The sequence below is a fragment of the Cellulomonas sp. P4_A2 genome (genome assembly GCF_056402515.1).
In genome coordinates, this window is the sequence record NZ_JBFUHG010000001.1 from 218,738 (window position 1) to 274,779 (window position 56,042).

58 protein-coding genes (2 of these 58 running past the window's edge) are annotated in these 56,042 nt (G+C 72.4%); 20 read left to right on the plus strand and 38 right to left on the minus strand.

What is annotated here, in order from left to right:
- The 15 genes from AC1DUE_RS01165 to AC1DUE_RS01235 all read right to left on the minus strand — a co-directional run.
- On the minus strand, window positions 1-542 hold the 5' portion of the coding sequence (locus tag AC1DUE_RS01165) for an ArsR/SmtB family transcription factor (protein WP_477037545.1). The gene continues 124 nt to the left of window position 1, outside the view; 542 of the gene's 666 nt are visible here — the first part of the coding sequence; it begins with the start codon at window positions 540-542; the stop codon falls past the left edge of the window.
- 139 nt (window positions 543-681) lie between these two features.
- Window positions 682-852 (minus strand): CsbD family protein, encoded by a 171-nt coding sequence (locus AC1DUE_RS01170; protein ID WP_477037546.1) that lies wholly within the window; start codon window positions 850-852, stop codon window positions 682-684.
- 36 nt (window positions 853-888) lie between these two features.
- Complete coding sequence (locus AC1DUE_RS01175) at window positions 889-1,335, minus strand: SRPBCC family protein (RefSeq protein WP_477037547.1); 447 nt, start codon at window positions 1,333-1,335, stop codon at window positions 889-891.
- Window positions 1,336-1,366: 31 nt separating this feature from the next.
- Window positions 1,367-1,960, minus strand: coding sequence for a DinB family protein (locus tag AC1DUE_RS01180; protein ID WP_477037548.1), 594 nt, complete (start codon window positions 1,958-1,960; stop codon window positions 1,367-1,369).
- Between the two features lie 56 nt (window positions 1,961-2,016).
- The gene (locus tag AC1DUE_RS01185) at window positions 2,017-2,589 is read right to left on the minus strand and encodes a 1-acyl-sn-glycerol-3-phosphate acyltransferase (RefSeq protein WP_477037549.1); all 573 of its coding nucleotides are present in this window, start codon (window positions 2,587-2,589) and stop codon (window positions 2,017-2,019) included.
- Window positions 2,590-2,596: 7 nt separating this feature from the next.
- Entirely contained in the window at window positions 2,597-3,760 is a 1,164-nt protein-coding gene (locus tag AC1DUE_RS01190) for an NAD(P)/FAD-dependent oxidoreductase (RefSeq protein ID WP_477037550.1), read from the minus strand.
- The gene (locus AC1DUE_RS01195; protein WP_477037551.1) at window positions 3,757-4,797 is read right to left on the minus strand and encodes a semialdehyde dehydrogenase; all 1,041 of its coding nucleotides are present in this window, start codon (window positions 4,795-4,797) and stop codon (window positions 3,757-3,759) included. The genes AC1DUE_RS01190 and AC1DUE_RS01195 overlap by 4 nt, the downstream gene beginning before the upstream one ends.
- Window positions 4,798-5,001: 204 nt before the next feature.
- Window positions 5,002-5,862, minus strand: a complete 861-nt coding sequence (locus tag AC1DUE_RS01200; protein ID WP_477037552.1) for an NAD-dependent epimerase/dehydratase family protein — start codon at window positions 5,860-5,862, stop codon at window positions 5,002-5,004.
- Window positions 5,859-6,794 (minus strand): LLM class flavin-dependent oxidoreductase, encoded by a 936-nt coding sequence (locus tag AC1DUE_RS01205; RefSeq protein ID WP_477037553.1) that lies wholly within the window; start codon window positions 6,792-6,794, stop codon window positions 5,859-5,861. The genes AC1DUE_RS01200 and AC1DUE_RS01205 overlap by 4 nt, the downstream gene beginning before the upstream one ends.
- Entirely contained in the window at window positions 6,795-7,373 is a 579-nt protein-coding gene (locus AC1DUE_RS01210; protein WP_477037554.1) for a sugar O-acetyltransferase, read from the minus strand.
- 47 nt (window positions 7,374-7,420) lie between these two features.
- Window positions 7,421-7,909: a methyltransferase family protein gene (locus AC1DUE_RS01215; RefSeq protein ID WP_477037555.1), complete on the minus strand. Its 489-nt coding sequence runs from the start codon at window positions 7,907-7,909 to the stop codon at window positions 7,421-7,423.
- Between the two features lie 12 nt (window positions 7,910-7,921).
- Window positions 7,922-10,441, minus strand: coding sequence for a polynucleotide kinase-phosphatase (locus AC1DUE_RS01220; protein ID WP_477037556.1), 2,520 nt, complete (start codon window positions 10,439-10,441; stop codon window positions 7,922-7,924).
- Entirely contained in the window at window positions 10,438-11,805 is a 1,368-nt protein-coding gene (locus AC1DUE_RS01225; protein WP_477037557.1) for a 3' terminal RNA ribose 2'-O-methyltransferase Hen1, read from the minus strand. The genes AC1DUE_RS01220 and AC1DUE_RS01225 overlap by 4 nt, the downstream gene beginning before the upstream one ends.
- Before the next feature lie 34 nt (window positions 11,806-11,839).
- The gene (locus AC1DUE_RS01230) at window positions 11,840-13,819 is read right to left on the minus strand and encodes a penicillin-binding transpeptidase domain-containing protein (protein WP_477037558.1); all 1,980 of its coding nucleotides are present in this window, start codon (window positions 13,817-13,819) and stop codon (window positions 11,840-11,842) included.
- A gap of 132 nt (window positions 13,820-13,951) precedes the next feature.
- A complete protein-coding gene (locus AC1DUE_RS01235) occupies window positions 13,952-15,277 on the minus strand; it encodes an FAD-binding oxidoreductase (RefSeq protein ID WP_477037559.1) in 1,326 nt (441 codons plus the stop codon).
- Between the two features lie 132 nt (window positions 15,278-15,409).
- On the opposite strand from AC1DUE_RS01235, the gene AC1DUE_RS01240 reads away from it, so the two are divergent.
- The 3 genes from AC1DUE_RS01240 to AC1DUE_RS01250 all read left to right on the plus strand — a co-directional run bounded on the left by AC1DUE_RS01240 (window position 15,410) and on the right by AC1DUE_RS01250 (window position 17,912).
- Window positions 15,410-16,249 (plus strand): aldo/keto reductase, encoded by an 840-nt coding sequence (locus tag AC1DUE_RS01240; protein WP_477037560.1) that lies wholly within the window; start codon window positions 15,410-15,412, stop codon window positions 16,247-16,249.
- A gap of 81 nt (window positions 16,250-16,330) precedes the next feature.
- Entirely contained in the window at window positions 16,331-16,672 is a 342-nt protein-coding gene (locus AC1DUE_RS01245) for a YciI family protein (protein ID WP_477037561.1), read from the plus strand.
- Between the two features lie 13 nt (window positions 16,673-16,685).
- On the plus strand, window positions 16,686-17,912 hold the full coding sequence (locus tag AC1DUE_RS01250; protein WP_477037863.1) for an RNA polymerase sigma factor: 1,227 nt from the start codon (window positions 16,686-16,688) through the stop codon (window positions 17,910-17,912).
- Here AC1DUE_RS01250 and AC1DUE_RS01255 read toward each other — a convergent pair.
- The 6 genes from AC1DUE_RS01255 to AC1DUE_RS01280 all read right to left on the minus strand — a co-directional run bounded on the left by AC1DUE_RS01255 (window position 17,875) and on the right by AC1DUE_RS01280 (window position 24,204).
- Window positions 17,875-18,519 (minus strand): GNAT family N-acetyltransferase, encoded by a 645-nt coding sequence (locus AC1DUE_RS01255; RefSeq protein WP_477037562.1) that lies wholly within the window; start codon window positions 18,517-18,519, stop codon window positions 17,875-17,877. The two genes, AC1DUE_RS01250 and AC1DUE_RS01255, sit on opposite strands and share 38 nt — an antisense overlap.
- A gap of 14 nt (window positions 18,520-18,533) precedes the next feature.
- Window positions 18,534-20,369 (minus strand): class I tRNA ligase family protein, encoded by a 1,836-nt coding sequence (locus AC1DUE_RS01260; protein ID WP_477037563.1) that lies wholly within the window; start codon window positions 20,367-20,369, stop codon window positions 18,534-18,536.
- 150 nt (window positions 20,370-20,519) lie between these two features.
- Window positions 20,520-21,794 carry an MFS transporter gene (locus tag AC1DUE_RS01265; RefSeq protein WP_477037564.1) on the minus strand — a complete coding sequence of 425 codons (1,275 nt, stop codon included), beginning with the start codon at window positions 21,792-21,794 and terminating at the stop codon, window positions 20,520-20,522.
- Window positions 21,795-21,804: 10 nt separating this feature from the next.
- Complete coding sequence (locus tag AC1DUE_RS01270; RefSeq protein WP_477037565.1) at window positions 21,805-23,070, minus strand: RNA polymerase sigma factor; 1,266 nt, start codon at window positions 23,068-23,070, stop codon at window positions 21,805-21,807.
- A 24-nt stretch (window positions 23,071-23,094) separates the two neighbouring features.
- Window positions 23,095-23,526, minus strand: coding sequence for a YciI family protein (locus AC1DUE_RS01275; RefSeq protein ID WP_477037566.1), 432 nt, complete (start codon window positions 23,524-23,526; stop codon window positions 23,095-23,097).
- Window positions 23,527-23,676: 150 nt separating this feature from the next.
- Window positions 23,677-24,204, minus strand: coding sequence for a hypothetical protein (locus AC1DUE_RS01280; RefSeq protein ID WP_477037567.1), 528 nt, complete (start codon window positions 24,202-24,204; stop codon window positions 23,677-23,679).
- A 155-nt stretch (window positions 24,205-24,359) separates the two neighbouring features.
- On the opposite strand from AC1DUE_RS01280, the gene AC1DUE_RS01285 reads away from it, so the two are divergent.
- Window positions 24,360-24,770, plus strand: coding sequence for a DUF6855 family protein (locus AC1DUE_RS01285; RefSeq protein WP_477037568.1), 411 nt, complete (start codon window positions 24,360-24,362; stop codon window positions 24,768-24,770).
- 4 nt (window positions 24,771-24,774) lie between these two features.
- On the opposite strand, the gene AC1DUE_RS01290 is transcribed toward AC1DUE_RS01285, so the two are convergent.
- Entirely contained in the window at window positions 24,775-25,200 is a 426-nt protein-coding gene (locus AC1DUE_RS01290) for a DUF3224 domain-containing protein (protein ID WP_477037569.1), read from the minus strand.
- Between the two features lie 9 nt (window positions 25,201-25,209).
- Entirely contained in the window at window positions 25,210-26,142 is a 933-nt protein-coding gene (locus AC1DUE_RS01295; protein ID WP_477037570.1) for a helix-turn-helix transcriptional regulator, read from the minus strand.
- Between the two features lie 80 nt (window positions 26,143-26,222).
- Between AC1DUE_RS01295 and AC1DUE_RS01300 the strand changes: the two genes are divergently transcribed.
- Window positions 26,223-26,633 (plus strand): VOC family protein, encoded by a 411-nt coding sequence (locus AC1DUE_RS01300; protein WP_477037571.1) that lies wholly within the window; start codon window positions 26,223-26,225, stop codon window positions 26,631-26,633.
- Between the two features lie 3 nt (window positions 26,634-26,636).
- Here AC1DUE_RS01300 and AC1DUE_RS01305 read toward each other — a convergent pair whose 3' ends face one another.
- The 3 genes from AC1DUE_RS01305 to AC1DUE_RS01315 all read right to left on the minus strand — a co-directional run bounded on the left by AC1DUE_RS01305 (window position 26,637) and on the right by AC1DUE_RS01315 (window position 29,162).
- The gene (locus AC1DUE_RS01305; RefSeq protein ID WP_477037572.1) at window positions 26,637-27,776 is read right to left on the minus strand and encodes an epoxide hydrolase family protein; all 1,140 of its coding nucleotides are present in this window, start codon (window positions 27,774-27,776) and stop codon (window positions 26,637-26,639) included.
- A 50-nt stretch (window positions 27,777-27,826) separates the two neighbouring features.
- A complete protein-coding gene (locus AC1DUE_RS01310) occupies window positions 27,827-28,639 on the minus strand; it encodes a putative protein N(5)-glutamine methyltransferase (protein ID WP_477037573.1) in 813 nt (270 codons plus the stop codon).
- A 94-nt stretch (window positions 28,640-28,733) separates the two neighbouring features.
- Window positions 28,734-29,162, minus strand: a complete 429-nt coding sequence (locus tag AC1DUE_RS01315; RefSeq protein WP_477037574.1) for a DUF5684 domain-containing protein — start codon at window positions 29,160-29,162, stop codon at window positions 28,734-28,736.
- 277 nt (window positions 29,163-29,439) lie between these two features.
- Between AC1DUE_RS01315 and AC1DUE_RS01320 the strand changes: the two genes are divergently transcribed.
- The 3 genes from AC1DUE_RS01320 to AC1DUE_RS01330 are packed head-to-tail and all read left to right on the plus strand — an operon-like array spanning window position 29,440 to window position 32,614.
- Window positions 29,440-30,909 (plus strand): amino acid permease, encoded by a 1,470-nt coding sequence (locus AC1DUE_RS01320; RefSeq protein WP_477037575.1) that lies wholly within the window; start codon window positions 29,440-29,442, stop codon window positions 30,907-30,909.
- Window positions 30,906-31,829, plus strand: a complete 924-nt coding sequence (locus AC1DUE_RS01325; RefSeq protein ID WP_477037576.1) for a universal stress protein — start codon at window positions 30,906-30,908, stop codon at window positions 31,827-31,829. Before AC1DUE_RS01320 ends, AC1DUE_RS01325 begins: the two co-directional genes overlap by 4 nt.
- A complete protein-coding gene (locus AC1DUE_RS01330) occupies window positions 31,826-32,614 on the plus strand; it encodes an arylamine N-acetyltransferase family protein (RefSeq protein ID WP_477037577.1) in 789 nt (262 codons plus the stop codon). Before AC1DUE_RS01325 ends, AC1DUE_RS01330 begins: the two co-directional genes overlap by 4 nt.
- Here the strand turns inward: AC1DUE_RS01330 and AC1DUE_RS01335 are convergent.
- Both AC1DUE_RS01335 and AC1DUE_RS01340 read right to left on the minus strand, forming a co-directional pair.
- Window positions 32,611-33,558, minus strand: a complete 948-nt coding sequence (locus AC1DUE_RS01335) for a diacylglycerol/lipid kinase family protein (protein WP_477037578.1) — start codon at window positions 33,556-33,558, stop codon at window positions 32,611-32,613. The genes AC1DUE_RS01330 and AC1DUE_RS01335 overlap by 4 nt on opposite strands.
- A 48-nt stretch (window positions 33,559-33,606) precedes the next feature.
- Window positions 33,607-34,233 (minus strand): hypothetical protein, encoded by a 627-nt coding sequence (locus AC1DUE_RS01340; protein WP_477037579.1) that lies wholly within the window; start codon window positions 34,231-34,233, stop codon window positions 33,607-33,609.
- Between the two features lie 43 nt (window positions 34,234-34,276).
- On the opposite strand from AC1DUE_RS01340, the gene AC1DUE_RS01345 reads away from it, so the two are divergent.
- From AC1DUE_RS01345 to AC1DUE_RS01355, 3 genes are read left to right on the plus strand one after another with little or no spacing between them, the layout of a single operon-like run.
- Window positions 34,277-34,888 carry a LysE family translocator gene (locus AC1DUE_RS01345; protein WP_477037580.1) on the plus strand — a complete coding sequence of 204 codons (612 nt, stop codon included), beginning with the start codon at window positions 34,277-34,279 and terminating at the stop codon, window positions 34,886-34,888.
- Window positions 34,889-34,933: 45 nt separating this feature from the next.
- The gene (locus AC1DUE_RS01350; RefSeq protein WP_477037581.1) at window positions 34,934-35,284 is read left to right on the plus strand and encodes an ArsR/SmtB family transcription factor; all 351 of its coding nucleotides are present in this window, start codon (window positions 34,934-34,936) and stop codon (window positions 35,282-35,284) included.
- Window positions 35,281-35,748, plus strand: a complete 468-nt coding sequence (locus tag AC1DUE_RS01355; protein WP_477037582.1) for an SRPBCC family protein — start codon at window positions 35,281-35,283, stop codon at window positions 35,746-35,748. The genes AC1DUE_RS01350 and AC1DUE_RS01355 overlap by 4 nt, the downstream gene beginning before the upstream one ends.
- Here AC1DUE_RS01355 and AC1DUE_RS01360 read toward each other — a convergent pair.
- Window positions 35,745-36,884, minus strand: a complete 1,140-nt coding sequence (locus tag AC1DUE_RS01360) for an AI-2E family transporter (RefSeq protein ID WP_477037583.1) — start codon at window positions 36,882-36,884, stop codon at window positions 35,745-35,747. The genes AC1DUE_RS01355 and AC1DUE_RS01360 overlap by 4 nt on opposite strands.
- A 126-nt stretch (window positions 36,885-37,010) precedes the next feature.
- Between AC1DUE_RS01360 and AC1DUE_RS01365 the strand changes: the two genes are divergently transcribed.
- Together AC1DUE_RS01365 and AC1DUE_RS01370 are read left to right on the plus strand one after the other, a co-directional pair.
- Entirely contained in the window at window positions 37,011-38,192 is a 1,182-nt protein-coding gene (locus tag AC1DUE_RS01365; protein WP_477037584.1) for an MFS transporter, read from the plus strand.
- Window positions 38,193-38,205: 13 nt separating this feature from the next.
- A complete protein-coding gene (locus tag AC1DUE_RS01370) occupies window positions 38,206-40,410 on the plus strand; it encodes a DEAD/DEAH box helicase (RefSeq protein WP_477037585.1) in 2,205 nt (734 codons plus the stop codon).
- Between the two features lie 4 nt (window positions 40,411-40,414).
- On the opposite strand, the gene AC1DUE_RS01375 is transcribed toward AC1DUE_RS01370, so the two are convergent.
- Window positions 40,415-41,275, minus strand: coding sequence for a DNA-3-methyladenine glycosylase family protein (locus tag AC1DUE_RS01375; RefSeq protein ID WP_477037586.1), 861 nt, complete (start codon window positions 41,273-41,275; stop codon window positions 40,415-40,417).
- 83 nt (window positions 41,276-41,358) lie between these two features.
- On the opposite strand from AC1DUE_RS01375, the gene AC1DUE_RS01380 reads away from it, so the two are divergent.
- From AC1DUE_RS01380 to AC1DUE_RS01400, 5 genes are all read left to right on the plus strand, one after another.
- Complete coding sequence (locus AC1DUE_RS01380; protein ID WP_477037587.1) at window positions 41,359-42,192, plus strand: alpha/beta fold hydrolase; 834 nt, start codon at window positions 41,359-41,361, stop codon at window positions 42,190-42,192.
- Between the two features lie 19 nt (window positions 42,193-42,211).
- Window positions 42,212-43,216, plus strand: coding sequence for a glutaminase A (gene glsA, locus AC1DUE_RS01385; protein WP_477037588.1), 1,005 nt, complete (start codon window positions 42,212-42,214; stop codon window positions 43,214-43,216).
- A gap of 102 nt (window positions 43,217-43,318) precedes the next feature.
- A complete protein-coding gene (locus tag AC1DUE_RS01390) occupies window positions 43,319-44,161 on the plus strand; it encodes a CAP domain-containing protein (RefSeq protein WP_477037589.1) in 843 nt (280 codons plus the stop codon).
- Window positions 44,162-44,223: 62 nt separating this feature from the next.
- Window positions 44,224-45,096 (plus strand): CAP domain-containing protein, encoded by an 873-nt coding sequence (locus tag AC1DUE_RS01395; protein WP_477037590.1) that lies wholly within the window; start codon window positions 44,224-44,226, stop codon window positions 45,094-45,096.
- Window positions 45,097-45,152: 56 nt separating this feature from the next.
- A complete protein-coding gene (locus AC1DUE_RS01400; RefSeq protein ID WP_477037591.1) occupies window positions 45,153-46,739 on the plus strand; it encodes an AbgT family transporter in 1,587 nt (528 codons plus the stop codon).
- Between the two features lie 3 nt (window positions 46,740-46,742).
- Here the strand turns inward: AC1DUE_RS01400 and AC1DUE_RS01405 are convergent, their stop codons facing one another.
- Window positions 46,743-48,518, minus strand: coding sequence for an SLC13 family permease (locus AC1DUE_RS01405; RefSeq protein WP_477037592.1), 1,776 nt, complete (start codon window positions 48,516-48,518; stop codon window positions 46,743-46,745).
- Window positions 48,519-48,569: 51 nt separating this feature from the next.
- On the opposite strand from AC1DUE_RS01405, the gene AC1DUE_RS01410 reads away from it, so the two are divergent.
- Window positions 48,570-48,962 (plus strand): META domain-containing protein, encoded by a 393-nt coding sequence (locus tag AC1DUE_RS01410; RefSeq protein ID WP_477037593.1) that lies wholly within the window; start codon window positions 48,570-48,572, stop codon window positions 48,960-48,962.
- On the opposite strand, the gene AC1DUE_RS01415 is transcribed toward AC1DUE_RS01410, so the two are convergent.
- From AC1DUE_RS01415 to AC1DUE_RS01435, 5 genes are all read right to left on the minus strand, one after another.
- Window positions 48,959-49,525 carry a copper resistance CopC family protein gene (locus AC1DUE_RS01415; protein ID WP_477037594.1) on the minus strand — a complete coding sequence of 189 codons (567 nt, stop codon included), beginning with the start codon at window positions 49,523-49,525 and terminating at the stop codon, window positions 48,959-48,961. The genes AC1DUE_RS01410 and AC1DUE_RS01415 overlap by 4 nt on opposite strands.
- Window positions 49,526-49,548: 23 nt before the next feature.
- On the minus strand, window positions 49,549-50,295 hold the full coding sequence (locus AC1DUE_RS01420; RefSeq protein WP_477037595.1) for a YcnI family copper-binding membrane protein: 747 nt from the start codon (window positions 50,293-50,295) through the stop codon (window positions 49,549-49,551).
- A gap of 77 nt (window positions 50,296-50,372) precedes the next feature.
- Window positions 50,373-50,981, minus strand: coding sequence for a hypothetical protein (locus AC1DUE_RS01425; protein WP_477037596.1), 609 nt, complete (start codon window positions 50,979-50,981; stop codon window positions 50,373-50,375).
- A 100-nt stretch (window positions 50,982-51,081) separates the two neighbouring features.
- The gene (locus AC1DUE_RS01430; protein ID WP_477037597.1) at window positions 51,082-51,378 is read right to left on the minus strand and encodes a DUF4287 domain-containing protein; all 297 of its coding nucleotides are present in this window, start codon (window positions 51,376-51,378) and stop codon (window positions 51,082-51,084) included.
- Between the two features lie 281 nt (window positions 51,379-51,659).
- Entirely contained in the window at window positions 51,660-53,270 is a 1,611-nt protein-coding gene (locus AC1DUE_RS01435; RefSeq protein WP_477037598.1) for a DUF222 domain-containing protein, read from the minus strand.
- A gap of 550 nt (window positions 53,271-53,820) precedes the next feature.
- On the opposite strand from AC1DUE_RS01435, the gene AC1DUE_RS01440 reads away from it, so the two are divergent.
- Window positions 53,821-54,135, plus strand: coding sequence for a PGPGW domain-containing protein (locus AC1DUE_RS01440; protein ID WP_477037599.1), 315 nt, complete (start codon window positions 53,821-53,823; stop codon window positions 54,133-54,135).
- A 13-nt stretch (window positions 54,136-54,148) separates the two neighbouring features.
- Here AC1DUE_RS01440 and AC1DUE_RS01445 read toward each other — a convergent pair whose 3' ends face one another.
- The gene (locus AC1DUE_RS01445; protein WP_477037600.1) at window positions 54,149-55,861 is read right to left on the minus strand and encodes a glycosyltransferase family 2 protein; all 1,713 of its coding nucleotides are present in this window, start codon (window positions 55,859-55,861) and stop codon (window positions 54,149-54,151) included.
- 114 nt (window positions 55,862-55,975) lie between these two features.
- On the minus strand, window positions 55,976-56,042 hold the final stretch of the coding sequence (locus AC1DUE_RS01450; protein WP_477037601.1) for a hypothetical protein. 83 nt of this gene lie beyond the right edge of the window; only the last 67 of its 150 coding nucleotides appear in the window; the start codon falls outside the window, past its right edge; the stop codon is at window positions 55,976-55,978.

The window sequence follows — 56,042 nt, forward strand, 5'->3', positions numbered from 1 at the left end:
GCCGGGCGCGACGACGCGTCGGCGGAGCGGGAGAGGAACGGCTCGATCAGGGCGGCGATCGAGTCGAGCAGCTGCTCGGTCTCGTCGGGCGTGGCCCAGAACGACTCGCGGTTCATCGCCACCGTCGCGCGCGCACCGGCGGGCTGGTCGGCCCGGACGCGCAGGAAGTCGACGAACTTGTCGACCTCCTGCCGGGCGGCGATCTCCGCGAACTCGACGATCGCGTGGACCGAACCGGGCACCGACGCGTCCGGCGTGAACAGCTGACGCTTCTCGACGAGACGCCACGGACGCTCACGCCCCCGCGGCTCGGCCGGCTCGATGAATCCGTAGCGAGCGAGCAACCGCAGGTGGAACGAGCAGTTGGCCACGGTCTCGCCCGTGTGCTTGGCGCACTGGGTGGCCGTGGCCTCGCCGACGTCGTCCAGGTAGTCGAGCAGGGCGAGCCGCAGCGGGTGGGCCAGCGCGCGGATCCGCTCGGGGTCGCTGGTGCGCTCCGCCTCGGCGAAGCGGTGCGGCGCGGTGGTGTCGTCCTGGCTCATGCCCCCACCGTAGAACGCGCAACGGTCATTGCGCAAGCGGTGTTGCGCAAGAGGTGTTGCGCGACGACACCGGGCATGCAAAGACCCCCGTCTCTCGATCATCGAGAAACGGGGGCCTTGTGTGTGCGGGGACGGTCCGTTACTTGAACGCGTCCTTGACCTTCTCGCCCGCCTGCTTGATGTTGGCGCCGGCCTGGTCGGCCTTGCCCTCTGCCTCGAGGCGCTCGTCGTCGGTCGCCTTGCCGGCGGCCTCCTTGACCTTGCCCTTGGCTTCCTCAGCGGTGTTCGAGATCTTGTCGTCGAGACCCATCAGAATCACTCCTCTCGGGTTGGCAACACCTCGACGTTACGTCCGGTCTCCCGGTTGCGCATCCGGTGCAACCGAAGCGGCCAGAGCCTCGAGCACCTGCCGCCAGAGCCCCTCGGCGTGCTCGACCTCCTCGGCCGAACCGTTGCCGTCCTGCTCGAGCGTCACCGTCGTCGAGCCGCCGGAGTCGTCCAGCGTGAACGTCAGATGGTGGTAGTTCTCGGGCACGTCGGGCTGCCCGGACAGCGGCGAGTAGTGGGTGTAGCGCAGGAGCCGCGGGCGCCCGACCTCGACGATCTCGCCGTGGTCCTGGAAGGGCTTGCCCTCCCACTCGCCGTCGAACGTGATGGGGTCGCCGACGACGTACGTGCTGGTCACCTCCGACCCGACCATCCATCGTGCGGCCGGGTCGACCATCACGGACCAGACGTCCTCGGCCGAGGCGCGCACCTCGACGACAGCACGGGCGACCAGGTTCTCGGACATGGCAGTGCCTCCAGTTCAGTCTCGACAGGACTCAGCCACGGACGCCCGCCCGGTACAGGTCCGTGAGCGTGAAGATCTCCGAGCCGTGGTGGATGATCTCGCGGTTGATGTGCAGCACGAGCTGCGCGAACGGCGCCTGCGCGTCGATCTCCGTGGCCTGGCTCAGCCCGACGGTGAAGATGTCGTCGTCGGACAGCTCAGCGATCCCCGTGCGCCAGGCATCGGCGACGGCGGTCAGGGCGGCGACCGCGGGACCGACCTCGCCGGAGTACGTCAGGTCGGGCCGTTTGAGCCGGTGCTCGCCGAACGTCCAGTCGTACCGCTCGGTCAGCACCTCGGTGAGGTGCGCGACCAGCCACGCGACGGTGCGCGGGCCGGGTTCGTCGGGACCCGCGGGCCACTCGACCACCCACTCGCCGACGCCGAACACCCGGGGAGCCGTCGACTCGGAGCGCCGCCGCACCGAGAACGCGCCGGGCGCAGGCTGCCACTCGAACTCGTCCTGCGTGAGGGTCGCCAGCCGCTCGCGCAGCTCGAACCACGAGAACTCCAGCTGGCTGCGCACGGCGGCGCGCGTCGTGGGGATCTCGGTCAACGACCAGTCGAACTCCTCGGGTTCTGCCACCCGACCGACGCTAGCGAAGGCCACCGACACCCGCCGGTCGGCCCGGGGAGATCGAGTCAGGCGGACTCTTCCCGCAGCCGCGGCTCGGTCCGACGACCGGGCGCGAACCCGGCCTTGTCGGCGTAGAACGCGCGGATGCGGTCCATGTCGGCGGGGATGTCGCCGGTGAGCTCGAGCGTCGGGCCGAGGCCGGTCGTCATCGTGGTGCGGTCGACGTAGCCGAGCGTGACCGGTAGGCCCGTCGCCAGCGCGATCCGGTAGAAGCCCGACTTCCAGCCGTCGCCGCTGCGCGTGCCCTCGGGCGTCACGACGAGGTAGAAGCGGTCGCCGCCCTGGATCCGCGCGACGAGCTCGTCGACGAGACCGGCGGGATTGGACCGGTCGACGGGGATGCCACCGAGCCCGCGCATGATCGGCCCGCCGATCCCGCGGAACAGCCCGTTCTTGCCCAGCCAGCGGATGTGCAGGCCGGCCTCGCCGGCGATCGCGAGCATGAGGACGAAGTCCCAGTTGGACGTGTGTGGTGCGCCGATGAGCAGCCCCGCACCGTCCGCCGGGACCCGCTCGCTCCGGAGCGTCCACCGGCTCACCCGCCAGAACCCGCGCGCCAGGGCGTGCCGCACCGTCATCGTCTGCTCACCCGCGAACGGTAGCCGACCTCTCGGCCCGGATCCGCGCGCCCTGCCGGTTCGCGGCGACGAGGGCGGCCGGCACCCGCAGCGCCCGCGAGCGCGACGGCATGAAGCGCATGAAGAACCCGACGCGCAGCAGCCATGCGGCCCACCCCGTGATCGGCAGGCCGTAGAGGTCGGCGATCCCGTGGCCGACGCCGAACGACGCCGCCTGTCCGAGCCCGAGGTACCGGAAGGGTCGGCCCGGCCGCCCGCGCAGCGCATGGGCGACGTTGCGACCCACCTGGTCGCCGGCCTTGATCGCCCAGAGCGCGTTCGCCGCCACGGGCTCGCCGGAGCGCGGGTGCAGCACGCGCGCCGCGTCCCCGGCGGACCACACGTCGGGGGCGACGAGCAGGTCGGGGCCGGTCACCAGACGGCCGAGCTCGTCGCGGGGCAGGTCTTCCAGGCCCGGCAGCACGACAGCGCGCTGACCGGTGGTCGCCACGACGACGGACGCGGCCAGCTCCGACCCGTCCGACAGCCGCACCCCGTCGGGGGTCGCGGCGACGGCCCGGACGCCGGTCCGCACGGCGACGCCGAGCCGGGACAGCTCGCGGTCGCAGCGGGCCGCGAGCCGCGGCTGCTGCGCGCGCAGGGCAGGCACGGGGCGGTCACCGGAGTGCACGAGCGTGACGGGGGAGCCGCGGTCGGCGAACGCGGCCGCGAGCTCGACGCCCGCGAGCCCGCCCCCGACGACCACGACCGGCCCGTCGTCGGCGGTCGCGAGCAGGTCGGCGAGGCCGCCCGGCCGGCGGAGCGTCGCCGCACCCTCCAGCGCGGGCTCACGGCCTCCGGTCGCGACGACGAGCGCGTCGTAGGAGACGGCCGACCGGCCCGACCCGTCGTCGTAGGTCACGCTGCGGTCGTCGAGGGACACCGCGGTGACCCGCGCGTGGACGATCCGAGCCCTCGGCATCGCCTCGACGAGCGGCGTCTGGGTCAGGCCGATGGGCAGGAGCCCAGCGACCACCTCGCCCGTGAAGCCGTGATAGCTGTGCACGTCGTCGGCACTGATCACGACGACCTCGACCTCACCCCGGCGCAGCTCACCGCGCAGCCGTCGGGCGATCGCGCCGTACGCGTGCAGGGTGACGTAGCCGCCGCCCAGCAGGACCACGCGCCTCATGAGACGACCACCGGCCGCTCGGCGAGCGGCCGGCCGAAGCTCGTCGGCGCTGCGGCCGCGAACCCGAGGTGCGCGAACCGGCGGGCGAGGTCGCGCACGTGGTCGACCTGGTCGAGGGTCGGGACGCCGATCGAGAAGTGGCCCGTGTGACCGGCCAGCCCGAGCAGGAACGTCTCGGCGAAGCACGCATACCCACGGCCCGGCGGCAGGCCGATCGACGAGCCGCGCAGCTGCATGGTCGGGATCTCGACGACACCGCCGTCGACGACCGTGACGTCCGGCCGCCGCGCCACGAGGTCCGGGTGCGTGTTGCGCGGCTGGGTGGCGTCGAGCACGAGCGCGCCGGGTGCGAGGTGCTCCGGGCCGAGCAGGGCGTCGCTCGACGCCGTCAGCAGCACCACGGCGTCGGCATCGCGGACGTCGACCATGTCCGTCGTGATCGTCGTCGGAACCCGCCCTCCGACCTCTCGCTGGAGGGCGGCGAGCTTGGGTGCGCCCCGCGCGACGAGGGTCAGGGAGTCGACGGAACCGGCCCGAGCGAGCAGCCGGACCAGCGTCGTGCCCACGCTTCCCGTGGCGCCGACCACCGCGACCCGGCGCCGGTCGTCCAGCATCGCCAGGAGCTGGTCCTCGACGATCGCCGCGGTGTAGGCGTTCCCGTTGGTCACCCCGATGTCGGTCCGCCCGCGCAGCGACACACCCCCGGCCGTCACGGTCGCCGTCAGCGCGCCGAGGCCCACCACGCCCGCCCCGATCGACGCCGCGTAGTCGACGCACCGGGTGACCCGGGCCTTGCCCTCGCCCGGCTCGCTCAGCAGGTGCCGCGCGCCGTAGGGCACGAACACCACGTCACCGACCTGCCGGTCGCCCAGCACGACGCGGGACATCGAGAACGGCTTGAGGGGCAGCTTGCGCAGCGCGGCGTCCGCGAGCGGTTCGGGCACGTGGCGCAGCGGGCGCCAGACCAGTCCGAGGTCCGCGGCGATCTGGACGCGCGGGTGGATCAGGAACGCGAACGGTGTGGCGGTGGCGCTCATGAGGTGGCTCCCGTCGGACCGCACGCGGGAGCCGGCCCGCGTCGTCGTGGTGGGTGTGCGCCCGACCGACCGCACGTCCCTAAGGGCGGGCGCCGATGCCCTCGGATACCTGGACCCGGGGGTGAGAAGGGCGTGTGACCAGCCAAGCGAGCGGATGTGTCAGGCAGATGACGTGCGAGGGGATACCGCCGAGCAGGTCGAGATTCACCCGGTGTGGTTGCGCCAGGTATGTGCCGGTTCGAAGCCCAGGAGGCGCCGCGCCTTGTCGATCGAGAGCAGCGTCTCGGTCCCGTGCACCGGCCGCTTGAGGGGCACGTCGGGGAAGTAGTGGGCCAGCAGGTCGGCCGACGGGGTCGTCATCACGGAGTCCGGCGACGCGATGATGAACGCCTCGAAGCCGGTGAGGCTGCTCTCCAGCGCCTTCTGGACCGCCAGGGCGCCGTCGCGCGCGTCGATGTAGCTCCAGAGGTTCCAGATGCGGGTGCGCGGGTCGCCCTCGAACGACGGGAACTCCGCGTAGTCCTCGACGTCCATGACGTTGGAGAACCGCAGCCCGATCAGCTTGGCGGAGGGGTCCCAGCGCGCGAAGTGCCTAGCCATCTCCTCCTCGACCGCTTTGCCCAGCGAGTAGGTGCTCTCGGGCCGGACCGTGTACTCCTCGTCGACGGGCGCGTACGGCGGCGGCGTCTCGAAGGGCAGGCCGAGCACCGTCTCGCTCGACGCCCACACGATGCTGCGGATGCCGGCCCGACGCGCTGCCGAGAAGACGTGGTGCGTGCTGATGACGTTGTTGGCGAAGGTCGCTCCGCTCGGTCGCAGCCCCGGCGCCGGGATCGCGGCCAGGTGCACCACCGCGTCGACGCCGTCGTACCGGTCGTCGATGCCGGTCAGCGCCTCGGTCACCTGCCCGAGGTCGGTCAGGTCCACCCGCGTGAACAGGGCAGGCTCGTCGGCCGGCGGCGGTGCCGTGTCGACGTTGACCACGTCGTACCCCTGCTCCGCCAGGTGGCGGACCACGGCCCGCCCGAGCTTTCCGCTGCCACCGGTGACCACCACTCGACTCATACGAGCGACGCTAGCCCGTCCAGCTCGCGCAGGGGATCAGGTCCCGCCGGGATGAGCACCGCGCACGTCACGCCCGCCTCGTGCAGCTCCTGGACCCGGCGCCGCGCCGCCTGCGGCGTCCCGACGATCGCGAGCTGATCCACCCACTCCGCCGGCATCCGCGCCATGAACTCCTCGCGGTCGCTCGACGACGACCGCAGCGCCCGGAACTCGTCGGCGAACGGCAGCGGCGCGATGTGCGGCTCCCAGTCGGGCTCGCCGATCCAGGCGAGGGCCGGCCGTACGCGATCCCGAGCCGCGTCGCCGTCCTCGTCCACGGCAGCCAGGCAGTAGGCGACGACCGGCACCTGCCGGCCGACGCGCCCGAGGACGCCCTCCAGGTACTCCGGTGTCACCGGCTCGGCCAGCACGACCCCGTCGGCCACCCGCCCGGCGAGCGCCAGCGACTTCGCGCCGCGCACCCCGGCGAGGACGAGCGGCGGGGTGACCGGCGGCGAGTGCAGCTGGACGCCGTCGAGACGCACGTACCGTCCGTCGACGGTCACCCGATCGCCGTGCAGCAGCGCGCGGACCGCACTGAGGTGCTCGTCGAGCATCGTCAGCGGGCTGGCCGGCCACGCGCCGACCTGCCGGATCCAGCCGGGCATCCCGTGCCCGACGCCGAGCACGAGCCTCCCGGGGTACAGCTCGGCCAGCGTCGAGGCCTCCATCGCCGCGAACGCCGGGTTCCGCACGGCCGCGGGCAGGATGCCGACGCCGACCCGGATGCTCCGGGTGCTCGCCAGGACCACGCCCGCCTGCGCGATCCCGCCGCGGAACGGCAGGTCCTCGACCACCCAGATCTCGGCGAACCCGAGGGCCTCGGCGCGCTGGGCGTACGGGACCAGCTGCTCGATCGGCAGGTCGCGCGGAAGCAGGATCCCGACGGTCACTCAGACGTCCTTCACGACGCGAGCCGGGTTCCCGACCGCGACGACGTTGGCCGGCAGGTCCTTGGTGACCACCGAGCCCGCGCCGACCACCGTGTTGTCGCCGATGGTCACGCCCGGGCACACGATCACGCCGCCGCCGAGCCAGACGTTGTTGCCGATCGTGATCGGCTTGGCGGACTCGAGCTTCGCGCTGCGCGCCTCGGGCTCGACGGGGTGAACGGGCGTGAGCAGCTGGACGTTCGGGCCGAGCAGCACGTCGTCGCCGATGCGGATCGGGGCGACGTCGAGCGCCACGAGGCCGAAGTTCACGAACGTGCGCGCACCGATGTGGATGTGAACGCCGTAGTCGACGTAGAGCGGCGGGCGGATCGTGGTGTCGTCGCCCAGCGTGCCCAGCAGCGCACGCAGCTCCACCTGGGCCGCGTCGGCGTCGACCCGGAACGCGTCCGCGTACCGGTGGGCACGCTCCTGGGCCTCGTTCGTCATGGTCACGAGGTCCGGGGTCGCCTCGTACCAGTCGCCGGCGACCATGCGCTCGTACTGGGTCCGGGCATCGACCTGGGTGTCGTCGTCGCTCACGGGCAAACGCTCTCACAGACGGCTGACACAGACACGCGAGGGTCTTCTCACGATGTCCGTCGACGCACCCGGCCCAGCCAGCGAGGCACCCGCGTGCGGTAGTCGTCGTAGGGCGCACCGAACCGCTCGTGCAGGAACCGCTCCTCGGGTCGGATCGCGCCCCACAGGACGAGCAGGACGGCGACGGGGAAGAGCACGAGGCCCCAGAACGTCGGGGCCAGCAGTGCGACCCCGAGGTAGGCCGCGAGCAGACCGACGTAGAGCGGGTTGCGCGACAGCCGGTACGGGCCCTCCTCGATGATCGCGCGCGTCTCCTGCCCCGGCAGCAGCCCGGTCTCGTGCCGGCCGAACAGCCACAGCGACCAGCCGTTCCACCCGACGAACGCGACGAGCAGCGCCCAGCCGACCGGGATCCGCCACGCGCCGAGGTCGACCGGATCACCCCAGGCCACCGTGGCGACCCAGCCGGCGAGCAGCGGCGCGCCGATCGCGACCGGCGGCCAGAGCCGGAACGAGACGACATGGTCGGACGCCACGCGCCCATTGGATCAGAGGCGGGGGTCGATCGGCTCGCTCTCCAGCGCCAGCACCGCGAACACCGGCTCGTGCACCCGCCACAGCGGCTCCCCCGCCGCCAGCCGGTCCAGCGACTCCAGGCCGAGTGCGTACTCGCGCAGGGCCAGCCCGCGCTTGCGCCCGAGCGAGCGCACCTTGAGCCGGTCGAGGTGGCTGAGGTAGTCCGGGCCGTAGATGATCCGCAGGTACTCGCGGCCGCGTACCTTGAGGCCCGGCTGCACCAGCCCCCGCGGGCCGTGCACGAGGTTGGCGAACGGCTTCACGACCATCCCCTCGCCGCCCTGGTCGGTCAGCTCCTCCCACCACGCGATGCCGGCCGCCACGTCCCCGTCGACCTCGAGCCGCCTGGTACCGCGCAGCAGCACCGGGTCGGCGGCCACCAGCCGGTCGACGAGCCCCAGGTGCCACCCGTGGTCGCGGTCGTTCCACGTGGAACCCTCGGAGGCCAGCACCTGGAAGGGCGCGAGCTGCACGCCGTCGAGCCCGTCGGTCGGCCAGACGTAACGGCGGTAGGCCTCGCGGTAGCGCTCCGCGTCGTCGCGACGAGTCGCGGTGCGCTCCGTGAGCTCGCCCACGGGCAGGCCGCGGGCGGCCCCGCGGGCCAGGGCCTCGACGGCGGCCGGCAGCATCAGCGACGCGGCCGCTCCGGTCGCGGCGTACTGCTCGCGCAGCAGCGGGCCGGCCTTGAGCGACCACGGCAGCAGCTCGCCGTCGAGCAGGAGCCAGTCGGTGCCGAGCTCGTCCCACACGCCGGCCACGGTCACGGCGGAGCGGAGGCGCGCGAGGAACACCTCGGTCAGCGGGCGGTCGAAGAACGCGCGCCCGGTCCGCGTCCAGAGCGAGCCCGTCTCGCCGGGGGGTGCGCCGAACCGCCGTGCCGCTGTCTCCTCGTCGCGGCACACGAGCACCGACGCCCGCGAGCCCATGTGCTTCTCCTCGCAGATCACGTGCGAGACGCCGGAGGACAGGAACGCCGAGAATGCCTCGGCCGGGTGCTCGAGCACCCCCGGCAGCGGCGACGTCGCCACCGGCGCCATGGTCGGCGGCAGGTACGGGACCCAGCGCGGGTGCTGCGCGAACCGGCTCATCACCTCGAGCGCGGCGGCGGCGTTCTGCTCGTCGATCGTGACCCGGCCGTGGTGCCGGGTCTCGACGGACCGCCGCCCGAGCACGTCCTGGACGTCCAGCAGGTCGTCGGGCCTCGTGGGTGCCGCGAGGAACGGCTTGGCCGGCTCGTACCAGACGCGCTCGGCGGGGACCTGGACCAGCTCCTTGGTCGGGTAGCGCAGGGCGGTCAGGTGTCCGCCGAACACGCAGCCGGTGTCCAGGCACATCGTGTTGTTGGTCCACCGCGGGACCGGCGTCGGCGTGTGCCCGTAGAGGACCATCGCCCGGCCGCGGTAGTCGTCGGCCCACGGCAGGCGGACCGGCAGCCCGCACTCGTCGGTCTCGCCTGTGGTGTCCCCGTACAGCGCGAAGCTGCGCACCCGGCCCGACGTGCGCCCGTGGTACTCCTCCTTCAGCCCGGCGTGCGCGACGACCAGGCGCCCGTCGTCCAGCAGGAGGTGGCTGACCAGCCCGTCGAGCCAGTCGCGGACCTCGGCGCGGAACGTCGGGTCCTGCTCCGACAGCTGCGCCATCGTCGTCTCGAGCCCGTGGCTCAGCGTCACGGCACGCCCGTCGAGCGCACGCACCAGCTTGTTCTCGTGGTTCCCGGGCACCACCAGCGCGTGCCCAGCGGCGTGCATCCCCATGGCCAGCCGCAGGACGCCCGGCGAGTCGGGTCCGCGGTCCACCAGATCCCCGAGGAACACGACCGTCCGTCCCTCGGGGTGCACGGCGTCGACCGGCCGTCCGTCCGCGTCGCGTGCCAGCGCGTAGCCCAGCGCGCCTAGCAGCGACTCGAGCTCCGACCGGCAGCCGTGCACGTCGCCGATCACGTCGAACGGGCCGTGGAGCCGACGAAGGTCACTGCGCAGCGGGACCCGACGCAGCACCGCCTGCTCGACCTCCTCCGGGGTGCGCAGCACGTGCACGGTCCGGAAGCCCTCGCGCTGCAGGCCCCGCACCGCCTTGCGCACCAGGTCGGCCTGGCGCTTCACGACGCGCGGCGGGAGCATCCGCTCGCCGCGGCCCGCGTTGCGCTCCAGGCAGACGGCCTCGGGCAGGTCGAGCACGATCGCGACCGGCAGCACGTCGTTCGCGCGGGCCAGGTCGAGCACGTGCCTGCGCGCGTCCCGCTGCGCGTTCGTGGCGTCGACCACCGTCAGCAGCCCGCGCGCAAGGCGCTTCCCGACGATGACACCGAGGAGGTCGAACGCGTCCTTGGTCGCGTCCTGGGAGGTCTCGTCGTCGGACACCATCCCGCGGCAGACGTCGCTGGACACCACCTCGTACGCACCGAACCGCTCGCGTGCGAACGTCGACTTGCCCGACCCGGACGCCCCGACGAGCGCGACGAGCGCCAGCTCGGGGATCTCGAGCGCGGTCATGCGGCGACCGCCGTGAACACGACCAGCTGCGTCGCCGGTCCGACCTCGTCGTCCACCGGACCGACCGGCCCGGTCCGGAAGGTGTACCCGTACGCGTCGGACACGCGCGACGCCCACGCCGTCAGCTCCGCGCGCGTCCACTCGAACCGGTGGTCGGCGTGCCGCACGTGCCCCGCGTGCAGGCGTGGGTAGCGCACGTTGAACTCCGCGTTCGGTGTGGTGACCACGACGGTCCGCGGCCTGGCCTCGCCGAACACCGAGCGCTCCAGCGCGGGCAGCCGGTCCAGGTCGACGTGCTCGATGACCTCCATGAGGACGATCGCGTCCGCGCCGGCCAGGCGCTCGTCGCGATAGGTCGCCGACGACTGCAGGAGCGTGAGCCGCGCGCGCACGGAGTCCGGCAGGCGGTCCAGTCCGAGGGACGCCCTCCGGAGCACCTGCACCGACACGTCCACGCCGACGACGCGTGTGTAGGCCGGTTCGGCGAGCAGCGCCCGCACCAGGACTCCCTCGCCGCACCCGAGGTCGACCACCGACCGCGCACCGCTGCGGGCGAGCTCCGCCAGCACCGCGTCACGACGATCCAGCGCGAGGGGCCGCTCCACGACGACGTCATCGACGTCCTGGACGACGTGCTCGACCACCCCGTCGAGCTCGGCCAGCCGCTGCACCGCGTCCGCCACGTACTCGCGCCGGTGGGCCAGCGTCCGGCGCAGGATCCAGTCACGCTCCGGGTGGCCGCCCAGCCAGTCCCCGGCCGCACGGACCAGCTTGTCGACCTCGTCGGGACCTACGAAGTAGTGCTTCCCCCCGTCCAGCGCGGGCAGCAGGACGTACAGGTGCCGCAGCGCCTCCGCGACCGTGACCAGCCCGGTCAGCCGGACGTCGCCGTAGGGCGCCGGTCCCCACGACGGCACGTCAGGGTCGAGCGGCGGCACGTCGACGACGACCTGCCACCCGAGCGGCTCGAAGAGCCGGGCCACCATCGACGGGTCGGGCACGGCCGGCACGTGCACCTCGAGCGGCATGACCACGCCCTCGAGATCGGGCCGGTTGACGCACGTCCCGGTCATGGCGGTGCGGAACACCCGGCCCAGCGCGAGGGCGAGCAGCGAGCTGGCCGCGTAGGGGCGGTCGTTCACGTAGTCGGTCAGCGCCTCGCCCGAACGGCGCCCGCGCACGAGGTCGACCGGGTCGACCTCGACCAGAAGCGCCACGGTGCAGCGGTCGTCGGTCGCCTCCGGGTAGAACACGTGCGCCCGGCCCACCGACAGCTCGAACGTCTGCGCGCGGTCGGGGTGCTTGTGCAGCAGGAAGCCCAGGTCGGTCGCGGACGACGAGGTCGAGGTCAGGGTGAGGAACACCCCGTCATTGTGTCGGTGCCCGCGACGACAATTCCTACGGCTGGGCCGCCGCCTCCAGGAACGACTTCAGCAGCGGACCTGCCGTCGTCGAGCCGTAGTCGCCCACGTCGACGAAGACCGCGACGGCCAGGTCGCCCTGGATCGCGATCATCCACACGTGGTTCTGCAGGTTGTCGGCCTCGCCGAACTGGGCGGTGCCGGTCTTGGCGGACACCTCGCCGCCGGGCACGTCCTGCAGGAAGGTGGCCCCGCCCTCGGTGACGACGCCGCGCATGAGCGACTTCAGCGTGGCGGCCTCGTCGGCCGTCAGCGGGACCTGGGGGCGGTCGCTCGGCGTGGCCTCGTTGCTCGGCTCCTCGGTGTCGCTGGGCTCCGGCGCGCTGGCCCCGTCGGGGAGCACGACCAGCCGCGGGACGACCGTGGACCCCTTCGCCACCGAGGCAGCGACCGTCGCCATGCCGAGCGGCGAGGCGAGGATGCGCCCCTGGCCGATCATCGATGCCGCGTGGTCCGTGCCGTCCGAGTCGCCCGGGACCGCCCCGAGGAACGCGGGGAAGCCGAGGCTCGCGTCCGGCACCAGCCCGAGCGAGCCGGCGGCGTCGATCAGCGCGTCCTGCGTCGCGGAGTCCCGCGCTCCGATGAAGGCGGTGTTGCACGAGTTGGCGAACGCCGTCCGCAGCGGGATGTCGCCGAGCTTGTCGGAGGGGTAGCCCGGGAAGTTCTCGAACGAGCGACCGTCCACCGTCACCGTCTCGGGGCAGGTGACCGGCGAGTCCGGCGTGAGCCCGGAGCGCAGCAGGGCGAGCGCGCTGGCCACCTTGAACGTGGACCCCGGGGCGAACTGACCGAGCGTCGAGGTCGACATCCCCTGGCCACCCGCACCGCTCGCCGCGGCGAGGACGTCACCGGTCGACGGACGGATCGCGACCACGGCGCTGGCCGGACCGACCCCCACCAGCACGTTCTCGGCGGCCTGCTGAAGGCCGATGTCGAGCGTCGTCTGCAGCGGGGTGCCCGGCACGGGCTCGTGGCTGTAGAGCTCGCGGATGGCGGCGCCGTCGGCCGACGACGCCTCGATGGTCAGCCCTGGGAAGCCGCGCAGCTGCGCGTCGTACTGCCGCTCGAGGCCCGACAGGCCCGCGAGGTCGCCGGCCGCGACCGCACCGTCGGACTTCTCGACGATCTCGGCGGTCGCGTCGCCCACCGACCCGAGGATCGGGCGGGCGAAGGCGCGGCTGGGGGCGAGCGGGATCGCGTCGGCGACCGCCCGGACGCCCGGGATCGCGCGCAGCGCGGCGACGTCGTACTGCGGGTCGCCGTCGCGCACCACGATCGCCTCGACGAACGCCTTCGGTCCGGCGGCCGCGACCCTGGCCGCGTACTCGTCGGGGTTCATGCCGAGCGCGCCGGCCAGAGCCCGCGCGGCGGCGTCCTGCCCGGCGGCGTCCGTGACGAACGTCTTGTCGACGCCGAGGCGGTTCACCGGTCGCGGCTCGATGATCGCCACGCCGCCCGCGCCGAGCACCTCGGCGCGCTCCACGGGGGTCCGCTTGACCTGCAGCACCTCGGCGGGGCCCAGGTCCGGGGCGAGCAGCGCCGCCGACCAGGTCGCCTGCCACGCGTCGTCGTCGCCGCGGGTCAGCTTCGCGTGCGTCTCGTATACCCAGTCCTGGTCGCTGTCGTCGACGTCCCACGTGAACCGCATGAGCGCGATCGCGGAGTCCTCGTCCTTCTCGTCCACCGTGGCGGACTCGAGCTCGACCTTCGGCTTCCACGGGTCCAGGCCCTCGTACGCCGTGGCCCACTGGGTGGCGGCCGTCGTCGCGTCCGCGGAGGTGAGCGGGGCGGACGTGAACTTCCCGGACTGCAGTGCCGCCGCGAGCGCCTCGCTCGCCTTCTGCGGCCCCGGCGGATCCGCGGAGCACGACGCCAGGGCGAGCGTCAGCCCGACGGCCGCGACCAACGCCCCTGCGACGCCACGCGACGCCCTGCCTCGTTCCCCTGCGAACGTCATCGAGCCCTCTCGTCATGTCTCACCTGGGCGGGTGCCCCCGGCGCACGCCCGGCACAGCCTTGCAGAGGGTGGCACGACCGGGTGAGTCAATTCCGAGGAACGGTCCACCCTTCACCGTTCCTCCTCACCAGGTCAGACGACCGAGAACACCCCGGCAGGGTCGTAGCGACGCCGCACGTCGCCGAGCCGCTCGGTGATCGCCGCGCTCCACCGGGCGTCGCCCGCACCGGCGAAGTTCGCGTTGAGCTCGGCGGCCGCCCACGGCTCGAGCGCCCCGAAGATCGACGCGGCCGCGGCCGGGAGCACCGTCTCGAACGTCGCCGGGTCGATGCCGAGCAGACCGACCGTGAACGCCGCACCCCGGCCCGCGACCGCCGAGCCGCCCGCCACGTCGCGTCCCGTCGCGCCGGCGATGTGCCGCAGCTCGACCGAGAGGAACGGGTGGTCCGCGTCCGGTCCGCCGTGGTCGAGGACGGTCGTCGCCAGGTCGTCGTCGGAGCCCGTGAGCATGAGGCCGCGGACCCACGAGGGTGCGGGGTCGACGGGGTCGTTGTGGATCCGTGCCGCCTCGGCGACCGGCAGGGGACCCAGACCGTCCATGAGCACGGGCGCGAGCGCCCGCAGGGGAGCGGCGGCCGCCGCGCCGGCCTGCTGGTCCCCCGGTCGTGCGAACCGCAGCGTGAGGGCGGTCCGGCCGCGCAGCGGCGGTGGCACCGCGTCGAACGGGGGGAACCGGACGATGGCCGCGCTCGTGGTCGTCGCGTCGTCGGCGGTCTCTGTCCAGGCGAGCCAGCCGCGCAGGACGGTCGGGATGTGCTCGGTGTCGAAGATCATCGAGCCCGCGTACAGCTCGGGCACCGAGACGAGCCGGAGGCGCACCTGCGTCACGACCCCCAGACCGGCCCGCCCGCCCTGCAGCGCCCAGAAGAGGTCGGGGTGGTCGATCGCGCTCGCCTCGACCACCTCGCCCGTCCCGGTGACGACGGTCAGCGACTCGATCCGGTCCGAGCTGAACCCGTGGCTGCGGGCGAGCGGACCCAGCCCTCCGCCCAGCAGGTAGCCGACCACGCCGACGTGCGTCGACGACCCCGCGACCGGCGCCAGACCCACCGCGTCGGCCGCCGGTACGACGTCCGTCCAGGTGGCGCCCGCGCCGATCGTCGCGACCCTTCTCTCCGGGTCCACCGAGACGCCCCCGATCCTTCGGGTGGTGACGATCACCCCCGAGGTCACGGGATGGCGCGCGCCGTGGCCCGTGGCCAGCACCGTCAGTGACAGGCCCTGCATCGCCGCCCAGCGCACCGCCTCGACGACGTCCTGCGTGCTCGCGGCACCGACCACGAGCTCGGGCGTGTGGACGACGGCACGGTTGTGCGAGAGGACCTCGTCGGCGAACCCCTCCTCCCCCGGGACGAGCACGGGACCGAGGACGCGGGCGGAGAGCGGGTGGTGCAACATGCCGAGAGCTCCTTGACGTAGGTGCCGGTGACTCCACCATCCCAGGCACCGCCGACATCGCGAGCCGACCGCCGGTGGTCGAGGGTGGACGCTCGAGAGGCATCCACCACGTGTCGCATGTCCAATGGAGGCATGAGCACCGTTCCGAGCCTCTCCCTCAACAACGGCGTGACGATCCCGCAGCTGGGCTTCGGCGTCTTCCAGATCCCGCTCGACGAGACCAAGGAGGCCGTCCTGCAGGCGTTCGACGTGGGCTACCGCCACATCGACACGGCGCAGAGCTACCACAACGAGGAGGGCGTCGGCGAGGCGCTGCGGGAGTCCGGGCTGGACCGCGCGGACGTGTTCGTCACCACCAAGCTGAACAACGGCGCGCACGCACCCGAGGCGGCGCTGGCAGCCTTCGAGCAGTCGCTGGAGCGCCTCGGGACCGAGTACGTCGACCTCTTCCTCATCCACTGGCCGCTGGCCATGCTGAGCAACTTCGTCGACACCTGGAAGGCCCTCGAGGACATCTACGGCTCCGGCCGCGCCAAGGCGATCGGGGTCTCGAACTTCCAGCCCGCGCACCTGCGCCGCCTGCAGGCGGAGACGACGATCACCCCGGCCGTCAACCAGATCGAGGTCCACCCGTACCTGACGCAGCGCGAGCTTGCCCAGTACGGCCGCGAGCACGGGATCGCGATCGAGGCCTGGTCCCCGATCGCGCAGGGCAAGGTGCTCGACGACCCGACCCTCAAGCGGATCGCGCACGCCCACGACCGCTCGACGGCCCAGATCACCCTGCGCTGGCACGTGCAGCGCGGCCACGTCGTCTTCCCCAAGTCGGTCACGCGGGCCCGCGTCGAGGAGAACTTCGACATCTTCGACTTCGAGCTCTCCGACGAGGACCTGGCGGACATCGACGGCCTGAACCGCGACGAGCGCACGGGCCCGAACCCGGACACGTTCGACCGGGTGCCGCCGGCGTAGAAGCTGTCGATCCGGCCGTTCCGCGTTCGTACAGAGGGTGAGACGCTGGCCGACGGCCGGCGACGACCTGAGGAGGACGCCATGACCCGCTACCTGCTGAGCGTCATCGAGCCCGACGGCCCGATGCCCAGCCCCGAGTTCCTGGAGCCGATCATCCAGGCGACGGAGGCCGTCGACGGCGCCATGCGCGACGCCGGCATCTGGGTGTTCTCGGGCGGCCTGCACAACCCGAGCACCGCGACCGTGCTGCGCGCCAAGAACGGCGACGTGCTCACGACGGACGGCCCCTACGTCGAGGGCAAGGAGCACCTGGGCGGCTTCACGATCATCGACGTCCCGGACCTCGACGAGGCGATGTCGTGGGGCGGGAAGCTGGCGCGGGCCACGACGCTCCCGATCGAGGTCCGACCCTTCCGGTACTGAGCGGCCGGCATTGATCTCCGACGACGAGATCGCGTCCGTGTTCCGCACGGAGCACGGACGCGCCGTCGCGGTGCTGACCCGGTCGTTCGGGTCGCTGGACGTCGCCGAGGAGGCCGTCCAGGACGCGTTCGTCGCCGCCGTCGAGCACTGGCCGGCCGACGGGGTGCCACCGAGCCCGGCCGGTTGGATCATCACGACCGCGCGACGCCGAGCCATCGACCGGCTGCGGCGGGAGGCGTCCCGCCACGACCGGCACGCCCAGGCCGCCCTGCTGCACGCCCAGGAGCACGTGGAGGTGGGACCCGTGCGCGACGACCAGCTCCGGCTCGTGTTCACGTGCTGCCACCCCGCGCTCGCGCCCGAGGCGCAGGTGGCGCTGACCCTGCGCATGGTCGGCGGCCTGACCACCGAGGAGATCGCGCACGCGTTCCTGGTGCCGGTCCCGACGATGCAGCAGCGGCTCGTGCGGGCCAAGGGCAAGATCCGCGACGCGCACATCCCCTACCGGGTGCCGTCCGACGCGGACCTGCCCGACCGGCTGCGGACCGTCCTCGCGGTGGTCTACCTGGTGTTCACCGAGGGCCACCAGGCCTCCAGCGGTCCGTCGGTGGTGCGCGACGACCTGTGCACCGAGGCGATCCGGCTCGGGCGGCTGCTGGTCGAGCTCATGCCCGACGAGCCCGAGGCCGCCGGGCTGCTCGCGCTCATGCTCCTGGTCGACGCCCGGCGTCCCGCCCGCCAGGGGCTCGTCCTGCTCGCCGACCAAGACCGCTCCCTGTGGGACCCCGCGATGCTCGACGAGGGCCTCGACCTGGTCCGTGAGTCGCTGCGGCGCGACCAGCCCGGGCCGTACCAGCTGCAGGCGGCGATCCAGGCCGTGCACGCGTCGGCCGCCTCCGCGCAGGACACGTCGTGGTGGCAGGTCGTGGCCCTCTACGACCAGCTGCTCGCGGTCGCGCCGAGCCCGGTGGTCGAGCTGAACCGTGCGGTCGCGGTCGCGGAGGTCGACGGCCCGGCCGCCGGCCTCGCACTCGTCGACGGCCTCTCGATGCCCCGGTTCGCGCTCTACCACGCGGTCCGCGCGGACCTCCTGCGTCGGCTGTCGCGCCGCGACGAGGCCGCCGACGAGTACGCCGTGGCGTCGTCGCTGACGGAGAACGCCGCCGAACGCGCGTTCCTCGAGGCTCGTCGCGACGAGGTCCTCAGCGCAGGCGGGCCACCAGGCCCTCGCGGACCGTGAACCACTCCGCCGCGACGATCGAGAAGTACGCCGAGTCGCGGTAGGTCCCGTCGGTCGCCATCGTGTGCACGCGCCGCACGCCCTCGAACCGGCCGCCGATCCGTTCGATCGCGTTGCGCGAGGCCGTGTTCCGGGCGTCGGTCTTGAGGGTGACGCGGACCGCGTCCCACACCTCGAAGGCGTGCGTGAGCAGCAGCAGCTTGGTCTCGGTGTTGACCGCGGTGCGCTGCGCCGAGGCCGCGTACCAGGTGCTCCCGATCTCGGCGACGTTCGGGAGGTGCTCGTCGCTCGGCTCGCCCCCGGCGCTGCCGGGCGGCCAGCTGGGTGCGGTCCCCGGCGCCGGAGCCTCCAGGACGTCGAGGTCGAGGAACCGCGTGCTCCCGACGACCGCACCGTCGGACAGCCGGCGCACCGCGAACGGCACCGAGCGTGACGCGTCGAGCGCCCCGCGCACGTACGCCTCGGCCTCGTGTCGCCCGTCGGGGACCCACGTGTACCCGAAGCTGCCCCGCTCCTGCGCGCCGGCGGCGGCGAGCCCGTCGACGTGCTCCAGGCTCAACGGCTCCAACCGGACATGACGACCCTTGAGGGTGAACGGCGTGATCACGGCTTCATGGTTCCTCATGGGTCAACCGAGATCACGAGGTTCACCAGGCGTGGCGGGCGCGCGACGGTCCTGCTCACGGTCCGGTCGCCGATCGCGCGCCGGACCGCGGGCCGCGGCAGCGCCAGCGCGACCAGCTCGTCGGCCGTGATCGTCGTCGGGACGTCCACGCGGTCGCGGACCCTGCCGTCCACCTGGACGACGGCCTCCACGGTCTCGTCGACCAGGAGGGCCGGGTCCACCACGGGCCAGGGTGCCGACGACACCGACGGCTCGTGCCCGAGGGCCTCCCACATCTCCTCGGCGGTGTACGGCGCGACCAGGCTCAGCAGGAGCGCGACGACCTCCACGGCCTCCCGCGCGTCGGAGCCGGCGTCGACGGAACGACGAGCCGCCGAGACCAGCTCCATCACGCGCGCGACCACCACGTTGAACCGCGAGGCCTCCAGCAGCTGCGCGCAGTCGTGGACGGTGCGGTGCGTGACCCGCCGCAGGACGTCGTCGGCAGTCCCGGGACCCACGTCGCGCGCCAGCCGCAGCGCTCGCGACAGGAACCGCTGCATCCCGGCCGGCGACACGTCGGCCCAGTCGATGTCGTCCTCGGGCGGTCCCGCGAACACCATCGCCAGCCGCACCGCGTCGACGCCGAACCGGTCCAGCTGCTCGCCCAGCGCGACGCCGTTGCCCAGCGACTTGCTCATCGCCTTGCCACCGTTGCGCACCTGCCCCTGGTTCAGCAGCGACGCGAACGGCTCGACGGGGTCCACCAGACCGGCGTCGTGCAGCACCTTGGTGACGAACCGGCTGTACAGCAGGTGCAGGATCGCGTGCTCGACCCCGCCGACGTACTGGGTCGCGGGCATCCAGCGGCGGACGTCCTCGACGTCGAACGGCACGTCGTCGCGACCGTCGTCGCGCCCCTGCGAGCAGTACCGCAGGAAGTACCAGGAGGAGTCGACGAACGTGTCCAGCGTGTCGGTCTCCCGCTGCGCCGGTCCGCCGCAGCGGGGGCACTGGGTGGTCCCGGCGGCCTCGCCCCACGGCACCCTCACCGGCAGCTGGTCCATCGGTACGGGCACCTCGCCGCACGCCGGGCAGTGCACGATCGGGATGGGCGTGCCCCAGGCGCGCTGCCGTGAGACGAGCCAGTCGTGCAGTCGATAGGTGGTGGCGCCGTCCTCGTCGACGGACCGACCGATCCAGTTCCGCTGCATGGTCAGCACGTGCTCGGGCCACGCGCCCTCCAGCAGCGCCATGTCGTCGACCAGCCGGTCCGCGTAGTCGGTGATCCGCAGGTACCACTGCGTCAGCTCGCGCTTCTCGACGACCGAGCCGCACCGCTCGCACCGGCCGTCGACCACCTGCTCGTTGGCCAGCACGGTCGCGTCCTGCGGGCACCAGCTCACGACCCCGGCGGCGCGGTAGGCCAGACCCCGCTCGTGCATCGTCAGGAACAGCCACTGCGTCCAGCGCACGTACTCGGGGTCGGAGGTGTGCAGGCGCCGGGTCCAGTCGAACGACACCCCGTACCGCCGCAGGGACCGGGCCTGCGTCTCGATGTTGTCGTAGGTGAACACCGCGGGATGCTCACCGCGCTTGCGCGCCGCGTTCTCCGCCGGCAGCCCGAACGAGTCCCAGCCGATCGGGAACAGCACGTCGAACCCGCGCAGCCGCCAGTACCGCGCCACCACGTCGGCCAGCGCGAACACCTCCGCGTGGCCCATGTGCAGGTCGCCCGACGGGTACGGGAACATCGTCAGCAGATACCGCCGCGGCCGGACGTCGTCGTCCTTCGCCTCGAACACCCGCAGCCGCTCCCAGACGGCCTGCCACTTCTCCTCGATCTCCTGCACGGCTCGCTCCTCCGTCTGCGGTCACCAGGGTTCGGGCACGAAAAAGCCCCTCGCTCCGGAGGGGCTGGCCGCGCTGACTCGTACCCGGGGGCTCAGCGCGGCCGGATAAGGAGGAGGTCGGTACGCAAGGAGTGCATGTCGCCGACCGTATCACCGGGCCGCGTGGGCGTCCGCGGCGCGCAGCGAACGCCGTCCGGCGGGAACCGCGAGCGCGAGCGCGACGACGACCAGCAGCAGGATGCCGGCCACGACGAGGAGCGACTCGACGCTGAACTCGTCGGCCAACGGCCCGAAGACCGCCATGCCGAACGGCATGGCCAGCGCCATGACGATGCCGACGAACCCGAACACCCGGCCCTGCATCTCCGGCTCGACGGTCTCCTGCAGCACCGTGTAGCTGGGCGTCGAGAAGGCCGGGACGGACAGGCCGAGCACGAACATGAACGAGAAGAACACCCAGAGGTTCGTCGAGAGCCCGAGGCCGATCGACAGGACGCCGAACACGACCGTCGAGCCGAGGATCAGCGCGACCCGGTTCCACTTCGTCGCGAAGGTCGCGATGACCGCGCCGCCCAGCACCATGCCGATGCTGAACGCGAGCTCGTTGGCGGTCAGCTTCCACACCTCCTCGCCGAACGTGCGCGCGATCATCAGCGGGGTCAGGAACGACGGCGCGACGATGAGCACGAACACGACCGCGTAGAGCACCAGGATCCAGCGCACGAACGGGTGCGTGAGGATGTAGCGGACGCCCCCGCGCAGGTCGTCGAGGTAGCCGAGCCGCTCCGTCTCCGAGCGGATCAGCGGGCCGACCTTCACCAGCAGCAGCAGGCCGATGCCGAGGATCGCCGTGACGACGTCGATGTAGAACACGGCGACGATCGACATGCTCGCGTAGACGGCGGCCGCCGCAGCGGGGGCGACGAGCATCATGGCCGACTGGATGGTGCCGTTGATCCCGTTGACGCGCATGAGCTTGTCGGTCGGCACGATCTGCGGGATCAGGGCGGCGACCGCGGGCATCTGGATCCCGGCGCCTGCCGAGCGGATGGCGATCGCGACGAAGATGAACAGGAGGTCGCTCGCGCCCGCGCTCATGATCAGCGCGAGCGCGAGGGTGACCAGCGCGATCGTGCCGTCGGCCGCGATGATCAGCTTCTTGCGGTTCAGGCGGTCCGCCCAGACGCCGCCGAAGACCGAGATGACCGCCTGCGGCAGGAAGCCGAACACCGCGTACAGCGCCATGACGCCGCCGGACTTGGTCTCGAGCGTCAGGTGCCACATGACGGCGTACTGCACGAGCATCGACCCGAACAGCGAGATCGTCTGCCCACTGAGGAAGAGCGTGACGTCGCGGCGCCAGCCGGGCTTGGGCTCGACGACGGACTCGGTCGTCTGCTCGGTCGCGGCCTCGGCGTCGCTCATGGCCCCACCCTCACCCGGGGGCCTCGTCGCCGTCCACGCCGATTCTCTCGTCGACGACGGCCGCGGCCGCGCGCTCGAGCAGCAGGTTGCGCTCGCGCTGGGTCGGGGCCAGGTCGGCCGCGCGCTCCAGCTCGGCGGCCGCCTCCTCGGGACGCCCCAGCTGTGCGAGCACCTCCGCCCGGACAGCGCCGAGCAGGTGGTAGCGGGCCATGCGCGGGTCGGCGATCGCGTCGAGGGCCTCGAGCGCCGCCTGCGGACCGTCGGCGTGCAGCACCGCGACGGCTCGGTTGAGCTCGACGACGGGGCTCGGGGCCAGCTGCGCGAGCGCGTCGTAGAGCGCGACGACGGCCTCCCAGTCGGTGGCCTCGAACGACGGGGCACGGCTGTGGCACGCGGCGATCGCGGCCTGCACCGTGTACGGACCGAGCGGGCGGTGCAGCCCGATCGCCGTGTCGAGCGCCTTGAGCCCGTGCTCGATCAGCGCCTTGTCCCAGAAGCGGCGGTCCTGGTCCTGCAGCAGCGTCCCGCTGCCGCGGGCGTCGAACCGGGAGGCCTGCAGCTCCATGAGCGCGACCAGGCCGTGCACCTCGGGCTGGCGCGGCAGCAGCCCGGCCAGCACCCGGCCCAGCCGCATCGCCTCGTCGGCCAGGTCCCGGCGCACCCAGTCGTTCCCGGAGGTCGCCGCGTACCCCTCGGTGAAGACCAGGTAGATCACCTCGAGCACGGACCCCAGGCGTGCGGGCATCTCGTCGGCCTGCGGCACCTCGAACGGCACGTGCGCCTCGGCGAGCGTGCGCTTGGCACGGGAGATCCGCTGACCGACCGTGGCGCTCGGCGTCAGGTAGGCGCGGGCGATCTCGTCGGTGGTCAGCCCTCCGAACAGCCGCAGCGTGAGCGCGATCCGCGACTCGCGCGGCAGCACCGGGTGGCAGGTGAGGAACACCAGCGAGAGCAGGTCGTCGCCGACCGGGTCCTCGACGATCCCGTCGGCCGGTGCCTCGTCCGTGAGGTCGTGGGCCAGCACCGCGTACTTGCTGTCACGGTTCTGCTCGCGCCGGATCGTGTCGATGGCCCGGCGCCGGGCGGTCGTCATCAGCCAGGCGCCGGGCTTGTCCGGCACGCCGTCGGTGGGCCACTGCTCCAGGGCCGCGACGAACGCGTCCTGCGCGAGCTCCTCGGCCAGGCCGACGTCGCGGACCAGCCGGGTGAGCGAGGCGATGAGCCGCGGCGACTCGATCCGCCAGACGATCTCGACGGTCCGTCGTGCGTCGCTCATCGCCCCGCCCCGCGCGTCCGGCGGTCAGGCGTTCTGGTTGGCCTTGGACCGCTCGATGATGTCCTTCTCCTTCTCGAGGATCTCCGGCGAGACGACCTGCGCGAAGTCCTCCATCTCGAAGAACGGCCGGATCTCGAGGACCGACCGCAGCTCCGGGGTCGACGGGCAACGCTTGGCCCACTCGACGGCCTCGTCGAGCGACTTGACCTGCCAGATCCAGTAGCCGGCGATGATCTCCTTGGCCTCCGTGAAGGGGCCGTCGACGACCGACGTCTGGCCGCCCTCGAACAGCACCTTCGCGCCCTCGGAGCTCGGCTTGAGGCCCTCGCCGCCGAGCATGATGCCCGCGTTCACGAGCTCCTCGTTGTACGCGTTCATGGTGGCGAACATCTCGTCGTTCGGCTTGGCCGCGGCCTCGTCGGCGCCGTCGCCCTTGATCATGACCAGGACCTTCATGGTGAGCTCCTTCGTAGTGGATCGCCGTCCCGACGCTAGTGCCGGGTCCGGGCCTTCACCAGTACGTCGAACGGCCCCTGGCGACCTTCGACACGGCGGCCGGACGAGTTTTTCGACGAGGATCCGGCAACCTCCTGACCGGCCCGCGGCTCAGCTCGTGCGCGCCAGCTCCTCGACCCACGCCGGCGTCGGGACGCCCTGTACCGCGTCCGTCGTCGACCGCAGCCGCGCGGCCGCCACCTCGTCGCGACCCACGCCGACGCGATGGCTCTGGCTCGTGACGCGGTCCACCGGCTCGGGCTCCCCGAGCCTGAACGGCCCCTCGCCGCGCGCACGCACGGCCTCGAGCGCGTCGAGGGTCAGGCCCCGCAGGAAGTCCACGTCTCCCTGACGCGCCAGCGGCGACCGCGCGAGGAGCGCGAGGGCCTCGAACCCGACGGTCCGCCGGGACCGGTCGTCCTCGAACGACAGGTCCACGGCCCACTGCACCCGGGACCACCACTGCGAGCGAGCGTCGGCGTCGGCGCGCTGCCGGATGGTGAAGATCCCCACGACGATCGCGCCGACGGCCCCGAGCGCGGCGACGAGCGTCGCGATCGTGGCGGCGGTCTCGTACCAGGGCTGGGAGGCCGCCATGGGCACCAGCCGGCCCATCGCGTCCGAGAGACCTCGCGTCACGCACCTCACCGCCCGCTCCGGGTGTCGATCCGATCCTGTCGGCGCCGGCCGACGCCGTGGCGAGCGTAGCGAGTTCGCCCGGTCCGGATCGGCGCGGCGGCACCCGGCGGTCGATAGTGGGGTGTCACCTGTTCGACGTCCGAGAGAAGCAGACGATGGCCGGCACCGGAACCAAGGACGACCCGTGGCAGCTGAGCACGGCACCCGGCTCCTCGGCGTACACGATGTACCGCGACGAGTCGGCCGATCCGCCGGCGCTCGTGTGCCAGGTCGGGTCGACCACGCTGAAGTACCACCTGGCCGCGATCGACGACCTGCACGCCTGGCTGCTCGCCCAGGGCGACTGGGTGCCGCTCGGGGCGGCGGACGAGAACAAGCCGGCGGCGGGCGGGACGGTCGAGGCCTGGGGTCGCGACGAGTCGAACCCGGTCGGGGGTTGGTACGGGCTGCGCAAGGGCTACCGCGGCCGGTTCGGCATGTACCTGCCGCCCCTGCTCGAGGCGCTCGGCCTGGTCGAGCTCACGCACGACGCGCGCAACAACCGGGTACGTGCCCTGCCGTCCTGACCGCTCACCCAAGGGTGTAGTCGAACCGCATCCGGTGCGTCCCATCGGCGTCGACCACGAGCGCCCCGTCGCCCGCGATGCCGGCCAGCTCGGCGGTGCCGCTGCCCGGGACGATCGCGAAGAACTCGCCGGACCGGTCGCTGCCGCTGGTGGACGCCACGTGCACGAAGTTGAACGTGCCCGCGCGTCCGTCCAGCGACCCCTCGAACGACTCGAGCGCGACGTAGGTGCCGATGCCGCGCTCAGGGTCGTACGCGGAGGTGAACAGGGTGTTCGATCGCCCCACGACCGCGCCCTCGTACCGCTTCTCCATGGTGGCGACGCCGACGCCGAGCGCCGTCTGCACCGGATCCGGCACGTCGACCGGCACGCCCTCGAACCCACTGACCGTGAACGTGCCGACAGCGGTGAATGTCCCCTCGGTGATCATCGCCGCACGCTATCCACCGCCACCCACATACGCCGCGACGAGCTCCTGCCCGATCCGCGCCAGCTCGTCGACCACCTCGGGCGGCGAGACGACCTCGACCGACGAGCCGTGCCCGGCGAGCTGCTCCGCGACCGACCGCGCCATGTGCGCCGTCACGCGCACCCTCACGCGGCCGTCGGGCTCCACCGGTTCGAGCCGTTCGAGGTGCCGGCCGAACTGACCCTGCAGGACCGGGACGAGCCGCTCGGGAGCGAGCACCACGGCGGCCACTCGCGAACGACGCGCCTCCAGCTCGTCGACCACGCCGGCCCACACCGCGTCGACGTCGAGCGCGTCGGGACGCCGGAACGTCGAGCCGAGCACGTCGACCGAGACGATGCGGTCGACGCGGAACGTCCGGTGCCCGCGCGGGGTGCCGGCGATCAGGTACCAGACGCGGTCCTTGTCCACGAGGGCCCACGGGTCCACCAGCCGGGGCTCGGGCGACGTCCGGTACACGAGCGAGACCTGCCGCCGCCGCACCACCGCCGCCCGGAGCTCGTCGACGAGCTCGTCCTGCGCGGGACCGGTCCGGGAGCCCCACGCGCCGCGGTCCACGACCACCGCCCGTGCTGCGGCCTCGGCGTCCGCGCGGAACGTCTCGGGCAGCGCGCGCACGAGCTTGCGCAGCGCCGACGCGGCCGCGGGCGACCGGCCGGACGTGGGCCCGACGAGCAGGAACAGCGCCTGCGCCTCGGAGGAGGTGAGCCCGGTCAGGTCGGTCCGCGCGCCCCCGACCAGCGACCACCCGCCGCCGCGCCCGGGCTGCGGGTACACCGGGATGCCGGCGCTCGAGAGTGCCTCCAGGTCGCGTCGCGCGGTCGCGACCGACACCTCCAGCGACGACGCCACCTCGGCCGCCGTCACGCGCCCGCGCGCCTGCATCAGGAGGAGGGTCGCCACCAACCGATCTGCTCTCACGGTTCCGAACCTACCGATAAACGTGATCAGAAGATGAGCACTTTGACCGCGAGAGTGGAGTCATGAACACAGAGAGCAGCACCCAGAAGAGCACCCTCCTGCGCGGCCTGGCCAACGTCTCGTTCTTCGCCGACGACCTCGCCGCGGCACGCGCCTGGTACACCGACCTGCTGGGCATCGAGCCGTACTTCGTCCGCGACGCCTACATCGAGTTCCGCCTCGGCGACCACCACGACGAGCTCGGCATCGTCGACCGCCGGTACGCACCGACGCAGGGTGGACCCTCGGGGGCGGTCGCCTACTGGCACACCGACGACATCGCGGCGACGTTCCAGCAGGCGCTCGACCTCGGGGCGACGGTGCACGACGAGGTCCGCGAGCGCGGCCACGGCTTCGTCACGGCCTCCGTCACGGACCCCTTCGGCAACGTCCTCGGGTTCATGTCGAACCCGAACTGGCGCGACAACGCCTAGGGGTCAGGCGCTCAGGGACGCGAAGAACGCCCGCACGTCGTCGACGAGCAGACCGGGCTCCTCCCGCGCGGCGAAGTGCCCGCCCCGGCCCTCGACGTCGACCCACCGCACGATCTCGTGCTCCCGCTCGGCGTACCGACGGATCCCCACGTCACCGGCGAACACGATGACGCCCGTCGGTACGCCGCTCGGCGCGGGACGCCTCGCCGCTCCCCACTCGGCGGCCTGCGCGTACCCGACGAAGGCGGCCGACGCGGCGGTGTCGGTGAGCCAGTAGAGCATCACGTCGGTGAGCAGCCAGTCGATGCCCAGGATCACGTGCGGCAGCGTCTCGCGCGGCTCGGTCCACTCCCGGAGCTTGTCGACGATCCACGCGAGCTGGCCGACCGGCGAGTCCGCCAGCGCCGCCCCGATCGTCGCGGGGCGGGTGGACTGGATCGAGATGTATCCGAACTGCTCCTGCATGAACTCGGCGGTCCGCCGCAGCCGGTCCTGCTCGAGGTCCGTGAAGACCTCGTCGGGCGCCGGCGGCTCGAAGAGCACCCCGATGTTCCCGTTGAGGTGCACGCCGATCACGCGGTCGGGCGCGAGCCGGGCGACCTCCGGCGAGACGGCCGCGCCGATGTCCCCGCCCTGCACGCCGAACCGGTCGTAGCCGAGCCGGGACATGAGCTCGACCCAGGCACTCGCGATCCGCGCGACGTCCCAGCCCGGCTCCGACACCGGCCCCGAGAAGCCGAAGCCGGGCAGCGAGGGGATCACGACGTGGAACGCGGGCGAGCCGTCGGGCGGGTCGGTGAGGGGTCCGACGAGGTCGACGAACTCGGTGAACGACCCCGGCCAGCCGTGCGTCAGGACGAGCGGGATCGCGTCCGGCGCCGCCGACCGCACGTGCACGAAGTGGATGCGCTGCCCGTCGATCTCGGTGGTGAACTGCGGCAACGCGTTGAGGGCGGCCTCCTGGGCGCGCCAGTCGTAGGAGTCGCGCCAGTACTCGACCAGCTCCCGCAGGTAGCCGGTCGGCACGCCCCTCGACCAGTCGTCGCCCGGCAGCGCGCTGCTGTACCGGGTGCGTCTGAGCCGCTCGGCGAGGTCGTCGAGCTGGGCGGACGGGATGTCGATGGAGAACGGTTCGATGGTCATGACACCGACGCTAGGGAACAGCCGGTGTCACCGGTCTGTCACCTTCTTCCTCAGTCGGGCAGGAGCGTCCCGACGATCGCCGTCGCCTCCCGGTCGACGTCGACGGCGATCCGGGCGGTCAGCCCGGCAGCCTCGAAGGCGGCGGCGGCCGCCCGGGCCTGCGACTCGCTGGTCTCGATGAGCACGTGCCCGCCGGGCGCGAGCCAGCGGGGCGCCAGCGCGGCGACCCGGCGCAGCACGTCGAGCCCGTCGGGACCGCCGTCGAGCGTGACCAGGGGCTCGTGCTCGCGCGCCTCGGCCGGCATGCTGGCGATCGCGTCGGTGGGCACGTACGGCACGTTGGCCAGGAGCACCTCCACGCGGCCGCGCAGGTGGTCCGGCAAGGGCGCGTCGAGGTCGCCCTCGAAGACCAGCCCGCCGACCGGGGCGACGTTCCGACGCGCGCACGCGACAGCCGCCGGCTCGATGTCGACGGCGTAGAGCTCGACGTCGGAGTCGAGGTTCTCGGCGAGGGCGACCCCGAGGGCACCGGAGCCGCAGCACAGGTCGAGGACCACGACGGGCTCGCCGGACGGGAGCACGAGCCGCACGAGCTCGACGAGCCGCGCGGCCTCGTCGACGAGGAACTCGGTGCGCAGCCGCGGGACGAACACCCCCGCGTCGATCTCGATGCGCAGGTGGCAGAACTCCGCCCACCCGACGACGACCTCCAGCGGCTCGCCGGCGACGCGGCGCTCGACCATCGCGGCGAGCTCGTCGGCGGACTGCGCCTCCCGCACGAGCAGCGCGGCCTCGTCCTCCGCGAACACACATCCGGCGGTGCGCAGCATCTGCACGACCACCTCGTACGACAGCTTGGTCACGACTACCCCTCGAGCCTGGAACGGTCCACCCTAGGCCGCAACGAAACGGCCGCACCCCCGAGCTCGGAGGTGCGGCCGTTCGGCGAGGTTCAGGTCAGGCGGGCTGGTAGCCGAGCGGTGCGGCCGCGCCGGCGGGGCCCTGGTACCGGCTCGAGTCGAACGCGAGGATGTAGTAGAAGATCAGGCTCAGGAAGACCAGGCCGACGGTGAATCCGCCACCGTGCCCGAACGACAGCGACAGCCCGTACAGGACGACGATCCAGACGATGATGTTCACGATCGGGATGATGAGCAGGATGATCCACCAGATCGGCTTGCCCGCGATCTTGATGATCACGATGGTGTTCCAGATCGGGATCAGGGCCTGCCAGCCCGGCTCGCCGGCCTTGGTGAAGATGGCCCAGAGCGGGATGACGACGAGGACATAGCTGACCAGGGCGCTGATCAGCACGTAGGTGAGGATCGCACCCGTGTTGACGTCGGCAGATGTCGTGGTGACGGCCACGTCCGTGAGAATCGACATGCGCCGAACAGTAGCGATCCGCGGGGGTCCGTGTACGCAGGTTCAGCAGCCAGTTCTCACGAATTCTTCATCGGTTGTCTCCGGCGTTGATCCCCCTTTCACAATTCGCCGACACCGCCGATCATCAATGGCGATCAGTCCGGCTGCGGGCCGAAGCTCGGGGCGGACTCCTCGAGGTCGGCGATGATCTCGCCCGACATATTGCCGGTCGCCGCAGCCGCTCCTACGGTGGACGGACGACCCGAGGTCGCGGGTCTCCCCTCCGAGAGGCCCGCCCATGAGCGCACCGACCACGTCCCTGCGGCATCAGATCTGGCGCAAGAAGCCGATCACCGCGTACACGCTGAAGTCGAGCGAGGGCCTCGAACGCTCGCTCGGCACGTTCACGCTCATGATGTTCGGCGTCGGCTCGACCGTCGGTACGGGCGTGTTCTTCGTGATGCACGAGGCGGTTCCCGACGCCGGTCCGGCGGTGATCGTCTCCTTCGTGCTCGCCGGGATCGCGGCCGGCCTCTCCGCCCTGTCCTACGCGGAGATGGCCTCGGCTGTCCCCGTCAGCGGGTCGACGTACTCCTACGCGTACGCGACCCTCGGCGAGGTGGTCGCGATGGGCGTCGCGGCCTGCCTGCTCCTCGAGTACGGCGTCTCGACGGCGGCCGTCGCCGTCGGCTGGAGCGGCTATCTCAACCAGCTGCTGCACAACCTGTTCGGCTTCCAGGTGCCCGACGCGCTGTCGGCGGCACCCTGGGCCGACGACCCCGGGATCATCAACCTGCCCGCTCTCTTCCTGATCGCCTGCTGTGCCCTGCTGCTCATCCGCGGCGCCTCGGAGTCCGCCAAGGTCAACGCGACGATGGTCGTCATCAAGCTCGCGGTGCTCCTGATGTTCGTCGCGATCGCCTTCACCGGCTTCCACTCCGACAACTTCGCCGACTTCGCGCCCAAGGGCATCGCCGGCATCACGGCGGCGGCCGGGACGATCTTCTTCACCTTCATCGGCCTCGATGCCGTGTCCACCGCCGGCGACGAGGTGCGCGACCCGCAGCGGACCATGCCGCGGGCCATCCTCGGCGCGCTCGCGATCGTCACGGCGATCTACATCCTCGTCGCGGTCTCCGCGCTCGGCACCCAGCCGTGGGAGGAGTTCGGCGACGCCGCGCAGGGCGAGGCCGGCCTGGCCAAGATCCTGCAGGACGTGGTCGGTGCGACCTGGCCCGGCACGATCCTGTCCGCGGGCGCCGTGATCTCGATCTTCTCGGTGACGCTCGTGACGATGTACGGCCAGACGCGCATCCTGTTCGCGATCGGCCGCGACGGGCTGCTGCCCAAGACGTTCGCCAAGGTCAGCCCGCGCACCCACACGCCCGTCAACAACACGGTCATCGTCGCGATCGTCGTCGGGTCTCTCGCCGCGTTCATCCCGCTCGACGCGCTCTGGGACCTGGTCTCCATCGGGACGCTCGTCGCGTTCATCGTCGTGTCGGTCGGCGTCCTGATCCTGCGCCGGACCCGGCCCGACCTGCCCCGCGGCTTCAAGGTGCCCGGCTACCCGGTCACACCCCTGCTCGCGATCGCGGCCTGCATCTACATCCTGTCCGGCCTGCACTGGTACACCTACGCGTGGTTCTTCGTGTGGCTGGCCGTCGTGCTCGGCTTCTACTTCCTGTGGGGACGCAGGCACTCGCTGCTGGGCAGGGGGCTCCCGCAGGACAGCGACCTCGACGAGATCGACGAGGTCGACGCGTGACCGTCGTCGTCGGCGCCAACCCGTTCGGGGACGCGCGCGCGGCCGTCGATCTCGGCATGTCCCTCGTCCGCACGCTGCCCGAGGCGACGCGGCCGCTCGAGCTGGTCATCGCCACCGTCGTCCCGCCCGGCTGGCAGGTGCCGTCGATGGCGAAGGTCGACGGCGAGATGCAGGCGTGGCTCGACGAGCGGACGAAGGCCGCGGAGGACGCGGCGCGCGCCTTCCTCGGGCCGCGTGCCGACGACGTCACCGTCGAGTTCGTCCGGCTGAACGACCGCTCGACGCCGCGTGCCCTGGCCGGCCTCGCGGAGGCGCGTCAGGCGACGGCGCTCGTGCTCGGCTCGGCGACGGAGGGCGGCACCCACGGGCGCGTCGTCATCGGGTCGACCGCCGACTTCCTGCTGCACTCGTCGCCGGTCCCGCTGGCCATCGCCCCGCGCGGCTACCTGTGTGCGGGCGGCGATGCCGGGGACTCCGCGCACCGCCTGACCTGCTCGTTCGGCGGGACGTCCGACCAGGCTCCCGCGGTCCGCTGGGCCGCCGCGCTGACCCGCGAGATCGACGTGCAGCTGCGGGTCGCGTCGTTCGGGGTGCAGTCGCGGACCATGTACCCGCCCGAGATCGGGATGGACATCGAGTCGGAGGTCAACGCGCAGTGGCAGGAGCAGGTCGAGGAGGCCCAGTCCGCGCTGCGAGCCCGGCTGGGCGACGAGATCGACGACGACGCCACGTTCGTCGTCGCGTCCGGGACCAGCTGGGCAGACGCGCTGGCCTCGATCGACTGGGAGCCCAACGAGCTGCTCATCCTCGGCTCGTCCACCAGCGGTACGCTCCGCCGCGTGTTCCTCGGCACCCGCGCGACCAAGATCGTGCGCTACTCGCCCGTGCCCGTCCTCGTCGTCCCGCGGGACGCCCTGTGACGGACGGGTGGGGCGCGGACCTGCTCGATCTCGACGGCTACCTCGCCCGTGTCGGCGGCGCCCCGACGGTGCCCGAGGTGCACCGCAACCACCTGGCCGCGTTCCCGTTCGAGAACCTCGACGTCCTGCTCGGCACCGGCGTGAGCGTCGAGCTGCCCGACATCGAGCGCAAGCTCGTCCACGACGGCCGCGGCGGCTACTGCTACGAGCACGCGCTCCTGCTCGGCGCGGCCCTCGAACGCCTCGGCCATCCGGTGCAACGACGGCTCGCGCGCATCGGCGACCCGGCCGTGTCGCCCCGGCCCCGCTCGCACCTGGTCGTCTTCGTGCTCGTCGACGGCGTCTGGCACCTGGCCGACACCGGGTACGGCACGGGCCTGCTGTTCCCGGTCCCGCTGATCGCCGGCAACGTCACGACGCAGGGCGGCTGGACGTTCCGGACCGTCCTGCTCGGCGACGGGAGCTGGCAGCTGCACGAGCAGCGCTCCGGGCGCTGGTTCACGCACTACACCGTCGCGCCCGAGGACACGTACCCCGCCGACGTGGTCACCGCCAACTGGTTCACCTCGACGTCGCCGACGTCGCGCTTCACGCCGCAGATCGTCGTCCAGCGCAAGGACGAGTCGCTGGCGCACCTGCTCACCGGCCGCGAGCTCGTGGTCGAGTCACCGTCGGGCAAGGTGTCCACCACCACGGTCGGCGACGACGAGCTCGACGGCGTGCTGCGGGAGATGGGCCTGACCATGACCCCGGACCAGCTGGCCACGCTGATCGCGAGGTTCTAGGACGCCTCGAGGTTCTCGGACGCCTCGACGCAGACCCGCAGCGCGCCGGGGCGGACCGTGGCCTCGAGGGTGTCCGACGGGTCGATCACGTCGCCGTCGAGCTGGCGCGGGTGCGCGCGGTCGCTGGTCACGACGATCGTCGAGCCGCGCAGCACCTCCATGTTGGGGACGCGCTTCTTGCGCGTGAGCACGCCGAGCGTGAGCTGCACCCAGTGCCCGAAGTTCTGCGGCGCGAGCACGGCGACCTCCAGCTGCCCGCTGTCGGCCTCGGCGTCGGGGAGCAGGTGCACCCCGCCCTGCAGCCGCCCCACGTTGGCGACGAGGACGCTACGCGCACGCCGGCGCAGCACCGGGAGGTCGTCGACGCGGACCTCGACCCGCATCTCGTCGTCGGCCAGGTGCCGGAGCGCCGAGTAGACGTACGCCAGCGTGCCGACCCGGGCCTTGAGGGCGGTCGGTGCGTCGTCGACCATCGCGGCGTCGAGCCCCATGCCGGCCATCACGGCGAACACCTGCCCGTCGACCTCCCCGACGTCGACCACTCGGCGGCCGCCGTCGAGCGCGAGCTGCACGCCCTCGGTCGTGTCGGTGGGGATGCCGAGGTTGTTGGCGAGCAGGTTGCCCGTGCCGCCGGGCAGCACCGCCAGCGCCGCGCCGGTGCCGGCCAGACCCTCGATCGCCGCGCGGACCGTGCCGTCGCCGCCCGCGACGAACACCACCTCGGCGCCTTCGTCGACCGCCTGCCGCGCCTGACCGGTGCCCGGGTCCTCCTTGGTCGTCTCGAGCCAGACCGGCGCCGGCCACCCCGCCGCGGTGATCTGCTCGTCGACCGTCGCGCGCAGCTCGTCGAGACCCTCGACGCGGTTCGGGTTCACGATCACCGCCGACCGCTGGGACTGGTTCTCGCGCACGGCGTCCTCGCGTACGGCGGGTTGGGTGTTCACCGGGCGAGTCTGACGGCGGAAGCCCGGCCCGGCCACCGGGGGGATCGATCAGGGCCAGAGCGGCTGGGCGGCTGCCGCGGCCGCGCGGATGGCCGTCGCGTCGAGGATCGTGCTCGTCTCGGGGATGTCGCGGTCCGGCCACGCGCACACGGCACGCAGGTCGCCCGCGGGCGGCAGGGGCCAGAGCCAGACGTCGCGCGCCCACCGCTCGGCGTAGTGCATCGGCTGGCTCGCGCCGTCCATCACCGGCCCGTCCGGCGTCCAGTCCATCGGGTCGGCATCGGCCGGGACCGTCGTCCACGGGGAACGGTCGAGGCTGGTGACGCGGCGCCCGTCGGAGAGCTCGAAACCCCAGCGCAGGCCGCCCTGCGGCAGGGCGAGGTGGAACGAGCCGCGCCCGTGCGTGACGTCCAGCTGGCCCAGGACGCGCGACCGGTCGCGCACCGTGGTCCGTCGGATCCGGACGGCGACCCGGAACACGACCCCCGCGGAGTAGGCGCGCACGTCCTCCAGGCGCACGACGGTCGAGTCCGAGCGACCGAGCTCGACCGTCAGCGGCAGCGTGCCGGGCAGCTCGTCGCGCGGGAAGCCGGCCCACGGCGGGTCGAGCACCTCCAGCTCGTCGATGTCCTCGGGCTCGCCCTGGAACTCGTCGACCGCAGGGAAGAACGACATCGCTCCATCATGTCCGACCACGGCCGGGTGCACGATGGACCCCGTGACCCTCGCGTTCCTGCTCACGACGCTCGTGATCGTCGCGACTCCCGGCACCGGCGTGATCTACACGCTGAGCGCCGGCCTGAGCCGCGGCACCCGTGCGAGCCTGGTCGCGGCGCTGGGCTGCACGCTCGGGATCGTCCCCCACATGGTCGCCGCGATCACCGGGCTGGCCGCGGTGCTCAACGCCAGCGCGATCGCGTTCCAGTCGCTCAAGCTGCTCGGCGTCGCGTACCTGCTCTACATGGCGGTCCGGATGTGGCGGGACCGCTCGGAGATCGTGGTCGACGAGGGACCGGCGCAGAAGTCGGCGGGGCGCGTGATCTGGTCGGCGATCCTCGTCAACATCCTCAACCCGAAGCTGACGATCTTCTTCTTCGCGTTCCTGCCGCAGTTCGTCCGTCCCGGGGAGCCCGGCGCGTTCGCGCACATGGCGCTGCTCAGCGGGGTGTTCATGGCGATGACGTTCGTGGTGTTCGGCCTCTACGGGGCGTGCGCGGCCGCCGTCCGGACGCAGGTGGTCAGCCGCCCGCGGGTCGTCCTGTGGATGCGTCGGACGTTCGCCGGGGCGTTCGTCGCGCTGGGCGCCAAGCTCGCGCTCACCGACCGCTGATCTCGCTTATTGCACCAAACGGTTCAGTGTCGTATGGTGAACCACATGGTTCAGCAAAAGGTGCTCGATCGGCTCTACTCGGCGCTCGCCGACGCCACTCGTCGCGACATCCTCGTCCGCCTGGGCGAGGGTCCCGCGACCATCGGCGAGCTGGCCGAGCCGCACGAGATGAGCCTGACCGGCATGAAGAAGCACGTGCAGATCCTCGAGGACGCCGGCCTCGTCGCCACCGAGAAGGTCGGCCGTTCGCGGCAGTGCCGCCTCGGCACCGAGCGACTGGACGACGCCATGGCATGGATCTCGTTCTACCAGCGGCTCTGGGAGCGTCGTCTCGACGGCCTGGACGCCTACTTCACCCTCCAGAACGGCACCTCTGAGGAAGGCCAGGACCGATGACCACGACAGACACCATCGAGCTGCGCATGACGCGCGTCCTCCCCGCCACGCCCGACCAGGTCTTCGACGCGTACACGGACGCCGAGAAGCAGACGATCTGGTTCTCGATCCTCGACGAGACCCCCGGCATCGTGGAGATCGAGGTCGACCTGCGCGTCGGCGGTCAGCAGACGGCCGTCTGGGGCACGACCCGCGACAGCCTGTTCCGCGAGACGCAGACGTTCCTGGTCATCGAGCGCCCGTCCGCCACCGGCGTGGGGCGCCTGGTCACCGACTCCTCGGGCAGCAGCCCCGACGGTATGACCATGTCGACGCACATCGACATCACGTTCGAGCCGGCCGACGGCGGCACGCTGATGACCGTCGTGCAGAGCGGCTTCCCGTCGGTCGAGGTGCGCGACTTCTTCGCCTCGATGGCGTGGGTGGGCGCGCTCGACCGGATCGAGGCGTTCCTGACCCGCTAGGCCGTGGCCTCGACGGCCGCCGGAGGGCGGTCGTCGGGGGTGACGGGCTCCTCGGGGTGCGGGTCGTCCGGCACCGCGTCGTCGGGCGACTCCGGCTCGTTGGGGCCGGTCTCGCCCGAGATCCAGAAGAAGAACGCGCTCGACGAGTTCTTCGGCAGGAGCATCGCGCGGGTCAGCAGGGTCATCGGGACCGCCAGGATCGCGCCCAGCGGGCCGATGATGAACGTCCAGAAGACGACCGAGACGAAGCTGAGCGTGAGCGTGATGTTCACGGCGTCGGAGACGAACCGCGGCTGGACCATCACCTGCAGCGTGACGTTGACCAGGCAGTAGACGACGAGCACCGCGAGCGCGAGCTGCCAGCCGCCCACCACGAACGCGAGCAGCATCGGCGGGATCAGGCCGATGACGAACCCGATGTTCGGGATGAAGTTGGTGACGAACGCGAGGATCGCCCAGACGACCGCCGCCGGCACCCCGAGCCAGTACAGGGCCAGGCCGTCGATGACCGCGACGATCGCGCCGAAGGTCGCGCTGACGACGAAGTAGCTGCGCACCCCGCGGTTGAAGATCGTGGCCCGCTCCAGCACGTCCGACCTCGTCGGCAGGAAGGCGGGGCGGCCGCGGTCGTACCGGGCGGCGTCGACCCCCATGAAGATCACGTAGGCCAGGACGAAGAAGAACGACCCCGCGATGCTCAGCACCGTGCTCGCGACCGACGTCGCCGCACCGACCACCTGCGACGGGTTGATCCCGTCGGCGATCTGGTTGGCGGTGTCCTGGTCGACGCCGATCGAGGCCAGCCACGTGGTCACGTCGCCCAGCGACTGCTGCAGCTCGTCGGTGTAGTCGGTGATGAGGTCCGCGAACCGGATGCCGGCGAACACGAGCATCGCGACGAGGATCGCCAGGATCAGGTACACGGCCACGATCACGGCCGTCGTCGCCATCCAGGGCTTCCAGCCGCGACGCTCCAGCGGGATGCGCAGCGGGTGGCAGATGATGATCAGCACCACGGCGAGCATGATCGGCGCGAAGAAGCCGCCGGCGGCGTGGAGCCCGGCGAGCGTGACCACGAAGGCCGCGAGAGTCAGCAGGGTCCGGGTGGCGGGCGCGAGGCCCTGAGGCGAAGCCATCGGGCGCGCTCCTTCGCGGGATGCAGGTCGATCTGTCGGAACGGTCGCTCGCAAGATACAAGATGTCCGGTCCCCGGCGCGGGACCTCGCGGGGTCGCTGTCGCAGCCGCGTGCGAGCATGCTCCCGTGACGAGCGACCACCACTGGCAGCCCGGCACCGTCCGTGAGGCCGCCGGCGGCATCATCGCCCTGGCGCTCGCCACATTCGTCGCGATCACCACCGAGCTCGTCCCCGTCGGACTGCTCCCGCAGATGAGCGACGACCTCGGGGTCACCGAGTCGATCGCCGGCCTGCTGGTCACCGTCTACGCGTTCATGGTCGCCGCGCTCGCCGTCCCACTCGTGCTCGCCACCCGTCGGCTCCCCCGCAAGGGGCTGCTGATGAGCACGCTCGTCGCCTACACCGTCAGCAACGTGCTGGTCGCGGTCGCCCCGTCCTTCGGGGTGGTCGCCGGCGCGCGCGCTCTCGGCGGGATCGCCCACGCGATCTTCTTCTCGGTCGCCATCGGGTACGCGTCCCGGCTGGTCAGCCCGCAGGTCACCGGCCGTGCGCTCGCCCTGGTCACGGCCGGCGCGTCGGCCGGGTTCGTGCTCGGCGTCCCCCTGTCCACGGCGCTCGGCGCGGCCGTCGGGTGGCGTGCCGCGTTCGCGGTCCTCGGCGGGGCGTGCGCGGTGGCCGTCGTCCTGGTCGCCCTCTTCCTTCCCGGGGTGGCCGGCGGAGGGGCCCCGGTCGCCGACGAGGCCCGCAGCACCAACCGTGCGCGGCTCGCGGTCGTCGCGACGACGAACTCCCTGACCTACCTCGGGCAGTACACCGTCTACACCTACGTCGCGGTGCTGCTGCTCGCGTCGGGGCTCACCGAGGTGGCGGTCGGACCCGTCCTGCTCGGCCTCGGCGCGCTCGGGCTCGTGGGCACCGCCTACGCCGTCGCCGCCCTCGACAAGCACCCGCGCCGGAGCACGATCCTGGTCCTGTTCGCCGTGGCGCTCGGCCTGCTCGCCCTGGGCCTGGCGTTCCCGTCCCTGGCCGGCGTGCTCGCCGCGGCCGCGGTGTGGTCCGCCGGCTTCGGTGCGGTGGCGTCCGTTTTCCAGACGGCGGCCATCCGCACGCGCGGCGCGTCGCCCGACGTCATCGGTGCCCTGGTGAACAGCACCGCCAACATCGGGATCGGCGGCGGTGCGGCCCTCGGCGCGCTCGTCCTGGCCGGGCCGGGGCTGGAGTGGATCCCGTACCTCGGCGCCGGCATCATCGCGGCCGGGCTGGTCGTCGTCCTCTTCTCCCGACGAGCCTTCCCGGCGACACCATGACCGAGCCGTCCCCGTGACCGACCCGCGCGCCCTGGTCGAGCGGCACGCCGCCCTCGCCGCCGATGCGAGCGCCGTCCTCGTCGCGGTCGACGACGCCCTCGCCACCGTGACCGACCTCGTCACCGCGCGGCGCGAGGACCGCGTCCGCGGCGAGCTGTCTCGGGTCGCCGTGGAACGCCTCGGCGAGCTGACCGACCGCAACCTGCGGCTGCGCTCGCTCGCCGACGCCGGCCTCACCACCGCCGCCGACCTCCTGGGTCGCACCCCCGAGCAGCTCGACGCGGTCCCCGGCGTCGGCCTGCAGACGGCCCGGACCGTCGCCGCCGCGGTCGCCCAGCTGGCCGACACGGTCCGCGCGAGCACGTCGGTGCGCATCGAGCCCGACCGCACCGGCCGGCGCGACACGTCGTCGGACGCCTCGCTCCTCGCGCTGCTGAACCGCCTGCGCCGCCTGCGCCCGCTCGTCGAGCCCCATAGGCGCCGGCTCGTCGAGTACTCGTCGTCGGTCCGCGACCAGCTCCCGGACGCCCGCCGCGGCACCCATGCGATCCGGCTGGCCCTGTCCCGGTCGCGCACCAAGATCCGGGCCCGCGCGGCACTCGCCGCACTCGACGGCTGGGACACCCGGCTGGCGGACCTGCCGGCGATCGTCGCGACCCTGCTCGCCGCGACCCGTCTGCCCGACCCGACGGCGGCGGCCCTCTGGGACGACTTCGAGCAGCACAGCCCGACCTACTACACGACGCTCGAGCAGATCGTCCCGGTCGGCGACCGGGTGCTCGCGGCCCGCGGCCTGCTCACCACCGAGCTGGCCGACCTCGTCGCCACCCAGCCCCTCGACCTGGCCGCGCTGCGCGTCGAGCTGCGCGGGTACCAGGCGTTCGGTGCGCGGTTCGTCCTCCGCCAGGGGCGCGCCCTGCTCGGCGACGAGATGGGCCTCGGCAAGACCGTGCAGGCGTTGGCCGTGATGTCGTCGCTGGCCGCCGCGGGCGACCGGCGGTTCCTCGTCGTGTGCCCGGCGAGCGTCCTGGTCAACTGGGTGCGCGAGATCGCCTCGCACAGCGCCCTGGTCCCGCACCGGCTGCACGGGCCCGACCGTGACGCGGAGATCGAGGCGTGGCTGTCCAACGGAGGCGTCGGCGTCACCACCTACGAGGGGCTGGCGCACGTGCCGGTGTCCCCCGTGGGGCTGCTGGTCGTCGACGAGGCGCACTACGTGAAGAACCCGTCCGCCCACCGGTCGCGCCTGGTCGAGCAGTGGACGTCGCAGGTCCGGCGCGTGGCGTTCCTGACCGGCACGCCCCTGGACAACGAGCTCGAGGACTTCCTCGCCCTGGTACGGCTGCTGCAGCCCGAGCTGGCGGGGATGCTGCCGCGGCACCTCGGCCTGGTGGGTGCCGACGTGTTCCGGCAGTCGGTGTCGCCCGTATACCTGCGCCGCAACGCCCGCGACGTCCTGGTCGAGCTGCCCGAGCTCGTGGTGGTCGACGAGTGGGAGGAGCTCTCACCGGCCGGCGAGGTGGCCTACCGGGTGGCTGTGGAGAGCGGCAGCCTCATGGCGATGCGCCGCGCCGCGTTCGTGGGACCGGACTCCACCAAGCTCGAGCGGCTCGTCGAGATCGTCGACGACGCCGCGCTCAACGGCCACCGCACCGTGGTGTTCAGCTACTTCCGCGACGTGATCGACACGGTCGTCGCCGCGCTCGCGGGTCGGCCGGTCTTCGGGCCGCTGACCGGTGACGTCGCCCCCGACGAGCGGCAGGCGATCATCGACGCGTTCTCGGCGGCCGACACCAACGCGGTCCTCGTCGCGCAGGTCACCGTCGGCGGTGTCGGGCTGAACCTGCAGGCCGCGAGCGTGGCGGTGCTGTGCGAGCCGCAGCTCACGCCGGCGGCCGAGGCGCAGGCATTCGCGCGGCTGCACCGGATGGGTCAGGTGCGCAGCGTGCGCGCGCACCGGTTGCTCGCCGAGGGCGGGGTCGACGAGCGGATCACCGAGATCCTGGCCGGCAAGCGCGAGGTGTTCGACCAGTTCGTGCGCGAGTCCAGCCTGGCCGCGGCGACCGTCCGGGCCGTCGACGTCACGGAGGCCCAGCTCGCCCGCGCCGTCGTCGCGTCGGAACGCGCACGCCTCGGCTACCCATCGATCGCGGACGCATCCACCGATGCACCCGCAACCGACGCACCCGCCACCGACGCCGCCATCACCGACGCCTAGGACCTCACATCCCCGCGGTGGCCCGCAGCGCCACCCCCACCCACGTGCGCCAGGGCCGCCACCCCTCGGCGACCTCGGCCAGCCGGTCGGGCTCGAGCGGACCGTCCTCGCCGAGCGCTGCGGCGACCGCACCCCGGACCATCGGCTCGTTCACGGGCAGGACGTCGGTGTGGCCGAGCGACCGGACCAGGACCAGCTCGGAGTAGAACGGCCCGATCCCCTCGAACGCCTGCAGCTGCTCCCGGGTCTGGTCGGGGTCCTGGGCTCGCAGGGTCGCGGTGTCGAGCCGACCGTCGAGCGCGGCCCGGGCGATCGCGTGCATGCGGTGCAGCTTGAGCTCGGGGATCGGTCCGAACTCGTGCACCGCGAGCAGCTGCTCGGGCAGTGGGACGGCCGCCACCTCCTCACCGGCGACGGTGAACCTGCGGCCGTGCGCCCGCGCGAGCTGCTCGCGCACCGCGGCCATCTGCCGCTGCGGCCGCCGCGCGGACAGCACCGACCAGAGCATGGCCTCGTACGCGGAGTAGAAGAGCGGCGGACGCAGCCCGGGACGCTTGCTCTGGGCCCCACCGACGACCGGGTCCCGGGTGCCGAGCTCGTCGTACCCCGTGGCGTCGACGTCCACCGAGATCACGCGCGCGACGTGGTCGGCCACGCGCTGCGGGTCCGCGTCGCCGAGCACGTCGACGTGCAGCAGCTGAGCCGACGGCTGGGTCACCGCGGCGGCCACCTGCTCGGTATACCCGTCCAGGCAGAACGCCAGGCGCATCACCGACCCGCTGCCGCCGTCGCGACCCCCGAACCCGAACCCGATGGTCTGGGCCAGGTCGAACCGGCCGGACACGGGCACCTCGACGACCGTCATGCCACCGACGTTAGGCCCGACCGCCGACAGGGCAGCTGTCACTGACGGGGCGACCGTCGCCAGCCCGGCCTACGCTCGACCGCATGAGGGACGTCACGCTGCCGGACGGTCGGACGCTGCACGCGTACGACGTCCCGGTCGCCGACGAGCGGCTGGCCGTCTTCTGGAACGCGGGCACGCCGAACACCGGCGAACCGCCGGAGCCGCTGTTCGAGGCGGCCCGCGAACGCGGCATCCGCTGGATCGGCTACGACCGCCCGTCCTACGGCGGCTCGAGCCCGCATCCCGGCCGGTCGATCGCGAGCGTGGCCGCGGACACGGCGGCCGTCGCCGACGCGCTCGGCCTCGACCGGTTCGCGGTCATGGGCCACTCCGGCGGCGGACCGCACGCGCTCGCCTGCGCCGCGCTCCTGCCGGACCGGGTCCTCGCCGCGGTGAGCGGCTCGTCGCCCGCACCGTACGGCGCCGAGGGCCTCGACTACTTCGCCGGGATGGGCCCGTCGGGACGCGCGGAGCTCTCGGCCGCCGCGCAGGGTCCCGAGGCGCTGGCGGCGCAGCTCGCGACGAGCGAGTTCGACCCCGAGATGTTCACCGCCGCCGACTACGCCGCCCTCGAGGGCGACTGGGCCTGGGTCGGGAAGATCGCGGGCGCGGCCGGCGCCGCAGGGCCCGACGGGATGATCGCGGACGACCTCGCGCTCGTCGGCCCCTGGGGCTTCGACCTGGCGACGGTGCGACCGCCCGTGCTCCTCTTCCACGGCCTCGACGACCGGATGGTGCCCAGCTCGCACGGCGCGTGGCTGGCCGACCACCTTCCGACGTCGACCCTCTGGCTGCGGCCCGGGGAGGGGCACGTCTCGGTGCTGGCCTCCGCGCCCGCAGCACTGGACTGGCTGATCGACCGTTCTGGGCGCTGACCTGTGCTGATATGGGCACATGACGAGCGAGTACATACCCCCGGACGTGGTGTCCACCGGCACGCTGCCCGGTCGCGAGCGGGTGATGGAGCTCATGCAGGAGGCGCACGACCGGTTCGCGGGCGTCGACGAGGGCGAGGTGGCGGACTACATCCCCGCCCTCGCGCAGGCGGACCCCGCGCTGTTCGGCCTCAGCATGGTCTCGGTGACGGGGGCGGCGCACGGCGTCGGTGACGCGCGGCACGAGTTCTCCATCCAGTCGATCTCCAAGGCGTTCGTCTTCGCGCTCGTCTGCGACGCGCTCGGACCGGAGAAGGTGCTCGAGAAGGTCGGCGTGAACAACACCGGCCTGCCGTTCAACTCGGTGATGGCCCTGGAGCTGAACGCCGGCAGCCCGATGAACCCGCTGGTCAACGCCGGTGCGCTCACCACGACGAGCCTGACCCCCGGCGCGACGGCCGCGGAGAAGTGGGCGTTCGTGCAGGCCGGGCTGTCGGCCTTCGCCGGGCGACCGCTCGTGCTCGACGACGAGGTGTACGCGTCCGAGGCCGCGCACAACCGTCGCAACCAGGCGATCGCGCGACTGCTGGAGAGCTACGGCCGCATCACCCACAACCCGCTCGAGGTCACCGACGTCTACACGCGGCAGTGCTCGCTGCGCGTCTGCGCCGAGGACCTGGCCGTCATGGGCGCCACGCTGGCCGACGGCGGGGTCAACCCGGTCACCGGCGAACGCGTGGTCGACGCGTCGGTGTGCCACTACGTCCTCGCGGCGCTGGCGACGAGCGGGCTGTACGAGCGGTCCGGCGAGTGGCTGTTCAGCATCGGGCTGCCCGGCAAGAGCGGGGTGTCGGGCGGCATCGTGACCGTCGTGCCGGGCAAGGGATCGCTCGCCACGTTCTCGCCCCGCCTGGACGCCGCGGGCAACAGCGTCCGGGGCCAGCTGGCGACGCGGTACCTCTCGGCCGCCCTCGGTCTGAACCTCTTCGCGTCCCGCCCAGAACCCAGGACGGGCTCCCTCTAGGCCCGAAAGGGCAATATCGTATCCGGAATGTCCCCTTCGTCCCCTTCTGACGAACCGCAGACACCGGCACCGGTGGCGCGCCCGGCGCCCCTGCCGCGACCGATGTATGTCCCGTCCGGACCGCTGCCGGGGCCGCAGCACAGCCGGACCACCGGCTCGACCCTCTGGTACGTCGCGCGGATCGTGGGACTGTGCGTGCTGGCCGTCGCCCTCGTCTCCGTGCCGCTGGCGTGGGTGCAGCGGGACCCGCCTCCGAGCAGTCAGGCCGACTCGTCGACCACGCCCGACGACGAGCCAACCGCCGACGAGCTGGGCTTCTCGATGGCGACCCCGGCACCCTCCGAGAGGGCGTCCGACGAGCCCACCGCGGCCGTCGTGCCGCCGCCCGTCCCGCAGGCCGAGGGGCCCGTCGTCGGACCGACCTCGAAGCCGACCCCCACACCGACGCGGTCGGCGAAGGCCAAGGTCAAGGCCACCGCGGGTGCCGCAGCTCCTCCGGACGCACTGGGCGATCCCGCACCGGCGGCCGCCCCGCCCGCGGACCCCGCACCGCCCGCGGTGCCCCTCAAACCGCCGCTCGTCGTGCCGCCTCCGCAGACGGCGCTCACCGACGACATCGTCGCGCTCACCAACGCCGAGCGGGCCAACGCGGGCGTCCCGCCGTTGGCCTACAGCCAGTGCCTCACCGACCAGGCGAACTACCGGACGGCCGTGCTCGTGTACGAGGACCGGTTCGAGCGCGAGTCCCTGGATCCGGTGATCGCCGCCTGCGGGACGGGCGGCGGCGGCATCGCGGAGAACGTCAGCCGCGGGACGGGCGACGCCGCGACGATGGTGCAGGGCTGGGTGGGCTCGAGCCTCCTGAACCCCGACTTCGCGAGGGTCGGCGTCGGCTGCACGCTCGGGCCGAGCGGCCAGGTGTGCTCGCAGATCTTCACGGGTTAGGGCTCTCTGACCCGTCCCGGTGCGGACTGCTGTGGGTGAAATTCACCCGATAGGGTGCCGGGATGCCGCAGAGCCCTCCCTCGGAACAGCCGCCTGGGCGCGCGGCTGCCCGTCGCAGCGACCAGCGGCCTCCGGCACGCCCCGGACCCCAGCACTTCTCGGGGTCGCGGTCGCTGCTCCTGGGCGCCGGTCGCGTCGTCGGCCTCGTCGCGCTCGGCGCCGTGCTGATCACCGTCCCCCTCGTCTGGGGCCACCCGGCCGGTTCGACCGACGACGCGCAGGCGGCCGGCCAGGCCGACCTCCAGGCAACGTCCGCGACGAAGCACCCGACGCTCTCCGCAACCCCGTCGGCAAGCCCGACCCCCACGCCAGAACCGACGCCCGACCCCGCCGCCGAAGCCGCAGCAGCTGCGGCCGCCCAGGCCGCCGTGGACGCCGCAGCAGCAGCCGCAGCCCAGGCGGCCGGCGCGTCACCCGCACCGGCACCTGCTCCGGCTCCGGCTCCGGCAAGACCTGCCCCGGCACAGCCCGCGCCCGCACCTGCAGCCGCGCCCCCGCCGCCCGCGGCGCCGCAGACGTCGCTCACCGACGAGATCGTCCGGCTCACCAACATCGAGCGCGCCAAGGGCGGCCTGGCGCCGCTGACGATCAGTCCGTGCCTGACGGACCAGTCGAACAAGCGCACGGCCGTGCTGGTCGCCGAGAACCGGTTCGAGCACGACCCCCTGGACCCGGTGGTCCAGGCCTGCGGCATGCAGCACGGGATGGGCGAGAACCTGATCCTGGGCTACAAGGACGCCGCCGCGGCGGTCGCCGGCTGGATGGGCTCCGAGGGCCACCGCAAGAACATCATGAACGCGACGTACACCCAGATCGGTGTCGGCTGCACGCTCGGCCCGAAGGGTCAGCTCTGCGGGCAGCTGTTCACGGGCTAGGCCCGGTTCGTCCGCTACGTTCGGGCTAACCGCCCACCGTGTGAGGGGATCGTCCCGTGTCGGTGCCACTGGAACCCACAGCCGTCGAGGTCGCACCGCGTTCGGTGCTGCAGAAGGTCCTCGACTGGATCGAGCGCGTGGGCAACAAGGTCCCGCACCCCGTGATCATCTTCCTGATCCTCATCGGGCTGATCATGGTGCTCTCGGCGGTCTTCCAGGCCGCCGGCTCCAGCGTCACGTTCGAGCAGGCGCAGCTCGGTGCCGACGACGTGCAGACCGTCACCGTCGCGGCGCAGAGCCTGCTGGACGCCGACGGGCTGCGGTTCGTCTTCACGTCGCCGGTGTCGAACTTCAACTCGTTCGGCGTGGTCGGCGTGATCCTCGTGGCGATGATCGGCGTCGGGATGGCCGAGGAGGTCGGCCTGATCCAGGCGTTCATCAAGCGGCTGGTCAAGGTCACGCCGCCGCGCGCGATCACGTTCATCATCGTGCTGCTCGGCGTCCTGTCCTCGATCGCGACCGACGCCGGCTACCTGGTCCTGATCCCGCTGTCGGCTGCCGTGTTCTACTCGCTCGGCCGGCACCCGCTGGCCGGTCTCGCCGCGGCGTTCGCGGGCGTCGGCGGCGGGTTCGCGGTGAACATGCTCATCACGCCCGTCGACGGCATGCTCGCGCAGATCACCAACGAGGCGATCGCCGACCCCGCGCACCACGTGGCGATCACCGGCAACCTCTACTTCTCGATCGCCTCGACGCTGCTCGTCACGATCGTCGCGACCCTGCTCACGGAGAAGTTCGTGGAGCCGCGCCTGGGTCCGTACCACCCGAGCGAGGGCCCCGAGACCGCGGAGACCGAGGCCCCCTCCGGCGAGCTCAGCCCCGAGGAGCGCAACGGCCTGCGATGGGCGTTCTGGGGGTTCGTCGGCGTCACGGTCGTCGTCCTCGCCCTGACGCTCCCGCCGAACGCGGTGCTGCGGAACCCGGAGACCGGCAGCCTGATCGAGAACAGCCCGTTCCTGAACTCGATCATCTTCCTGATCCTCGTCTACTTCTTCGTGATGGGGCTCTGCTACGGCCGTGGGGCCGGGACGATCAAGGGCTCGATGGACGTGATCAACCCGATGACCAAGACGATCGCCGGGCTGTCGGGGCTGATCTTCCTGCTGCTCGTGATCAGCCAGTTCATCGCCTACTTCAACTACTCGAACCTCGGCACCATCGCCGCGGTGAACATGGCGGACACCCTCGAGAACGCGAACCTGAGCACCGTCTGGCTGATCGTCGGGCTCATCGCGGTGACGGCGATCATCGACATCTTCATCGGCGGCGTGGTGCCCAAGTGGGCCATCTTCGCGCCGGTGTTCGTGCCGCTGTTCATCCAGCTCGGCATCTCGCCTGACCTCGCTATGGCTGCCTACCGCGTCGGCGATTCGCCCGTGAACGTGGCCACGCCGCTGATGCCGTACTTCGCGCTCATCGTCATCTTCGCCGAGCGGTACCGGCGCAAGGTGGGCGTGGGGTCGGTGATCTCGTTGATGCTCCCGTACACCGTGGTGCTCCTGGTCTCGTGGACCGCGCTCCTGGTGGTCTGGTACCTGCTCGGCATCCCGCTCGGCCCCGGGGCGTCGATCTACCTCAACTGAGGCTCAGACCGGCCAGATCACCGGGATCAGCCCGACGCCGACGACAAACCACGCGGCCGTCGTCGCGAGCCCGAGCTTCCAGTACGACGCGAACGTGTACCCGCCGGGCGTCATCACGATCATGTTGGCGGGCGTGGCGATCGGGGTGAGGAACGAGGCCGCGCCGGCGACCGCGACGAGCATGAGGACGGGCGGCAGCGCGAGGCCCGCCTCACCGGCCACGGCCAGGGCGATCGGGGCGATGATCAGCACCGTCGCGGTGTTGCTCACCACCTGCCCGAGCAGCAGAGTCACGACGAAGAGTGCCGCCAGCACCAGCCGCGGGTCGCCGTCGCCGACGAGGTCCAGGAGCCAGCCCGCGACGAGGTCAGCCGCCCCGCTCGACGCGATCGCGACGCTCAGCGGGATCAGCCCGCCGACGAGCACGACGGTCTGCCAGGAGACGGCGCGGTAGGCCTGCGGGACGTTCACCACGCCGAGCACGACCATGGCCGTCGCGCCGATCAGCCCGGCGATCGCGGGCGGGACCACGCCGGTGGCCAGCAGGACCACGGTCCCCGTCAGCACGGCGACCGCCCGCCGGGCGAGCGGCCCGAACGCGACCGTCTGCCGGCGCACCATCTCCGGGCTGTCGACGAGCAGCACGTCCTGGTCGTCGGCGAGCGCCTCGACCGCAGGCCACGTGCCGTGCACCAGCAGCGCGTCCCCCTCGGCCAGCGTCGTGCGCTCCGGGAACCGGTCCCTGCCCAGGCGCCGGACCGCGAGGATCGTCACGCCCGACCGGACCGCGCCGGGGAACACGACCTCTCCGATGATCCTCGACCGCGGCGGCACGACGAGCTCGGCGACGCCGACCTCACGACCGAGCAGGGCCACCCGGGTGCTGCGCGTCAGCGGCTTCGAGGCGATGCTCAGCCCGTGCGCCTCGGCGAACGCCGTCGTGCCGTCCCCCGTCGCGACCAGGACGTCACCGTGCACCGCCACGTGCCCCTCGTCGGCAAGTTCCCCGTTCTCCTTCTGGATCCCGATGAGCACCACGTCGGCCGGCAGGTCCCGCGGGACGGCCGACGAGGCCGTGACCCGCAGGCGGAAGAAGCCCTGGTCCAGCCGGTAGTGCTCGACCAGGCTGTCGAGGTGGCCGGAAAAGTCGGCGGGCAGCGACGTGGGCGTGCGGTCCGGGAGGAGGGGCTTTCCGACGAGCACCGACACCGCGACCGTCACCAGGACGAGCGGCAGGCCGATCAGGCCGAACTCGAAGAAGCCGAACGTCTGGCCGGTCGCTTCGAGCAGGGCGTCGGACACGATGACGTTGACGGTGCTGCCGGACAGGACGAGCAGCGCGCCCGCGCTCGCGGCGAACGCGAGGGGCATGAGCATCTGGGACGTGGACCGGCCGGCGCGCCGGGCGGCGAGCACGACGACCGGCAGGAGCGCCGCGGCCGCGCCGTTCGGGGTGACGAGCGCCGCCATCAGCGCGGACAGTCCCATCAGCGCGACCAGGAGCCTGGCGCGACCCGTCCCGGCGCGCGCGATCAGCTGCTGCCCGGCCCATGCCGTGACGCCCGAGGACTCGAGCCCCTCGCTGAGCACGAACAGGCTCGCGATGAAGATGACGACCGGGTCCCCGAACCCCGCGACCGCCTGCGTCGCGTCGATCAGCCCGGTCGCGTAGAGGGTCAGGGCCGTGAGGATGGCGACCACGCCCACCGACAGCCGGTTCCAGACGAACAGCCCGACGCAGCCCGCCAGGACCAGCAGGCTCACGGTCGCGTCGGACATCCCCGTCCTTCCCTCCGAGGGCCCTTCCGGCCCGGTGCTAGCGTGCCCGATATGAGCCGACGCGTCGCCTCCCTCGCCGGGCTGGCGGGGCTTGTCGTGCTCGCCCCCCTGCTCGCGGCGTGCACAGCGTCGCCGTCGTCGGCCCCGCCCGTCGACGACCCGACCGGCACGTGGGGCGCGTCGACGACCGAGGGCCAGGCCTACCTCGACCTGGCCGCCGACGGCACCGCGTCCGGGTCCGACGGCTGCAACCGGGTCAGCGGCTCGTGGAAGGTGTCCGAGACCGGGGTCAGCTTCTCGGCCTGGGCGACGACGAGGATGTACTGCCCCGAGGTCGACGCGTGGCTCTCGACGTCGGTCGCCGGACTGGTCAGCGACGACCACCTGACGCTGATCGACCAGTACAACGTGCCGGTCGGATCGCTCCAGCGGACCTCCTCCTAGGCGTCGCCCGACACGTCCCGCGGTCGGCGGCGCCGCCACAGCAGCCACGACATCACGACCGCCGCGACGACGACCGCGACGATCACCGGGGCACCGCCGCCCCCGCCCGACCTGCCGGCCGAACCCTCGTCGGCCGAACCTTCGTCGGCCGCGGACGAGCTCGGGGTCGACGTCGGCGCGTCGCCGATCGTCGTGCCCGCGGACGCCGTGAACGAGAACTCCCCGGTGATCGGGTGGCCGTCGACCGAGGTGACCCGCCACGTCACCGCGTACTCGCCCGCCGGCAGCTCGCCGGCCAGCTTCTCGGTGACCGTCGAGTCGACGAGGACCGGGTCGCCGTCGCTGACCAGCGTGCCGTCCGGGCTGCGCACCTCGATCTCGGTGCCGAGTGCCAGGGCGGGCTCGTCGAACGTGAGCGTGACCTGCTCGGGTGCCGTCGCGACGGTGGAACCGTCGGCCGGGTCGGTGCTGCGCAGCACGTTGTGTGCCTGCGCGGCCGTCGCGCCGAGCAGGCCGACACCGGCCGTGACGAGACCGACGAGGGCGATCGTGATCGTGCGCATCGCCCGCACCGACCCGGCCGACATCAGGCGTCCACCCGACGACGGCGCGACACGAGCGCGACGACCAGGGCACCGGCGCCGAGGACGACGCCGACCAGCCCGAGCGTCCGCGCGAGGGTGTCGGGCTCGGCACCGTCTGCGTCGTCGGCGGCCACCGGCTCGGCACTGGGCTCGACGCTGGGCTCGGCACCGGGCTCCGCTGTCTGGCCGTGGCCCTCGGCCTCCGCGGCCGTCGTCGTGAACTCGGGTGCGGGGTGCTCGGGCTCCTCGCCGCTGTCCGGCGTCGGGTCGGCCCAGTCCACCACCGTGCCGTCGGTGTACGTCTGGTGCGTGGGCAGGACCAGCTCGGTGCCCTCGTCGGGAAGCGGGCCGACCGAGAGGGGGAACTGCTGGAACTGGCCGTCGGCGATCTCGCTGCCGGGGTCCGCGGTCCAGGTCACGGTCGCCGGCGCCTCCGTGAGCGTGGTGCCGAAGAAGTCGACGGGCTCGGGCAGCGGTGCCGTGGTAACGGTCGCTGTCCAGCCCGGGACCGGCTGGGTCATCACCGACAGCAGCGGGTGGTCGGTGGGGAGGTCGACGACGACCTTGCTGGTCGCGGCGGTCGACGACTCGTTGGGGACCCGGACGGTCAGGACGGTGAAGCCGCCCGCGGTCGTCGTTGCCGGGTCGATGTGGACGTGCGCCGAGGCCGCGGCGGCCGGGAGCGTGACGAGCGCGAGGCTGGTGACTGCGACCGCGGCGACGCGGGTGCGGCGGTGGATCGAGGACATGAGGGGACTCCTGTGGCAGGGCTGGTCGACGAGGGTGTGCGGACGCGCACGTCCGGGCCGACCTGCCTCGGAGGAGCTCAGGCCGCCAGCGTGACGTGCGCGCGTGACGTCGGCGGTCCGCGCAGAGGGACGACACCGACGTCGCACCGGCCGGCGACCCGAGGGGTCTCGATGGAGACCGGCAGGACTGCGGACGCGGGCAGCGTGACCGGGGCCAGCAGCGCGACCAGCGGGCTCAGCCAGGTGGCGATCCAGGTCAGCGTGCGGTCGGTTCCCGCGATCAGCAGTGCCGTGACCAGGGTCGCGACGACGTGCAGGACGAACATCGCGGTGCCACCAGTGCTGCCCATGTGCTCGGGGGATGCCGTGCAGGCGATCTGCACCGCGTGCGCGTGCCCTGCCATCTCGCCCATCGGCGCGCAGCCCATGTCGCTCAGGGCACCGAACGCCTGGTGGAGCCCGAGCTGGCCGACGCCCAGCACCGCGACTGCGGCCGGAGCGCCGATCCGTCGGCCGGCGAAGGGCAGCGCCGCGGCGAGCACGACCGCGGCAAGAGGCACCAGCACGATGGTCCGCGGGATCTGGCCGCCGCCGAGCACGTGCGCACCGAGCGCGAGGCAGAGGGTGCTCATCGCGACGACGAACGCACGCGCGAGGCGCGCGGGTCCGGTCGCGGGTGCAGGCACGGGCGCAACGGTACCGGCGGGCGCACCCGGACGGCACCTGCGCTCCGACGGCGTCACGGCTCTCGAGGTTTCCGGCCGGCGCGGGGTGCTCCCCGCTCCTCTAGGCGTTCGCGGGGTTCGTCGCCTTGCCGTCGAGCCACAGCTCTTCGGACTCGTCTCGGTGGACCCCGTCCGTGCCGACGTGCTTGGTGCTGATCGCCGGCCCCTTCTTGATCACGTGCACGATCGCCATCGCGTGCCCGCGGCCCAGGTCGTAGTCCTCCTTGAGCCAGTCGACGATCACGCCGGCCTTGACGGAGGGGTCGTCGTAGCCCCGCTCCTTGCCGAGGTCGACGATCTGGCGCGGGGTCAGCCCGGTCTTCTCCTCGATGTTGTCGAGGTACGCCTGGAACGACATGCACTCTCCTCCTCGCCGGTCCGCGCACGGCGCTCGGGCCGCCGTTCGAACCTCGCGGCGGACGTATCGGGCCGGAACCACACGCGCCGTTCGCGCGGTTGCCTTCCCGACGGAGTCTGCCAGCGCCCTGGCGACCATGGGAGAGCGGAGACGGGGTCGAGTCAGAAGGTGGGTCGTCGGCGCTACGGTCTGCACGCCGACCAGCGGCCTGTCGGGCAAAGCCGGGTTCCCGATCCCACGAGCGACGAACGCTCCTGACGTGCACCGCAGGTGGGCCGACGTCAAAACGGTGGGGGGTAGTCGGCGCGACCGTCGGCGGAGGGCCGCGGCGACTCGACCGGCCGCGCGTCGCCGAATCCTGGCGCACCGATCTGTGGGATCCCGGAGGGCGGCTGGTCGGGCGGATGCGCGGGCGTTCGCGCTCGTGGCGGGTCCCCGGAGGGCGGCTGGTCGGGCGGATGCGCGGGCGTTTGCGCTCGCGGCGGGTCCCCGGAGGGCGGCTGGTCGGGCGGATGCGCGGGTGCTTGTGCTTGTGGCGGCTCGCCTGGCGGAGGTTGGCCCGGTCGCTGTTCGTGGAGACGGGCAGCGAGGGTTGCGAGGCTGGTGGGGTCGGTCAACGTACGGCTGGGCTGGCGGTAGTAGGTGAACCCGAGCCAGGACGTCCAGATCGTGATGCCGGTGGACCGCTCGTAGGTGACGTTCCACCGTTTCGCCGTCTTGGCCCGGTGGTGGTGGCGGCACAGGGCGTGCAGGTTCTCCACGCACGTCTGCCCGTGCGCCGACTTGGCCGGGTCGAACGGCGCGCGGTGGTCCAGGTCGCAACGGACCGCGGGCTGGCGGCAGCCAGGGAACGTGCAGGTGACATCGCGGGCCAGGACTGTGCGGGTCACGTCGACGCCGGGCTTGTAGGACACCGGCCCGGTCTCGCACACCAGACCCGTGGCGGGATCGGTCAGCACCCGGCGCCAGGTCCCGTCCTGGGCGAGCTGACGGGCCAACGGTGCGGTGATCGGGCCGTAGGAGTCCAACCACCCCGGGTCCTCGTCCACACCGAGCAGCGTGGACGCGGCGACGGTCACGTTGATGGAGACGGCCTGACCGTGCCGACGTGGCACTGGGGTTCCGTCCGGGGTCTCCTGCCGCTCCAGGATGCCCACGAACACGTCGGTGAACGCGTCCGCGCGCCGCTGATCCGCTGTGCGTCGATCCCCACGCACCCGGGTCGTGCGCGCCAGCGCGTCGACCGCGGTGAAGACCATCACGGCGTCCTTCGCCGGCAACAACGCACTGACCCAGGCGACCCCGTCCACCGACGGCGTCAACGACACGCACCGGTCCTCGACCGACCTGACCCGGCGCCTTTCCGCCGCGGTCGCGTCGGCGAGCAGGACCTGCTTGCGCACGTGCTGGCCCAGCTGCGGACCGGTCAGGGTCGCCGCTCGCTCGACCGCGTCTGCGATCACGACCGGTTCCACCGTGGCGGCGTCCTCATTGAGGTAGGCGGTCTCCTTGAGGATCACGTCCACCTTGCGCGCGTCCACCCGCCCCGCGGCCCACGCCTCGCGCAGCGCCGGCCGTGCACCGACCAGGCACGCCCGCACGACCAGGCCCTGCGCCGCGCGCCGTGTCATCGCCAGCTCCGCCGCGACCTGGTCCGCGATCCACTCGTCCGGCACCGACGCGCGTGCCCCGAGCTCGGCCAACCACATCGCCTGCGCGGCCTGCACCGCGCACAGCGCCTGCTGCCACCCCGCGACCCCGTTGACCAGGTCCCCGTCCGAGACGTCCGCCGGATCCACCGCACCCAGCAGCGCCACCAGCTCCGCCGGGCTCGCCGACACCGGGAACGAGGGGAACACCGAGTCCCGCCACGGCGCGAACTGACGAACCACGTCGCCGGAGCCTCCAGGCGTCAGCAACGGCGCACGGCCCCCTGAGTCCCGGTCCGGTGGGCCCGCCGTGCCGGTCGCACTGGCCGAACCCTCAGGTCGGGCGCCCACCAGGCCAGTCGCACCGGCCGAACCCCGGGGTCGAGCGCCCACGAAGCCGATCGCGCCAGCGACGCCCTCGGGTGCGGCGGCCACCGGATCCGTCACGCAGACCAACGCTTCGGCCCCACCAACGACCACGCTGCGGTCCACACGCCCACCGCACGAACACGCGCACGAGCACCCGCCAGGCGCGGGACGCAGGTCCGTGGCCGGGTCCAGGGCGGGCGCATCGAAGGTCGTCGTCATCGTCGCCACCCCCGCTCGAACTGACCCGGCCGCTCGACCGTTCGAACAAGTGTACGAGCGACCACCGACACCCCGCCGCGGTCCTCCACAGGCAGATGATCGAACCGTCGAGGCGCACGTGGCGGCTTCGTGATCGTCGTGAGACGCTCCCTGCTCATCCGACGCCAGGGGAGACCGGAATGACCCGACCGACGCAGGCATCGGCATGAGCGCGACCAACGAGATCCAGGATCCTGAGCAGACCGAGGCGACCGAGGGACGGTTCGCCGCGGTCCAGCGCACCTTGCACCGGCTCCCGCACCCCGTGCGGGTGGTCGTCGTCGCGGGGTTCGGCGGGGTGCTCGTCCTGGCCGGTCTGGTGATGCTCGTCCTGCCCGGGCCCGGCTTCCTCGTGATCCTGGCCGGGCTCGCCGTGCTCGCGTCGGAGTTCGTGTGGGCTCGTCGGATCCTCGAGCGGACGAAGGCCACCGCGAAGGCCGGCCTCGACAAGGGCAAGGCCGCCGTCACGCGCAAGCGCTGACCAGAAGGGTCGGCTAGAGGCCCGAGCGCAGGCGGTGGTACGTCTTGCGGAGCGGCGGCGCCATCTGGAACAGGGCGAGCACCGCGAAGAACAGCGTGTTGATGCCGACGAACACGCTGAGCGCCTCTACGAACGACGACTCGAGCACGGAGGACGGCAGCAGGTTCGCCGGCACCACGTGGGGGAGCAGCGGGAGCGCCAGGAGGGGCAGCGGCAGCACCGCGAGCGCCGGGCGGGGCACATAGTTCCAGCCCGCCTTGCGGCGCGTGAGGATCTGCCAGATCGCCGACACGAACGTCGACTGCAGGAACAGCGAGTACGCGAGCTCGATGAGGAGCGGGAAGGCGACGAGCCGTCCGCGCCACCCCGCCGCCCATGCCGTGACCACGCGCTCGAGCAGGAAGATCGCACCGATCGCGAGCCAGAAACCCGACCACACGAAGCTGTCGGCGGCGAGGATCCCGATCGCCATCAGCAGCAGGTACGAGTTCAGCGCGACGACGCCGTACGCGAGCGCGAGCTGCTGGCCCCAGTAGCGCGAGGTGGTGCGCGTGAAGCCGTACGCGCTGACGTTCTCCAGCGCCCCGCGCATCCAGCGCAGGCGCTGGCGGAACAGGTCGCGCCAGGTACCCATGACCTCCGTGGTCACCCGGCAGCGGGCGGGGGAGATCATGCCGGCGCCCAGCGACTTCAGCGCCAGGGTCAGCTCGTTGTCCTCGGTCATGGCCACGGCGTCGTAGACCTCACCCCAGCGACCCGGGATGAGCGACCCTCGGGCCTCGGCGACCGCGCGCAGGGCGTAGGCGCGGAAGACCGACGCCGTGCCGGTGAGGACGAACAAGCGCCCTTCGCGACGACCGAGCACCCGCTGGTAGCGCGTGAACTCGTTGCGCTGGAGCTGGCCCAGGACCCGCGCACCGTCCTCGCCCGAGAAGAGGCCGCCGATGGCCATGAGGTCCGGGTCCTCGTCGAGAAGCCCGAGCGCGACCTCGAGGAAGTCGGGCGTGATCGTCGAGTCCGCGTCCATGACGAGGACGACGTCCTCGACGCTCGACTCCGGGAGCAGCCGGGCCAGGACCTGGTTGAGCGCACCAGCCTTGTGCTCGACGTTGCCGACGGTCTCGTAGACCTCGACCCCGGACGCGTGGGCGATGGCGACCGTCCCGTCGGTGCAGTTGTCCGCGATCACGAGGATACGGTCGGGTCGTCGGACCTGACCGTGCAACGAGTCCAGCGTGAGCTTGAGGATGGCCTCCTCGTTGTGCGCCGGGATGAGGACGGTGCAGCGCACGGTCGTCGGCGAGCTGCTCTCCGGCGGCAGCGCGGTGAGCGGCCACTCCGGCGGCGCGTCGAGCTCGAGCGTCCGCACCGCAACCGGTCCCAGGACCACGCGCGCCATCCGTGCCGACTCGCCGGGCAGCGGATCCGTGATGCGTCGACCGCGGGACAGGACGCGGATCGCACCCGCGGCGTGCAGCGCCACCATGCCGACGAAGAACGCCACCACCGCGAGCGCGACAGCCAGCACGATCGAGGTCCGCGGGGCGCGGAGCGCCACGTCGACCGGCAGGATCACGACCCCGGCATCGTTCGACAGGAGCGGAGGTCGGTCGGTGGCGATCAGCCAGATCGCGATCCCGAGCAGGGCGAGCGCCAGCAGGCTCAGCCCGACGGCGACCCCGCCGAGCCGTGCCGCCCTGCTCTGCCACGTGACCGGTTCGCCCATCGCGGCGCTCCCTGTCCGCCGGCGGCGTGCGGCCGGCAACTCGCGGCCGGCCAGATGCAGGCTCTGACCAGGGAGTCTGGCACGCCGGTCGCTGCCGGCTCGGCGGCGCGCGGACTACCGGTTCTGGCGCCAGCTGAGGATGGCGACGCCAAGACCGCCGAGCACGATGAACACCCCGACC

Coding starts and splice junctions, on each gene's coding strand:
- AC1DUE_RS01190 (WP_477037550.1), bottom strand. CDS start 3,760: ATGAGGCGCGTGGTCCTGCTGGGCGGCGGCTACGTCACCCTGCACGCG.
- AC1DUE_RS01415 (WP_477037594.1), bottom strand. CDS start 49,525: ATGCGCACGATCACGATCGCCCTCGTCGGTCTCGTCACGGCCGGTGTC.
- AC1DUE_RS01430 (WP_477037597.1), bottom strand. CDS start 51,378: ATGTCGTTCCAGGCGTACCTCGACAACATCGAGGAGAAGACCGGGCTG.
- AC1DUE_RS01405 (WP_477037592.1), bottom strand. CDS start 48,518: ATGTCCGACGCGACCGTGAGCCTGCTGGTCCTGGCGGGCTGCGTCGGG.
- glsA (WP_477037588.1), top strand. CDS start 42,212: ATGACGAGCGAGTACATACCCCCGGACGTGGTGTCCACCGGCACGCTG.
- AC1DUE_RS01265 (WP_477037564.1), bottom strand. CDS start 21,794: ATGAGCGACGCCGAGGCCGCGACCGAGCAGACGACCGAGTCCGTCGTC.
- AC1DUE_RS01170 (WP_477037546.1), bottom strand. CDS start 852: ATGGGTCTCGACGACAAGATCTCGAACACCGCTGAGGAAGCCAAGGGC.
- AC1DUE_RS01235 (WP_477037559.1), bottom strand. CDS start 15,277: ATGTTGCACCACCCGCTCTCCGCCCGCGTCCTCGGTCCCGTGCTCGTC.
- AC1DUE_RS01390 (WP_477037589.1), top strand. CDS start 43,319: ATGTATGTCCCGTCCGGACCGCTGCCGGGGCCGCAGCACAGCCGGACC.
- AC1DUE_RS01395 (WP_477037590.1), top strand. CDS start 44,224: ATGCCGCAGAGCCCTCCCTCGGAACAGCCGCCTGGGCGCGCGGCTGCC.
- AC1DUE_RS01230 (WP_477037558.1), bottom strand. CDS start 13,819: ATGACGTTCGCAGGGGAACGAGGCAGGGCGTCGCGTGGCGTCGCAGGG.
- AC1DUE_RS01315 (WP_477037574.1), bottom strand. CDS start 29,162: ATGTCGATTCTCACGGACGTGGCCGTCACCACGACATCTGCCGACGTC.
- AC1DUE_RS01245 (WP_477037561.1), top strand. CDS start 16,331: ATGACCCGCTACCTGCTGAGCGTCATCGAGCCCGACGGCCCGATGCCC.
- AC1DUE_RS01290 (WP_477037569.1), bottom strand. CDS start 25,200: ATGATCACCGAGGGGACATTCACCGCTGTCGGCACGTTCACGGTCAGT.
- AC1DUE_RS01195 (WP_477037551.1), bottom strand. CDS start 4,797: ATGAGCGCCACCGCCACACCGTTCGCGTTCCTGATCCACCCGCGCGTC.
- AC1DUE_RS01240 (WP_477037560.1), top strand. CDS start 15,410: ATGAGCACCGTTCCGAGCCTCTCCCTCAACAACGGCGTGACGATCCCG.
- AC1DUE_RS01420 (WP_477037595.1), bottom strand. CDS start 50,295: ATGTCCTCGATCCACCGCCGCACCCGCGTCGCCGCGGTCGCAGTCACC.
- AC1DUE_RS01340 (WP_477037579.1), bottom strand. CDS start 34,233: ATGTCGTTCTTCCCTGCGGTCGACGAGTTCCAGGGCGAGCCCGAGGAC.
- AC1DUE_RS01285 (WP_477037568.1), top strand. CDS start 24,360: ATGGCCGGCACCGGAACCAAGGACGACCCGTGGCAGCTGAGCACGGCA.
- AC1DUE_RS01275 (WP_477037566.1), bottom strand. CDS start 23,526: ATGAAGGTCCTGGTCATGATCAAGGGCGACGGCGCCGACGAGGCCGCG.
- AC1DUE_RS01350 (WP_477037581.1), top strand. CDS start 34,934: ATGGTTCAGCAAAAGGTGCTCGATCGGCTCTACTCGGCGCTCGCCGAC.
- AC1DUE_RS01175 (WP_477037547.1), bottom strand. CDS start 1,335: ATGTCCGAGAACCTGGTCGCCCGTGCTGTCGTCGAGGTGCGCGCCTCG.
- AC1DUE_RS01360 (WP_477037583.1), bottom strand. CDS start 36,884: ATGGCTTCGCCTCAGGGCCTCGCGCCCGCCACCCGGACCCTGCTGACT.
- AC1DUE_RS01445 (WP_477037600.1), bottom strand. CDS start 55,861: ATGGGCGAACCGGTCACGTGGCAGAGCAGGGCGGCACGGCTCGGCGGG.
- AC1DUE_RS01200 (WP_477037552.1), bottom strand. CDS start 5,862: ATGAGTCGAGTGGTGGTCACCGGTGGCAGCGGAAAGCTCGGGCGGGCC.
- AC1DUE_RS01300 (WP_477037571.1), top strand. CDS start 26,223: ATGAACACAGAGAGCAGCACCCAGAAGAGCACCCTCCTGCGCGGCCTG.
- AC1DUE_RS01320 (WP_477037575.1), top strand. CDS start 29,440: ATGAGCGCACCGACCACGTCCCTGCGGCATCAGATCTGGCGCAAGAAG.
- AC1DUE_RS01410 (WP_477037593.1), top strand. CDS start 48,570: ATGAGCCGACGCGTCGCCTCCCTCGCCGGGCTGGCGGGGCTTGTCGTG.
- AC1DUE_RS01270 (WP_477037565.1), bottom strand. CDS start 23,070: ATGAGCGACGCACGACGGACCGTCGAGATCGTCTGGCGGATCGAGTCG.
- AC1DUE_RS01380 (WP_477037587.1), top strand. CDS start 41,359: ATGAGGGACGTCACGCTGCCGGACGGTCGGACGCTGCACGCGTACGAC.
- AC1DUE_RS01220 (WP_477037556.1), bottom strand. CDS start 10,441: ATGACCGCGCTCGAGATCCCCGAGCTGGCGCTCGTCGCGCTCGTCGGG.
- AC1DUE_RS01305 (WP_477037572.1), bottom strand. CDS start 27,776: ATGACCATCGAACCGTTCTCCATCGACATCCCGTCCGCCCAGCTCGAC.
- AC1DUE_RS01355 (WP_477037582.1), top strand. CDS start 35,281: ATGACCACGACAGACACCATCGAGCTGCGCATGACGCGCGTCCTCCCC.
- AC1DUE_RS01375 (WP_477037586.1), bottom strand. CDS start 41,275: ATGACGGTCGTCGAGGTGCCCGTGTCCGGCCGGTTCGACCTGGCCCAG.
- AC1DUE_RS01440 (WP_477037599.1), top strand. CDS start 53,821: ATGAGCGCGACCAACGAGATCCAGGATCCTGAGCAGACCGAGGCGACC.
- AC1DUE_RS01185 (WP_477037549.1), bottom strand. CDS start 2,589: ATGACGGTGCGGCACGCCCTGGCGCGCGGGTTCTGGCGGGTGAGCCGG.